The organism is Mesorhizobium sp. WSM4821, assembly GCF_055901555.1.
Genome location: NZ_CM148371.1, coordinates 5,771,175 through 5,827,317 on the forward strand (window position 1 = coordinate 5,771,175; position 56,143 = coordinate 5,827,317).

The window sequence follows — 56,143 nt, forward strand, 5'->3', positions numbered from 1 at the left end:
TCATTCGGGCAACTTGGGATCGTTTGGATGATTTCGGAATTTTTCCGCCAGCCTTTCAGGACGGAAAACCGCCTGCTGGTCCATGCTCTCGATGCAACTCAACCACACCGCTACAGCGAAGGAACTCATCATGTCTCCTAAACGACACGTTCCCGGCACTTCTTCCGTCGCGTGGCCGCGCTATTGGGGTGCATGCATCTCGTTCGGCGTTTATGCCGGCGTCCTGCTTGTTCCATCCACTTGGACCCTGGCCGCCCCCCAGGTCGATTCGAAGCCAGCGCGGGCGAACGCATCCGGTTTACTCAGTGCCCAGGATATCCATGAAACGAGGCAATGGGAAATAATTCGCGTCGTTGCGCCAGAGAACAGTCACGAACTCGGCACGATCATCTTTGGCGAAGGACAGGGCCTCTCGAAGCCCTCTGCCCTTCGGGGGCCGCGCTGATCATCGCGGTCGCCTGGACCCTGCCATCTTGCGTTGCCAATGTCCGCAGTGAATGCCCGAGCGGATAATCCGTAAAGACGCTGCAGACGATTGCCCGCCTGCAGGCCGATGGCGTCTGTTTTGCCGGCGGCGGCAATTGGCACGGCCGCCGGGTCCTGTGGTATCGTTGATTTCCTGGTCGACCGTGACAGGCGTGGCGAAATTGCCGCCGACGCGATCGCGGCGTGGCGGGCGGCAAAGTAAGATATGATCCAGATCGGGTTCGGGGAAACCGACGATGCCATCGGCTGGCAGGCGACAATCGAAATGCACCGGGTGACGCTCCGGTTCCGTTGGCCCTTGTCCTGGAAGGCCACTCGGGCCGGCTGCGGCCGCTTGATGCCGGACGCGATGCCGCGCCGCTATTCCGGCTTTCGCATGACGAGCACACTGATGCCACCTGGGTCGACATGAAGGTCGGGCCGTTCGCAACCGAGCAGGCTTTCGCCGATCATCTGGCCGAGCTGGTGGCCGACCGCAAGCGTGCCTTCTTCGTCGTCGCCGACCCCGAGGACAGCGCGCTCGGCTGGCTGTGCCTGATGGAGGCAAGGCCCGCGCATCACGTCGTTGAACTGGGCTATGTGCTCTATACGCCGCTCCTGCAGCGTACGTGGCTCGCCACCGAGGCGCTCTACCCTCAAGGGACTTACGGCTCCACCCCTGCCGATGTGACAAAGGACCTTGCCAACGATGGTGTATATTGTTTCGATTAATCAAGCCCGGCAGACAGACCCAGACGGATGCCAAAGTATTGTCATCCTTCGCCGCGATTGCTGCGAGAGACCTACAGCGTCGATAAGACGCCGGCCGATTTAGCCAATAGATCTCCAAGAGCTTCTGCGCTGAGCGCCCAGGGGCCAGACGCCGCCACCTGCTCCGATTGCTTCCGGCTGGAGTGGTTGCCGGGTGGACTTCCGCCCACTGGAAAGCGCCTTGTCCCGGCGAACACCCTAGGCGGTCATTGGGTGGTCGTCGTGAATGTGTCTGCAACGTGTGGGGAGCGCGGTCATTCATTAAGATCAGCACAGAAGCTATCGCTCAGAAAGCCGGAGTACAGCGGCGAACCGTGTTTCGCCACTTCGCGACCAAGGACGATCTGCCTTTGCTGGCTGCTTTCTGGCCTTGGCTGAATGCCCGGATAGCCGTCTCTGCGATGCCTCAGAATCTGAAGGAGATCGTCGGTGGTCCGAGACAAGCCTTCCCACGGTTCGGCACGCACGAAGCGGCGATCGGCGCCTCCCTGCATCCCCGGGCCGGCCGCGAGATGCGGATAGGCACGGTTGCGAAGCGGCGCGCCAACTTCGCTCGCGCACCCGCCATCGCCTCCCCCCGCCCCCCGGCGGCGGAGAAGGTCGATTCGCTGGCCCATCTGCTCTTCTCGGCCTCTGCCTGGGAGGTCTTGAAGGACTATGGCGGTCTCACCGGCATTCAGGCCAGGGAGACCGCATCCTGGGTGCTTGAGGTGATCCTGTCCGCGATCACCTCGGGTTACTCTCCTGCGGACGTCAAATCGCAGATAAAGAGATAAGCAACACCGATGGCCAGACCCAATGGCACACAGCGCTTATACATGACCTTGATCTTCGCGCCGACGCTCCATGGCGGTCCCTCGTTCGTGGGAGGGGCCTATAAAGATCAAGCGCGGCTCGATCTACAACCTGCTGCAGGGGATCCACTAACAAAGACCAGGGAAATTCCGAGTGAGGCTGCTGACGTTCGCCGTACGCAGCGCACAAAGTGAGACTGCGGAAAGTGAAAATCTGCGGCGATGCGTCGATAGCGACGGACTGCCTGGACATCCGGCGGTTAGCTTTCGGATGCCCTAAGGCTCCGCGCCGCCTCATCGAGTGCCAGCGGATCGTCACCGAGGCGGTCGATGAGGTCTTGAGCTTGGTCGCCGGTAATGCCTGTTCTCATCGCCAGTGCTTCCGCTGCTTCAACATCTGATTGACCAGCGGCGCGCTTGTCTTTCTTCCTTCGGCTTTGGGGCGCAGGACCTGGGACTTCGGCACCAGATATCGCCGGTGGTCGAGCACCAAGCGAGCGGTCTTCGTTCTCGATTTCAAACGTCGCCTGATTCCAGTGGCGCTCGTGCAGACCGTGCTTCCGGCCTTCTCGTTCCCAGATCTCATATGCGCGGCGGCGAATGCGTTCGTGTTTGTCGTCTGACATGGTCGTTCCTCCCATTGGGTGTTCACCCAACGCAAGAAGGGTCGGAACGATCCGACCCTCCACGCCGATTTCGGACAAGGACGGACAAAACCCGGCTGGCGCTTGCTTCCGGAGGAACTTACCCCGCAACCGGCCGATGATCCCTAGTATTTGTGCGCGAAATCGATGAGGGAGTGAAACGGACGGGAGCGCGTAAATGCTAATTTCCGGCATCACGCCATGCACGGCGAAGCTGCGACTCAACTATCGCTAAGGCGCGGCGGACTTGACGGCCCGTCTGGCCGGCGCCGCCTTTCAGGTAACCTCCCACTGAAAGGCGCCGGCCTGTCGTATCTGTCGACGGCCGTGGTACGAGCGATAGGAACCAATGGCAGCTCTAGCTTCTTGGCGGTCTGTCGCGCTTTGAGGTCGACGATCTCGTCATCCCGCCGGGCGATGCGGCTTTCAAGATTGGCGATGCGCTCCGCCAAAAAGTAGCGCCCGACTAGAAAGCCTCCGCCTCCAAAAAGGACCGCGAACGAAGCAAAGGCTACAGGGTTGGCCAGCACCAGGGCCGAGTTGGTTTGTAGAAAATCGATCAGATCCTGCATCTTTTCCGTCCTCAATTCCTCGGCAGCTTGTGAATGTCCAGCCGAACCGGCCCACCCCTGTCGCAACTCATACAGAGCAGCGCCCTCTCGACCGTGCTCAACAGCGCGCCCTTGCCATACCTACGGATGAGTGCGGCTGACTTTACCTCGGCATGATGCGAGCAATTTCTGCACCATGCCCGCAGCGTATGCCACTCCCGCAGATCGCCAAGCGATACGTCTAGCCCTGCATGTATGCTGCCCTCGACGATGGTTTGTGGCGGCACTGTCGTCTCGCCAGGTGTGATGATCTTCTCCATCACGTGCCGACTATTGTAGTGAATCAGGACCATGCCCGGTCGACGCCGGATGGCGACCTGCCAGGCCGCTTGGCTGATAAATGAGTCCGGCGACCGACAAATCGTCTCGACAAGCGCCTTCTCCTCGCGGTCCCAAACCTCGATCCGGAAATTGTCTTCCGCCGTGTTTGCCATGGCTAGGGTCGAGCCTTGTGCCAGCCACGAGAAAAGCCGTTCGAGACTGCTGCCCGCGACAGCGCAAGCTCGCGCTCGAGTTCGGCATTCCGAACGAGCACGTTCAGCAAGGCAATCACGGCATCGCCGCCTGCCGCAGCTATGGCCTGCTGGGCAACCAGTTCCAATTCAGACATAGCTTCGCCGGCCGGCGCGATTTGGCGCTTTTCCATAGCCCTTCCTCTTGGATGTATCTGAATAAGGAACATATTCCTCGGCAGTCAAGGCTGCCTTGACAATTTGTTCTCATTTTGTTCGCTGGAGGCGGTATAGCCGCAGGAGGCACATTGCGCCTATGATTTGCCAACGTCGGTCCCGCCTTTAGGCTGAAGAGAAAGCGCGCTCCGGTTATCACGCCAGAACGCGCCTTCTGCAGCGGACAGAGGGGGGCACATACAGCCCACTGCGCCTACCGAACCGTTAGGAACGGCTAATGTTCCGCTTGACGACAGCCAAAGCCACACCAGAACCGTGAAATGGCGCGGGATGTTCTGATCGGCGATGAAATCACGCTGACGACAACAATTCTGAAGATACTTCCGGATTCGGGAGCGTCGGCAACTCCGGCAACGGCTCAGCCGATTATTCCCGTCACGATCAAGTCCAACCTGTATTATTGGACGCTAAAACCGTCACATCTTCTACCCAGTTTTCGGTGCCAAAAGTCCTGCGACAAGTCGTGCTGACGGTCTTCCTCGCCCCTTGAGGTGCTTACACGGGCCTTGATACCGGCTTGACCTGCTGTGTCGCCGGCCGCCTCATTCATATAGTTTGAAGGTCTCAATAGCGATTAAGCGAAAGCGCCTACCAAATCGATCACGTTTCGGGATCGCAGCCCTGCCATTGAAACCCAGGCGGGCCTCACGTATCCGCTGCCAAATGCCGCGTCGATCGCACTCCGCGGTCTGCCAGAGCGCGGGCATCTTCGGCCCTACGAATGGAGCCGCGTTTCTGAACCAGTGGCTGTTGTTGCATCGAAAGCGACCGGCACGCCGTGAATGACGCATGCTGCCGCCAGCATCTCCTCCAACTCGCGGTCGGTGGCCTTGCAAGCCGGCATGAGTGTCCGGATGGCGCGGATTGCCTGTGCGATGGAGAGGAACCGGGCCTTGCCTCTGGAGAGAACGTAGGCTTCGGCGGCTCTTTCAACCGTGACTGTGTGAAAAGTGTTGGTCATCGCGAATTTCCTCCTGAAATCCTGACCAACACGATTTACGGCAACAATTCGGCAGCCTTCAAGCTTATGTCCGAAGCCGGACAATCAGGCGGAAGACAAGCCGAAGTGATGTCGCTCCTCCTCGCCGTAAGCCGCGCCAAATAACCCGGCGTCTTCACCGGGTTCTAACTCGTCTAACAGGCCCGCTACATGCTGACCGAACGTGTCGCCAACCCTGAAAGCCGAATTGCAAGATGTGATGAGGAAATCGCAGCGTTAAAGGCCGAACAGAAAGCGCCAAAGCGGGAATCGCCCGATGGTGCCTGTAGTCGGCACCATTGAAGCCAGTCCGCGTGGTCGCCTCCTTGGAGGCTGAGCCTCGGTTTAACGAAAGACAATGATCATGTCAGAGAACATTCTTCCGCATCAGAAGCCCCTAGGATGATTGTTGTCACCGCCTTCGTGGTCGCGTGAAGCTAACCCGGCGCTCGGCGAATACGGTAAGCCGACAACGCTCTTTGTTGGCGGCGACGCGCCCGACATGGAGTGAAAATTGGCCAGTGTACCCCTCAGCTTCCTAGCAGTTCTCCACTGGGTGTAGCCGAGGGGGCACAGGTACACAGGGGACCCCTACCTACTGCTTGTTCTGGGCCCGCCTGCGAACAGGTTAGCCAGCTATCACTGGCGTCTTTGCGGATGCTTTCGGATTGCAACAAGCACCGCGCCGTCATCCAAGCTAGTTTCAACAGACCCTACCGCGGCCAGCGCGTCAGTGGCATCCACCGAATCCCCATCCGGTCCAGGCCCTCTGATAATGAAATGTCCTTTCTCACATGTGAAGTCCCACTTGTGCAGCTGCTTGTACGATTCCGTCTTTCCTTCGTTTTCAGCATGATAAAGCACGACGAAACCATCTTGTTTTGTGACCGATAGCATCTGTTGTATTGCCTTGAGTGGACTAGCCGTGTGGTCTATACAATTCTGTCCATGCACGATGTCGAAACTGCAATCGCCAAATTGGGTGCTAAGATTTTCGGCGTCACCAAAAACTGTTCGCACAAGAGGTTGGATCCCAAAATCTCTCAGAACTTGATCATATTCTGATGCCAGCAGGTCAGTTGCAGTAATCATGATCTCTTTCGAGGCATGCACTTTGCCGAGCTTCGTCAAGGGGCCAGCACCCACATCGAGTATGCAAACTGGGTTGGTCGTCAACCTGTCGACATATCGCCCAACGTGATCCTGAATTGGTAAATTGGGATCAAGACGTTCCTTGTAGTCCTCTGGCCAGAATGATCCCTGAGTGGAGAACCAGTGTCTCCAAAACAGAACTTCGTCTCTGAGCTGTTGGGATCGGCTGTCTCCCTCCAGCCAGCGCAGGATCTTTCGTACGAGCCGCCGAGCCCTAGCCAACACCGATGTCGATCTTCTCAAAGACCATTCTCTAGCCATGACGGGAATCCTCGCGGTGAAGAGGGTTTACGGTCCGCTCTGGCCGCGACGACGACCAGGGCAATGACGACAAGTCTGACCATGCGACACTCTCGCCCAAGCGATGCACCTGCGGCCAATATAGGAAGTGAATTGGCCGTTTTCAGGATGTCCGCGCCGGGCCGACTAGACATGTAATTGCCGGGCCCGCTGTACAGACCCCCGCCAGGACCGGAATACAGTCCAGCTCCGGGCCCTGTATAAAACCTCCACCCGGGCCTGTGTAGAAGCCACCTCCCGGGCCAGTATACGCACCGCCCCCAGGCCGTCCTCCACCTGGACCGGTGTAGGCGCCTCCTCGCGATCAGGGCTCGGTAACGACCGAAGCCTTGGCGAAAGCAGTGCGCAAAGATCGCCGATTCAGGGCAGCGGGATCGGCTTTTCGCTGAGTGTGCGCAAGTAGGCGATCATGTTGACCCGTTCGGTCTCGTCCGGGACACCGGGAGTCTCCATCTTGACGCCCGGCGTGGTGAGCATGGGCCCGAAGAGAAATCTGTTCAGATCCTCGTACGTCCAGACACCCTCCCAGGCCAGCAAGGTGTCAGAGTAGCGCATATCTGCCATGGATGCCTTGTCGCGGCCGACGACGCTCCACAAGTTGGGTCCTATTTTGTTTCCTCCCTGTGGCTCGGCTTCGTGGCAAGTAGTACATCGGCGGGTGTATTCGGTTCGGCCTTTCTCGACATCCGCAGAAGCCAACTTCATTGAGATTGGGGCTGGTGTTGGCAAGACGACGCCATGCGCCAAGAGATAGTCGGCAACTTCGCGTTGCCCCCTGTTTTTTGCCAGATGGAGCGGCGTCTTGCCGTGCATTGCCTTCGCATTCACGTCCGCTCCGGCCTCGACCAGTGCCTTCACGCAGTCGAAACAATCGAGAGTGACGGCGACATGAAGGGCAAACTCGCCACCACGATCGGAATTTGGATCCGCGTCCCGCTCCAGCAACAGGTTTAACAGATCGATCTTGCCTGTCCCGACAGCCGCCATCAGTGGGGGACCACCAGTCGTCTGGGCGTTGACGTCGGCACCACGTTCTATGAGCAGTTTTGCCGCTTCGATGTGGCCCATAAAGACCGCGAGATAGAGCGGCGTTGCGCTTCCATCACTCTCATCTACATCAGCGCCCGCATCGAGCGCCGCCGTGATTGCTGCGACATCGCCGTTCATGGCGGCGTCGTGAATGTCGGCGGCATGCGATACAATCGGTGCAAGCAGCAGTGGAATGAAGAGCAAGGGCATGCGCATTTTGGCATCTCCCAAGGCAAACCGCGATATGCGCTTTCAAGCCGGCAAAAGTACCACGACTGCCTGATCGTAGCCACTGACATTGGAAGCCCCGAGAGAATGAAAGTTTTCAGGAAGACCGGCCAGATCGTACCGGTTAAATCCCGTCAGAAAAAGAACCAAACGCGCTAGGCTGGCTCTCTGCCCTGGCAGCTTCGGGCGGGCGTAGCGGAGTCCCACTCGAAGGTGCACAAGGCGGGCGGGCTGCGAACTGAAAACCGACCAAAAAGTGCTCGCCATAAACGGGACGCTTTCTCTGCGCCTCAGCTTAGTGACGGCTGCCGGCGAGAGGCGGCTGGGCCATCGTCGGGTGGCAACCGCCCGTCGAACCTTGGTCCCTCAGCACAGTTGACACATACCCACCAGTCGGTATGCTTCGACCATGAAGACCGACATGCACAGCTCGCGCTTGAAGTTGCTCGACGCCGCAATTTCCGTATTTCGGATGAAGGGTTATTCGGCCACCCGTATCGAGGATATATGCACACAAGCCGGTCTGACAAAGGGCAGCTTCTTTCACCATTTCGACAGCAAGGAGTCGTTGGCGATCGCGGCTGCGGAACATTGGACCCTTGTCACCGACACCGGCTTTGAGGCCGCTTCTTACCGACAGGCGCCGATGCGGCGAGATCAGCTGCTTGGGTATGTTGACCATCGCCGCGCGATGTTAACGGGCAAGCTCGCAGCGATCACATGTCTGGCTGGAACGCTAGTCCAGGAAACATACGAAACTGTCCCGGCCGTGCGGAATGCGTTTGCCCGCTCGATTGCCCATCACCGCGAATACGTCACGACCCTCGTGCAGACCGCCAAGGACGAATGCGCGCCAGGCGCAGAGTGGTCGGCGAAAGATGTGGCCGACTACACGCAGGCGGTATTGCAAGGTGCCTTTGTTCTCGCGAAAGCCGAAACGGACGCCGCGGTGGCGGACCGCTCGCTGGTGCTGCTCAAGGACCACCTGGAACGACTACTGCCTGTTGCTGTTGCTCAATCGAAGAGGCGAACATGAGTGCCAAGATCGAGACAATCACCGAGCGTAGGCGTCGCATCGAAGCGGGGGGCCTCAGCATCAGTGACGTGCGACGCGAGGTTGGCGCGTTAATTGAGGGGAACAAGGATCTCAACGCCTTCATCTCAGTGATGCTGGACGACACTAGCAATGGAGACGCGAAGCTTCCGCTTGCCGGCGTGCCCATCGGCATCAAGGATTTCTTCGATACGGCCGGCGTGCGCACAACTGCCGCTGTTGAACAGTTTGCCGACCGAGTCCCGACAGAAGATGCCGACGCTGTACGACAGTTGAAGTCTCTTGGCGCAATGCTCGTCGGCAAGACAAACATGCATGCTTTGGGGATGGGGACGACTGCGCTAGACAGCCACTTTGGTCCGGTTCGCAATCCATGGTTCCCGGATCGCGTCGCCGGCGGCTCGTCAGGTGGGTCGGCGGCGGCAGTCGCGGCCGGAATATGCTTTGCAACGATCGACACTGACGCTGTGGGCTCTGCCAGGCTCCCCGCCGCCTGCTGTGCCGTTACCGCTTTCAAGCCAAGTTACGGACGGCTCCCTACCGACGGGATTCTCCGCGGAGAGCCAGTTGATCCTGCGATTCTCGCGTTGAACCATACGTCGATCACGGCACGAAGCGCAGAAGATGCAGCGTTCCTGTTGGCCGCGCTGAGCGACGCGTCTTCGGCGACCATGCCTCGCCTGGCGCGCCTCGGGGTGGCCCGAAACTATTCTGCGGCCGAACCGATGAAACAGAAGTTTGAAGAATCATTGCCCTTCATCATGAGAATGGCCGCCTCCTACAAGGATGTAGAGGTGCCGTTTTCCGATGCGCGATTTGATCCCACCGGCGTTGAAGCGGCACGAGCGGCAATCAACGAGCGCCTATTTGCCGACGTCGATTTGATCGTGCTGCCCACGCTGGTCGATCCGGTCCCCACGATCGAGAAGGCTCAGCGCGGCGGCGCCCAAGCTGTTTCGCCTGCAAACACCTTCTTCGCCAATTACTTCGGCCTTCCTGCCATCAGCATCCCCACCGAATTGGATCAGCAGTTGGGCCCGATAGCACTGCAGATTGTCGGTCCCATCGGTGCAGATGGAAGCGTTCTGGAGTTCGCCCGCAGGATGCAGGAGCAATATCCGCCTGTGCTAGCCGAGCAGATCGAGTTGTAACCGACCTTAGCGCTAATTCGAAGGTCGTTTCCGCGCCAATTCCGGTCATTCGCCGGGCTTCTCTATTGCCCGCATTGCATCCAGGCGGGTCGTAGGGGGCGGTCAGATAATGTGCGTGAACTCCATATCGACTGTCCGCCCGCTTAGCGATTATGTCCTCATGGACGCCGCCGCACATCGTATCGAAGACCCCTTTTGCCATTGTCGGCGATATGGCTGGAGAAGGGTGTCGTCCGGTCCCTCTCGCCCAAAGTTCCGCAAGCCGTTCCTTGCGCTCGAGCACGCCCGCGCCCCGCGGCTTCGCGGTGGCGGCCGGTGCCTCGGCTTGCGCTTTGTCTGCCATGCGTTCTGCCTCCTGCTAAGAAACGATATGGTGTTGATAGCAACTTGTCAGCCTGAGCAACGTTGGCGAACTGAGATCGTGCCCGTGCCGCAACGCCGCGGTCCAGCATCTCGGCCGGGAATGCAACATCTGACACAGCTAGTCGGCAGAGCTCGTCCGTTTCCGCTCCCGGCGGGCGGCCGCCTTTCTTGCCACCCGCAGTTCGTCGAGCGTCGGTTGCCACCAGATCCGGCGCTCGATTTCCGCTCTGGGTCTCAACGGCCAAGTTTTGACGAGCTCGTCCAGCGTTGGCGGGCACCAACGCCCCCAGACATAGTCGCTTGCGACCGTAATGTTGCTGTAGGAGCTGCGCAGGGTTGCTGGGTCGACCGGCTCACCGTCGCAGTCCACGAAAACCACAATTCCATACTCAGAAGTCATAACAGGCCGACCGAAAGGCGGCAGGTTCTCGGGGTCGAGCGGATAGCGGCGCCGGTGACGTTCTGCGGCGCGGGCTCGAGCGGCCCGCTCTTTGTCGGAGCCTCGGTTCTCGATGCGGCGTTTCTTGCGCTCTTCGGGCTCGTTACGCCTCGCCGCCTCTTCGATCCGGCTCCAGCGCCGACGCAACTGTTCATAGGACCGATACGGCACCGTCCAGAGGCGACGGTCGGCATCCCAGAACGCAAATGGAACCTCGCGCATCTGCTCGACGATCATTCGGGAGTAGGGAGTGACGACCTCCATCCGATCTTCACGAAGCCGCAGATACTTTGAGACGATCGGATCAAAGGCGTAGGCATCTCGCCCTTTTCGGTCTGAATATAAGTCCGCCTGAGCCGACTCTTTCGCAAGCCACCGATCAAAGCGCTTAGCCGCGGTCTTTCCGGGGACAAACCAAGCCTTCAGGTCATCACTCCAACGCGCCCTCGGAAAGGCCGTTCGGAAACGCTCGACGGTCATGCGGTCATACGGAAAGGACGCCGTCGCGCCTGGATGCAGCTCGCCGCTCGTGTTTTCCTTTTCGCCGTTCTTCATCACCATTGCGCCGTCACCGGCAATCGCTTCGCTGAACAACGCCTCACCTGGGCAACGGTTCTCCACGAGGCCAGTATCCCAATCAACGACAAACGAAACCATCCAGCGGCTTTGGCTCGCTTGAAGATGCAGCCTATTGTGGTCCCTGACCAGCATCTCGCGTGGCTGGTCGACAACTTCAGGTCAGACGAGTGCTGTCTATCGTCCTGACCCGCACCGCCGGTAATGGAAAGACTGTCACTGCCGGCACGTGTGGCTTGAGCGAAGCACGGTTTTTTCCCGATACGCCCGAACTTAGCGGAGGGGCGCGGAACAAATTCCCCGCATCCCAGTTTATTGGCGCTGATTACGGGGTAGTACGCGATGCTTCTTGTCTTGGACGATGCGATCTCAACGGCTGTCTTGGCCGGCAGAGGGGCGGATGCAGAAATTTTCGGGGTGATTGACCTCACCAGCGAAACCGGAACCCGGATCAGGGCCTTGAGCTTAGGACGGGCCATTCAGTTCGTAGCCAATGCGTCAGTGCTGGGCTACGACGTTCGTAACGCGATGGTCTTATATGGCGAACCAGGGACGCCAAGCTTGAGGGTATGGGACTGCGAACATCTGTGGGCGCAATATGGTGGTGCATTGCTCCAGCCATAGTCCCAAGCTCCGGTTTGTGCACAGTTGAACAACCGCCTATCAGGGGGAGGTACTCAGGCGCGATCGAAAGAGGTGATTGGCCTCTCCCAGAGCCGAGGTCACTCTTCCTCGTCACTGAAGCCTAGCAGTGACGCATGGCGTATGTGGCTGTGATCGCCACGGAGATGCTTAACGCGCAGCTTTACACCAGACCCGACCCACTGGGTTGCAGGCCGTTTCTTCATGCCCTCCGGCGGCGGGCCAGCGTGTTCCCTAACCCGCCTCAACAGCCGCTCCTTCATGTCGCGGCCTAAGGTTATGAAGGCAGAACCGACATACTTCCCGGTTCCTGGTTCTCCCAACAGGGCGAAGGCCGCCTTGCCAGGCTCGCGATCGATGCCCAGCAGTTCGAATTCGTCGACCGTGAAGCTCTTGGTCTTCAGCCAGTCCGAGGTCGGGCCGCTGCTATATTTGCTGTCGGGCCGCTTCGATACAATTCCCTCAAGCTCGATCTGGTCGACCAGATTAAAGATCGACTTCGCGTCACCGGGGATGGCCTCGCTGAACTGTATCCGGCTGTGCGGCTTTATAATACCGTAAAGAATTTCGCGGCGCGCCTTGCAGCCGATGTCGCGCAAGTCGCGGCCGTTTAGGTGCAGAATGTCGAATGCGCAGAGGTGCATGGCACAGGGATTGTTGTGGACGGCTTTCTGGAGCGCGTTGAAGTCGGGCATACCGGCAATGTTGGTGACTACCGCCTCTCCGTCGATGATGGCGTCATCGACCTCGAGTTCCCTCGCTGCTTCGACGATGCCCAGATATTTACGCGTCCAATCCTTACCGGTTTTGGTGAAGACGCGAATATCCTCGGGGCTGGTGATGATGATTTGCGAGCGGTAGCCATCCAGCTTGATCTCATGAATCCAATTGTCACCCTCGGGCGGCTTAACCACCAGCTTGGGCTCCATCGGAGGTATGAACTCAAGTCGGCGGATTCGTTTTTGCACCGATTCGACTCTAGGTCCGTTGATTCCGGCGGCCAGGGGAACGAAACATGATTATTTTACTAAATTAGCAATGATGCATGAAATCGCCTATAATTCGCCAGCCGGTGAAACGACCCAAGCCGGTTAGGCCCGGCGGTCCACCGGTCAACCCCCGAATGGCTGCCGGGCTGCCGCATTGGTAGATCTCACGCAGCCCAGCCCCGTAGCAGCCCTTCCACCTAAAAAAGAAGCAGGCCCCTCCACGGGAAAGCCTGCTTCTTGCGGTGTGTTGACTTCCGTAAAGACGGAAAGGCTCACCGCCGAACATTGCAACGCGCGGCGCAGCCGACGGTTCCCACCCGACTGACAAACGCACGGGTACGACGGTGGAGCAAGCGGGAGAGATGATAGCAGGTGAGGCCTTGGATCTTCCGTGCGACCCACCGGCGCAGGGCATTGGCCGTCGAGACCACCCTGCCGCGCGGCCGTTCGTGACGGAAATGAAATCGAATATATCCAAATGGCCCATCCGCCGCCAACAGCGTCCCTTTCCGGCTGGCAACGCCGCAGCGATCGACAACGTTCCCGGCAGGGCAGAAAAGGCGTGAGCATTTCGAACTTGTCGTCAACCACTCGGCTTCAAGGGCGGTCGCCTCTCAGAATTGCCCGCGCACGCGTTAAGCCTTTTCTACCCTGTCCTTGAGCTTGCTCAGGAACGTCGCCAGAGCATCCTGCGGGCGATCGGCCTCCTCGGTCAGCATGTCGATGCCCCAGCGTCCGAGGACCGCTTCCTGGACGACGCTCGGTTGCGGCATGAAGACGAAGGATTTCGGACGATTCTTTTCGTAGCCGGATCGGCGCCAGGTTTCCCAAAGCCGATACAGCAACAGCCGGATGTTCATATCGGACATGCTGTAGCCGATGAACAGGATGGTGCGCCCCAGTGCGTCGGCGCGAAACTTCACGTCCAGCGGAGAATCGAACGACAGCCGCTCGAAATAGTCAGACTCCGCCAGAACCAGCGATGCGTCGTCATCGAAATCCCCGTGGTATTTGATGATCTGGGTAGCCTCGCCATTCACCTTGGCAATATCCTTGGCGTTGGCCACCTTTACGAACGGTCGGTCATGGACTTCGAACGCAACCTCAAGATTGCGATCGTAGTTGGTGGTGTAGATGATCGGGAAATCGAGTGACACGATCAGCTCGTGGATCGCGGAACCTTTCACTTTTTCCCGCGAGACGCTCCATTCGCGATCCATCCAGCTGCGCAAGGAGCCGATACTCCCATGCTTTAGCCGGTAGTATTCGGCGAGAGCCTGGTAGCTGGGTTCAGGCATATCGACCGTGGCGCGGTCGAGGCCGAGTTCGTCCTCCATATGCTCGATGAGCTTGTCCCAGGATGGCAGGCCGACGCTCATCGACACCCCCGCTCCGACGAACAAGATCGCTCGTCGCTCTTTCACGGATTGAGCCAGTTGCTCGATTACGGACGCCATAGCCAGCTAACCGGGTAATGTTTTACACAACTGCCAGGAGCGTGCTCTGTTCCGGCCGGCCGTACGAAAGATGGGATCGAAGCCGGGCCACCAGCAACAGTGCTCGGAGCGCCGGTGCGGGCCAAGTGTCCATCAAAGATAGCTGAGCTCCCGGACTCCGAGCCCATAAAGGATGCCGCTGCCGCGGCGCATAGGCAAAAGCGCAAAAACCGAGCCGGTCAAGGCTCCAAAGCTGAAATGGGCGAGCAGCCTGCTCGTTCGCGGGTCCTGCTCGTCACCGGCGATTGCGACGCGCTCGACGCTCTCACGAGGTGGCAGGAACAGCGCTCGCGGTTGTCCAGCAACGCGTGAAGACGCCTCATGGCGATGGTCATCGCGAGCGTGGCCGCAAGTCCCGCCAGAGCTCCTGATAATCCGCTGCAACACCTTCTCGCGAAATGATGTTGCCCAACGGGGGACGTCGCCAAATGGGGTGCTGGCGCGATTGTGCCCGCGCTAGCAGTCGTCTCAGATGGAAAAAACTCCTCCCGGCCGGGTCCGTCAGGGAAAAGCATGCTCCGGCGGGTACTTGGTCGTGCGCGAGGGCTCAGGCTTTCGCTGCCCAGCAATTCACGTCTGGCTGGAGGGTCTGGAACCGCTGAGCCAGACTGAAGTTTAGCTGCGAAGGAGACCATGATGGCCACACATCGGAAAGCCGAGGCAGCCAGAGGCGATATTCAGGCAGGAAAGACGCAAGATAAGACTCCAGGATTTGACCCCGCCGCTGCACCTCAAGAGACCGACGCAGAAGCGGCAGGTTTGCCGAATCCTGTTGACGAGGCTCGTCCACTGCGACAGCCAGAGTTTACGAATGAAGCAAGCTTTGCCAATGCGATGCGGCCGGTAGAAAGCGAGCCCGATCTTCAGCCTCGCAACAACTGGCCGTTGCTGGTGATTGCGGCAGTCGTTCTCGTAGCGGCCGCGGTCTTTGTTATAGCAGCCATGCTGGGCTAGCGAAGCACGTTTTCAGAGCTCATTCGTAGCCGAGGGCAAAATCATTGTGAGCATCTGTCGCGGCTATCGCAGCCTGGCCGAAAGCGACTGTGATCTGGTTCAAAGCCTTGACGAGGTCGCCAATGGCATAGACCCCCTCGACCGAGGTCCGCTGATGCTTGTCGACGATGATGTAGCCGTCGTCGCAGCATTTGACGCCCATTGCCAGCGCGAGCTCGGAACGCACCCGACAACCCATAGCCGGATAGATGACGTCAAAATGGCGCACCTCGCCGTCCTTGAGGATGGCCTCATAACCACTATCGGTAGGAACAAATTTTTCGAATGCATCGCAGATGCCAATGTTCTCTTCCATTGCCACGCGCCGTGTGCTGGCTGAGAAATCAGGAAGATAGCGTGCGAGCATTGTGACGTGCTGCGTATACTGCTTGAGGAACATGGCCTCTCGCAATGCCCTCGTTTCGTGTCCGATAATCGCGACCCGACGATCTATGACTTCGTAGCCGTCACAAACCGGGCAAAGGCGTACGCTGCCTCTGGCGATAGCCTCGCTAAGGCGCGGAATCGCAGGCATAACGTCGACAACACCTGTCGCCAGGAATATCTTGCGGGCGACGATCCGCCCGCCGTTTGTCTCGGCGCCAAACCCGCCTACGGTCGGCTGAATTGATGACGCCTGATCCTGTACCAGGATCGCTCCGAATTTGGCGGCCTGAGCACGAAGGCGTTGCAGAAGTTCGGGGCCGCTGATCCCCTCCGGAAATCCCGGACAGTTATGGCTTTCCGCAATCAGCTTGGCGCGCGACTCACCCGCGTCGACGACGACGACCCCATGACGGAACCTGCCGAGATAGATGGCGGCCGCCAGCCCCGCAGGTCCGCCGCCAACGATGAGTACATCCGTCAATCGCGGATGAGGAGCTGAATGTCGGCGTCTGCGCACAGGTTGATCCATCCGCCCCGAACGGACGGATGGGAAAGATGTTCCAGCGACCGAAATCGAAAGCCGCGTGACGGCCGTCGCGGCAAGACGTACCACGCGAGCGCCGGCCGCGCGATCGTCAGCCAAAAATCCCCAGGACGGCAGGAAAGCCAAAGGCGAACCATATCCAGAAAAGCCGGTGGTAAGGGCGGGCAGCGAGGCCCCTGCCTTGGCGGCTTCGGATGCTAGATTGCCCGTCCGCCTAGACGCGGCTTGCTCCCTCCTGCCTCTACCCTGCCGAGCCAGTTGGGTCGAAGCGGAAAGCTGTGCTCGATGCCATCGACGCGCTCGAGAAGGCGACGAGACATCGATCTCGCACTGATCGATTGCCGTGGCCGCTCGCCTGCCAGGTTCGATCGGAAATGGCTATATCAAGTGGCTCTGCCTGATGACCTATGCACCGCACAGAGCTTCACGTTGATCTTTTGCGAAGAGCGCGGGCCGGCCCGATGAGAAGCCAAGTACAGGCGATAAGGCCAGACCACAGCTGTGAGAACTGGCACCTCTACTGCCTCGCCGACGAGGCGTCCGCACAAGCGTTCCTTGACCACTTCCCAGGCGTGATGTTCGATCCAAAAGCGCGACGGGAAAACGGCAAGGCACGTGATGTCTGGCGCCGGCCGGGCGAGTACAAGAGAACTCTCGATCTCGGGCCGCTGAGCGTCCCCGATATGCTGCGGAACTGAGGCAACGGCATGTGTAATCTCTACAACATCACCACCAGCCAGGAAGCCATCCGCCAGTGGACCCGCGCCTTGCGGGACATCATCGGCAATCTTGAACCGTCGATCGATATCTATCCCAATCAATTTGCCCCGGTTGTCCGAACTGCGGTCGACGGCGCACGCGAGCTGGCCAGTCTGCGCTGGGGGATGCCAACGCCGCTGGAGCGCGTCAGGGGCAACGCCGATTCCGGAACCACTAATATCCGCAATCCTCAATATGGTCACTGGCAGCGGTATGTCGGCGTCGAGCATCGTTGCGTTGTGCCGGTGACGAGCTTTGCCGAGCCCAGCCCAACGCCTGGCGACAAGGACCCCGAGACAGGCGGAATTCAGCGGAACTACTGGTTCGCACTCAATGAGGACCGCCGGCTGTTCTTCTTCGCCGGCTTGTGGACGCGTTGGCACGGGGTACGCAAGGTCAAGGAGGGTCCCGGCGATCACGAGGTCTATGGCTTCCTGACGACCAAGCCCAATGCCCTCATCGCGCCGATTCACGAGAAGGCAATGCCTGTAATCCTGACCACGCAGGAGGAAACGGAGACATGGCTCAACGCGCCATGGTCAGAAGCAAAACGGCTACAACGCACCGCCCCCGACGATGCCCTCGTGGTGGTCGATAAACCCGCCAGCCAGATCAAGGTCCCGCAGGCGCCTACGCAAAACTCGTTGTTTTGAAGATGTACTGATGAGCGACGAACTGATCCGCATTCCCGGTGCGATGGAGCCCGTCACGCGCCCCGGCATTCAGCACTATCGGTGCGAGCATCCAAGCTGGCAAGAATGCCGGATGGGGTTTGCAAAGCCGAGGCAACCATGGAGCCGGGGATCCAGGCCGTTGTCGACTGATGTTGGAAGCCGGGTAGACGCGCGGAGAAATCATGCGCTCGCTTCGTCGCCTGATCGCGGCCGACAACATGGCGCAAAAAGAGAACGCCAGCTCGCGTCGAACTTGTGTTCATACGAGCGATGATGCGCGCCGCTCGACCGTCCTAATCCTCTTCGCGGAAATCCTGCATCGAGACATGCGGCAGGTCTTCTCGCCGCGCATGGGCTTGATCAGCCCCGAAATTGCCACCAGCAGAATATTAGCAACCTCTTGACGCTAGCCGGGCCCGCTCCAGAATCTCTGCATGGCGTGGGAAATAGCGGACATCAACATCGGCGATGAAGTGACGCTAACCGTGACCGTGCTTAGGATGCTGGATGGTGGCCGAGCCAGCGTCAGCATCCCCTCCTATGGCTTCCCCTATTCTATCCCAGCGCCCAAGAAGACCCAGCCAGGCGACGAGCTAGAGCTTAGAGGCGAGGTCACCCACGTCGACGAGGAGGACCAAAAGGTGACGGTGAAGGCCGGCGTGCTGATTACCGTCGATGCCGACACGATCACTGACTGGACGCCTGTTCCGCGCAAAAAACCCGAGCATGGAGATAAGGCCGATTAGCGAAGGCTAGCCGCAGCGAACGCGCCGGCCTCAAGCTGGTACGCATAGCGATTGAACAGACCTGTCCGGCTGCGTGTTGCCAAGCGAAGAAGCGGTGTTGCTTCTCTATGGCCCTGAGCCAGTCCTGAGGGCGAAGCCCTTGCCAAAACGATCATCGAGACGGTCGAAAAACCTACCGCTCGTCGATAACGCCCCGCTCTTGAATGCCCAAGCCTAGGCTGGTGAACGCCGAGAAACCAAAATCGCGGCCGGGCGAACGGCGCCGGTTGAATAACGGCTCGCGATTCTAAGCGGAAACTCGTCGCGCTCGGCCAAATTCACGCTAATGACCCGATCATGACTTTCCCCAGGCGCCCCGGCGGCTCGTTTAGCGGACCTTCATCTGAACCAGCGCATGGCAGTACCAGACGTTTCAAATGCGACAGGGCAATGCCTTTTCACGCGAGGCTGTCGGGATATTTCGTCGAGGCGCTGGCGCGTGAATGCCTCGGCGACGGAGTCGACGAAGACGCGCGTTTCGGCCGGCATCAGTGGCTCAGGGGCCGCCTAAGAAATAGCGTGGGCTCTATTCACCTCAAAGTGTCGAGCATTGCTTTGGCCTCTTTGAGGTCCGGTGTCGCAAAGCCTTCGGTGAACCAAGCATAAACCGGCGCGAGCAGATCGCGTGCGTCGGCATGCTTGCCCTGGACGCGCCAGAGCCGGGCGAGACTGGTTGCCGCGCGTAGCTCCCAGGACTTCGCGGATTGACGCCGGGCGATCTGGATCGCGCGCTGAAACGCGGCGCTCGCCTCGCCTGGACTTCCGCCGTCCGGCAGAGCTGTCAGAAACAGCCCTCGTAGTCGATGCAGTTCGGCGTCCGGCCAGCGCTGCCCCGTACGCTCGACCGCCGCTATAGCCTCGTCCAGTGCCCCGAGCCCGCGTCGCACGTCACCGGAGAGTGCGCAGGCGTCGGCAAGCAGACTCAGAAAGAAGGGCCGCATCCATTCCGCGCCGCTGCTCGTCCACTCCGCAAGGCCGCGCTCGATCGCCGCGATCCCGACTGCCCCGTGCCCTTGGCTAGCCATGGACCAGCCATTGACCACCGTCGCGCCGGCGCGCCACAGATCAAATTTCTGGTCCCGGGCCAATTCCAGCAACGACGCCGAGTGCTCCGCGGCCATTCCAGCGTTGCGGCCATACGCACCCGCCATCGCGCTGTACATCAGGGCAAACCCTTGAGTGTTTTTATGCCCAACACTGCGCGCCAACGCCAGTGCTTCGGCTTGCCGGCGAGATGCCTGATCTGGGTAGCCCAGCAGCCACAGCACCCAAATCAGATGCGACAGCACCGCAACTCCAAGGTCTTGTCCGAAGGTAAAGGCTGTTGAACCGTGCCGCTGCGGGTCGTACAGCGCAATAGCCTGCTCGAGGTGCTCCCGGGCGGCGGGCAACTCGCCGATCATTTCGTTGGTCGCCCCGCAAATCCGGTGCGCTACGCACAGTCGCTCCGGGTCGGGGTGCTGCTCGGCCAAGGCGAGAATATGTCCAGCGAGGTTTTGCTGCTCTCGGATCGCCATCCGGACATATTGGACAGCCCAAAACCCATACAGCACGGGGAATTGTTGTGGGACGTCGCCCAGGGATTTGACCAAATCTCGAGCGCGGGCGAAGGCGGCGGCGGTTTCAGACGCGGCGTAGCCGTGGCGGGCAATGCACGCCTGGCCGAGCATTGTCTGGAGATGCAGCTCACGCTCCGCTTGAGCGCGGTCCTCCGGCAAGAATCGCAAGAGTTCGATGCTCTTGGCGAGATGGCCAGTGGCTTCCGCAGCTGCCGAGCGCCGGAAGGCGCGTTCGCCAGCCCGCTGCCAGTAATCGGCGGCGCGCTCCATTGAGCCCGCTTGGGTGAAGTGATGAGCGAGCAGCTCAGGCTGGGTTTCGACGACGTCCGGCCACCGCTCCTCCAACATTTTGGCGATCCGCGAGTGCAACTTCTGCCGTGTGCTACGCAGCAGGCTCCCGTAGGCGGCATCCTGAACGAGCGCGTGTTTGAATGAGTAGATAGCTTCAGGCGGGGTGCCGCGGCGGAACGCGAGACCGGCGCTTACGAGCTCGTCCAATCCTTGCGTCAATACCGGCTCGGGAATTTCCGCCACCGTGACCAGCAGCTCATGGCTGAACTCTCGGCCGATAACCGCGCCGATCTGTGCCACCTGTTTTGCGACTGGCAGCCGATCCAACCGCGCCATCAGTGAGGCCTGCAAGGTGCTTGGCACCGAAAGCGCTGAGCCCACGCTATCGGGCTGACTGGCGCGCTCCAGTACGGCCTTCGTCAATTCCTCGATGAAGAGTGGTACACCATCAGTCTGCGCCACAATCCGCTCCAGCATCCCAGCCGGAAGCGCCTGACCGACGACAACCTGACTTGCGAGCGTCGTCGCCTGGCGAGGGCCAAGCCGGCTCAGCGACATCAAGATCACGCTGGCTTGGCCGACCCAAGGCGCATGAAACTCTGGCCGGAAGGATATGATCACCATTACCGGCAAAGAGGCTAGACGCATGATTAACCTGTCCAACAGCTCAAGCGAACTTGGGTCTGCCCAATGCGCGTCCTCGAACAGGATCAGCACGGGGGACCGACGTGCCCTTTCGTCCAGAATTCGGTTCAATGCTCTGAAGGTCTGCTCCTTCTTGCGCTCCGGACTGAGAGCCATCGGCGGATACCGCTCGCCACCCGGCACGCCGAGCAACTCGGCAATGAGCGCCACCTCCTCGAGAGTTGCGCCGAGTGGGAGAAGCAGAGCTTCCAGCTTATCAAGCCGTGCGTCCGCAGACTCGCTGCGCACGAAACCGGCATCGTTCTGCCAGCGTGCGATGACGGGCTGTAGCGCGCTGTCGCTGTGATGCGGCGAGCAGAAGTACTTGAGTTTGAGATGCACCTCTCCGGCCAGGCGCTCCTCAAGGGCGGCGATCAGGCGGGATTTGCCGATGCCGGGCTCGCCGGAGATAAGCGCCACCTGCCCTTCGCCGTCCTTTGCCTGCTGCCAACGGCGCAGCAGCAGCTCGAGCTCGTCATCGCGCCCGACCAGAGGGGAGAGGGAGGCCGCATGCATTGCCGCGAACCGGCTCTCAACCAAGGCTTCGCCCAGAACTTGCCAAGCGCACACAGCGCGAGACAGGCCTTTGAGGTGAAATTCGCCAAGCTCGCGGCACTCGAACAGGCCACCGATGCGGCGACGCGTTTGTGCGTCGATCACCGCGCAGCCAGGATCAGCGAGGGATTGTAGGCGCGCCGCAAGGTTTGGGGTCTCGCCTATTACCGTCTGCTCCTGTGCGGCCCCAGCACCCAGCAGGTCTCCGACGACCGCGAGACCACTGGCTATGCCTATGCGTGCGACCAGCCGATCGCCGGCTGGCGCGGCCTGACTGACCGCCTCCAGCGTAGCCAAGGCGGCGCGCACAGCGCTCTCGGGATCAGCCTCATCAGCTTGTGGCCAACCGAAATAGACAAGGACCCCGTCGCCCATATACTTTGCCACGAAGCCGCCATAGCGGCCAACAGTCTCGGCGACGCAGCGATGGTAGGTTCCGATGACCTCGCGCATGTCCTCCGGATCCAGGCGGGCTGCGAGTGCCGTCGAGCCGACGACGTCAACGAACATGACCGTTAGCTGCCGCCGCTCAGCCTCTGGAAGCGGCGGGACTGTCCCTGAGATCGCCGCCAGGGATCGCGTGGTCGAGGTGGCCGCTGTATGCGAATCCGCGCGCAGGGCGGTGATAGCGGCGAGCAGCTTGCGGCGATGACCAATCGATGTGACCCCGAGCGCCACGAGATCGTCGGCCGTGAGCTGGGGAAGCGTTTCAGCTTCAATGTCGTTGTCGCGAAAAGCCTGCTCGTATTGCTGCAGGCTTAGGCTCCGTAGCCATTTCGCGATATCCACGCCCCTTCTCCTCTTCGGCTGCGGGGGCTGCCCTGTTCTCGCGACTATATCCCAAATCGATGGAGTAGGCGGAATCTCTTTGGAAGCGGCCGCTGAAACGGCGATATCGGCGTGGAACGGGTTGCCTAACGAGCATTGCGCATCTCGAAAGGATGCCTGCCCTGAGATCAGGACTTGCCCATGCTCTTGCCCCGGGGAAGGTCAGCTTCGGAGAAGCGCCGGCAATGTCAAGAAATGGCGCGACCGAGCCGACCTGGACAACGGCTCGGATAATACCGCGATAGAGCGGTTACGTCTCGGCCGCTACCTGGGTCTGTCGAAACGAGCCTGTTGAGCCACGTCCGGAGCTACTCCTTAGGTTGCAATGCGCGCCGGACCAGGCCGTTAAAGCGTTCGGTGCATTACCAGCGTGTCCACGAACCCCAGAACCGGGTGCTCGAAACCTTGCGGAATCGTTCCGACAACGTCGAACCCCAGGTGACGCCAAAGCTTGACCGCGCGTTCGTTGGTACTGACCACACAGTTGAACTGCATGGCTCGAAAGCCTCGAGCAGCCGCACGCCCCAGAGAGTGCTGGCACATCGCCGTTGCAACGCCCCGGCCGACCGAGTCCGGCGCGGTCATATAACCGCAGTTGGCGACGTGGGCACCGCCGCCCCGTTGATTCGCGTGCAGATAATAGGTTCCGGCCACCAGTTCGTCCGTCTCTGCGACGAACACCTCGTGATCGGGGGAATACCAGTAGGACAGCGCGTCGGATCTGCTCCAGTCACGTGGCAGCGCGTAGGTTTCGCCTGCCCGCAATATGGGTTCGACTATGCGCCAAATTGGGTCGGCGTCTGCAAGTGTGGCAGTGCGAATAGTCAGCAAGGTTGGATTACCCAAGTTTGCGCGGTGGAGTTGCTGGCCACCTCCAGCCCTACCATGGCAGGCCGGCCTCTTCATAGCCGTCGATGAAATGCTGCCGATCCGGCTCATGGCGGAATGGTTGTGTGCTTGCCCAGTGCTGTATCGAGAAATCCGGATTCGAGGCTAGGAATTGCCTTGCTTCCTCCCTGGCCTCTTCCATGTGCCCAAGCCGCGCCAGACTTGCAGCCAAGATGCGTTGCGACCCAAGCCGGTGCGTTGCCTCATGCCGGAGTGTTTCGACGGCATCGGCGTAATGACGACCTGCGTATTGGGCGAGCCCGAGAAGCCAGTAGTACCACCCTGGCGGGTGCGGATTGAGGCGAATGGCGTGGCGCAAATGTCCGATGCCCTCGATAGCCTTTCCCTCGAATGCCTCCAGTTGCCCCAGGAATGCCCAGGCATCGGCGTGATTGGGGTTGATCCGAAGGGCAGAGGCCAGTTCCGCCGTGCCTTCATCCGACTTGCCGTCGTAGATCAGCACGTCGCCAAGGATTGCACGAGCCACGGCATTTTCCGGGTCAAGCGATACGGCGCGTCGGGCTGCCGCCAGGGCCAGCGAATGGTGGCGCTCCGGAGCATCCAGCCAATAAGCCCAGGCAAAATGGTGGCTCATCGCAAGCCAAGCGTGAGCATCCGCGAAGCCCGGATCAAGCTCGATGGCTCTTTCCAAGAGCGGGGGAGCGGCCCTGTTGCTGTCGGGAGATTTAGTTACCAGCACGCGGCCGCGGACAAAGAGATCATAGGCTTCGAGACTAGCCGCCCTACGCGTGCCTGAGGCCACAGCGGCCGGCAAGACGCCGGACAGGGTACTTACAATCGTGCCGACGACCTCGTCCTGCAACAGGAAGATGTCCGCCAAGTCGCGGTCGAAGCGATCGGCCCAGAGATGGCTGCTGTCGGCGGCGTCGATGAGCTGGGCATTGATGCGCACCCGGTCCTTCTCTCTGCGAACACTTCCTTCAAGCACATAACGCACCCTCAGATCCCTGGCGACGGAGCGGACATCGACGGACCTCCCCTTGTAGGCGAATGTGGAGTTGCGTGCGATCACCAACAGACCAGGCACCTTCGACAAGTCAGTGATCAGGTCTTCCGCCAGGCCGTCGGCAAAGTACTCCTGCTCGGGGTCGCTGCTCATATTCGTGAATGGCAGAACGGCAATCGAGGGCTTGTCGGAGATGGCCCCCGATTGGGAAGTCACGACAGGCGGCGTGCCAGACACGCGGTAGATGCGAACTGGCAGGGCAATGTTCTTTACGGTCTGCGCTCCGAGATCCTCGAAACCAACGTTGATCTTGTTTCGGACGTGGTCGTAGATCGTTCCGGAGATGAGGATGCCGCCTGGCTCGGCGGTGGTTTCCAAACGCGCAGCGATATTGACGCCATCGCCATAAAGGTCGCTGCCGTCGGCCATCACATCACCTAAATTGACGCCAATGCGCAGCACAATATGAAGTTTCTCAGGCAGAGTGGCATTGGCGTCGGCCATCGCATGCTGCACATCTATGGCGCATTGCAAAGCATTGACGGCGCTGGCGAACTCCACCATCACGCCGTCGCCCGTCACCTTAAAGACCCGGCCATGGTGCCTAGTGACTAACGGCTGCAGCACTTGCCTGCGTCGGGACTTGAGCGCGGCCAGAGTGCCGGCCTCATCCGTTTCCATGAGGCGGCTGTAGCCAACGACATCGGCCGCCAATACGGCGGCGAGTCGACGCTGGATGCGTTCGTCGGTCATGTGCGGCGATTGCTCTCATCTGAAAGCAGTCCGGCAGTGTACCGGTGCTTCATGAACGAGTCTATCCGTCCGACCCCGACCTACCTCGTAGGAGAGGTCCGGAAGGGATCATGAGCACTGGTCGCGGCCAACGGCGCAACCTTATTTCCTAGCCCAACCGTTTTGCGGGCACTTCGGTGGGAACGATCGCGGTGCCGTAGTCTGGACCCGCACACCTAGCAATTCGCCCCGGTCTGCGGATCGCACGCCTTATCTTCTTGCTTCTGTGGCTTGGGCTTGGCCGCCTGCTCGGGCTCGGCCTGCTGCTGCTCGGCGGCGGGCTGCTTCTTGGCCTTCGGCTTCTCAGGCTTGGCCGCCTGTTCCGGCTCGGCCTGCTGCTGCTCGGCGGCCGGCTTCTCCTTGGCCTTCGGCTTCTCAGGCTTGGCCGCCTGTTCCGGCTCGGCCTGCTGCTGCTCGGCGGCCGGCTTCTCCTTGGCCTTCGGCTTCTCAGGCTTGACTGCCTGTTCCGGCTCGGCCTGCTGCTGCTCGGCGGCCGGCTTCTCCTTGGCCTTCGGCTTCTCAGGCTTGGCCGCCTGTTCCGGCTCGGCCTGCTGCTGCTCGGCGGCCGGCTTCTCCTTGGCCTTCGGCTTCTCAGGCTTGGCCGCCTGTTCCGGCTCGGCCTGCTGCTGCTCGGCGGCCGGCTTCTCCTTGGCCTTCGGCTTCTCAGGCTTGGCCGCCTGTTCCGGCTCGGCCTGCTGCTGCTCGGCGGCCGGCTCCCTCTGCTTCTCAGGCTTGGCGGTCTCCTCCGGCTCAACCTGTTCGTCGGTCGCCGGTGCCTGTTCGGTCGTGGCTGCGCCTTCGGTCGGCTTCGATTTCCGGCCAGCCTGAATCTGCTTCACCTCCTCGACGTCTTTGAGCTCAGCTGGTTTGGCATCGGGATCGGCTTTTACCTCACCTTCAAAGACCGTGACCGTATTGTCTTCCAATTTGCCGGCCTGCTCGGGCGTGTCGGTCTCGCTGACCTCGACGACTGTCACCTGCTGGTTCGTCTCCTTCTCGATCACATCAACATCAATGACTTTGTTGATCACCACGTTGTTCTGGATCGTCACGTCGCCGGCCGGCTCGGCCGCCTCGACAATGCGCACAAACTCCGGCTCATCACGGATAACGACGACAGAAATGTCGGCAGCAAGGAATTCGCGGGTGGGGACCACAACCCAGTAAAAATCCGGCGTGGCGTCGAAGGTCACCTCGATTGAAATCAAATCGGGATCGCGGCGCGGCGGCAGCGGAGCCCAGATGATGTGCTCCCTGTCACGCCGCCAGCTCACCCATGCTGGCGCCCAACGAGTGCCGGGAACCCAGTACCAGCCGATGTCCTCGGCATAGCCCCACCGGCCGTAATGGTAGGTCGCCCAGCCGAATGGCTCGTCGGATACCCAGAGCCAGCCATACTGCTCGGTATAGACCCAGTGTCCGAGGGTATATGGGCGCCAACCGTCAGGTACATCAACCGGGACGAAAACGGTCGCTCCCTGGTACGAAACCCAATCACCATGGGAAGACAGCTCGTCGTAGAAGGTGCTGATCGTAATGGAAACATCGGTGGCAGCCCTTGCTTCGGACACAAGCGACAATGGCGCAACCGAACTGGGAATTTCGGTGACTGTGAGCAGACAGGCGGTTATGCCGCCAAGCATCAGTCGTGCAGCGTTTTGGGCAAGGACGCGTTTCATCCCGGTCTTCCTCCGAAACAGATCGCCCTTCACCCTGGAAACTCGCCGGCTGGTGGATTTGTTCCACTTGCCTAATATTGGCACGGCTTGGCATCACATAATGGTCCCAGTGATCAACCTCAAAGTTGCTTCGCCGAACCAGGTGTAAACCGCTGTCACAAATCTGCGCACCGAAGTGGCAATGGCTACGAAAGCGCTTTTCGCACCTTCAGTCGAAGCCATCAGCGTCGCCTGGGTCAAGCCGTGCCACGACAGGGTGCTGTTCATTGCCGATCCCGACCGATACCAAACGGCTTGCCAGTGAAAAGGCCGTCGTCTGCGACTACCCTGATGGTCGCCTCGAGGCCACGCACTACTGTATCACCCTGCCCTACAGAACCTTCGACAAGCGCTCGGTTCACAGATCGGAAACCGTCGAGGACAAGCGGCTTGACGCCGCTCTGGAACTTATCGCCAAAATGCAGGCGGATCGAGACCTTCAGCACAGCCAGCGCGGAACGCATGTTTGGCGTCCCTGATGGCGTATGCTTGCCCAGGTTACACCGACCGGCGGTCTTCACTTTTTCTGAGGCAGCGCCGCTTTGCTCAAGGTCGTGCTGCCTTTCGATCGAGGCGCCGGCGTCTCAGAAGGCGCACAAGCAAGTTTCGCCTTCCCTTGCGCCGCACGAGATCGATATCGCTGACAAGCTTCGCGCCGCCCCTGCGCCGCTCCAATGTGATCTTGCGGCTGTGGAAGGCTTCCAGTTCGGCTCGGTGCGCCACGCTTATAATGGTGACCTTCGGCAATTCGTGGATGATCATCTCCATCATCTTGCCCTGGCTCTTTTCATCGAGCGCCGAGGTTGCTTCATCCAACACGATGATATCGGGACTGTGCAAAAGGAGCCGTGCGAAGGCGAGCCGCTGCTTTTCGCCGCCCGATAGGGTCTGGTCCCATGGTGCGTCTTCCTCGATCTTGTCGGCGAGATAGGCGAGGCCCACCTTGTCGAGGGCAGCCTTGATCTTTTTAATCGTCCAGTTGTCGGCGGCGGCTGGATAGGCGACTGCGCGGCGAAGCGTGCCTGAGGGGATGTAGGGCCGCTGCGGCAACATGAACAGTCGCCTCTTGGAGTGAAAATTGACGCTGCCGCCGCCCCACGGCCATAGACCCGCGACGGCCCGTACCAGCGTGCTCTTGCCTGACCCGGATTCGCCAGCCACGAGCACCCGCTCGCCCGGTTCGATCACGACCTCGGTTTCCTTGACCACGGAGGTGCCGTCATCGAGCGTGACGGAGAGATTGTCGAGGCTGAGCATCGCATCGTCTTCGGTTTCGCCACGCTGGATGCGTCCCAGGGCGTCGCTCTGTTCCGCGCGCTCGAGCCCGTCGAGCGACATCATTAGCGAGGCGATGCGCCGTGCGGAGGCGTTCCAGTCGGCGAGACGGGGGTAGTTGTCGACCAGCCACCCGAACGCGCCCTGCACGATGGCAAAGGCGGAGGCAGCCTGCATGACCTGACCAAGGGTCATGCTTCCTTCGAGAAACTTCGGAGCGCAAAGCAAGATCGGCACGACCGGCGCAAACAGGCTCGACCCCTGCGATACCAGCGCCGTGCGCATGTGCTGGCCTGTGAGCAGCGCCCATTGCCTGAGCACATGGCCGAAATTCTTGTCGATGCCGCTGCGCTCCTCCTCCTCGCCGCCGAGCAATGCGATGCTCTCCCCGTTTTCCCGCACGCGCGTCAGCGTGTAGCGGAATTCGGCTTCCGCCTGATTTTTTTCCTCGGAGAGATGGACGAAATGGCGGCCGATGACCGCCATCGAGGTGGATGTGATCGCGGCATAGATCACCGCCGTGATGACGAGGAAGCCAGGAACAGTGACGCTCGAGCCTGCGATCGTCAGGGTCAGGGCTCCACCAATCGTCCACAGCACGACGATAAAGGTCGAGGCCGACAGAAACGCGTTGAGGACGCCAGCGATGAAGTCGACAGGGGATTCAGTGGCAATTCGCAGATCCTCCGATATGCGGGCTTCGGGATTCTGGTGGTCGCCGCCGACGAGGTTCAACTGATAGTAACGGCCGTTGGCGAGCCAGCGCGCGATTACCGCAGTGGTAAGCCAGGAGCGCCAGCGGCGCTGGATCGTCATGCGAAGGAAGACCTGTGCAACGACAAGGCTTCCGCTTCCAAGCACCAGCGGCACGAAAACGGCGCTCAGAAAATATACGGTGTGGGCATTGCGCTGCTCAAGCGCGTCGAAAATCGCGCGGTTCCAGACGTTGATCCCATACTGGAAGCCGACATTGACGCATATCAGGATCAACAGCCCGATCGTGAACGGCCAGGCGAGCCGGTCGCTGCCGCGCCCCCAATAACCGCGAGCACTGATCCAGAAGCGTTTCAGCAAATATTTCTTGCGCGCCTGCTCGGCCTGCTCGGGCGTCAGTTGAGGATCGGGTTCGATGAAATCCGGCGGCGGCGTCGCCTCGCCGCTGATCTCGGATGCGACTTCGACGGTTGATGCCTGCTCCTGGCGTGACTTTTCGGTATGGCGCGATTTGGGGCCGTCGGCCGATTTCAGCTTGAGTTTAGCCTCGGACATAACGGCGATAACGGCCTAAAAATCAGAAGGTTTCATTATGTCCACTCGAGATGCCGCTGCCAACAGCGTCAGGGCCGTCTGTGGCAGTTCCGGTTTGCTTGCAACAGCCTATGGGTCGTGCTCGAATGACAGCCGTTGACCTGTGGCGGGCAGTTAGCCTCTGAGTGTCGGCTACCGGGTCGCGGCCCGCCGTTAGGCGGCTGCTGCAGCGTACTCAATGACTGCTTTGAGGCAATCGAGGCAGCTGATCGATTGCACGCCTTCAGCCTGGGCCGTCTGTAGTATCAATCCCTCATCGGCTCGCCGAGCGTATCCATCAAGCGGTTCGCCCAGCCGAAGATAGCAGCGGACAGGACCAGGTCGAGACACTCCAGCTCGCCCCGACGTCGACCAGCGCCTGAGCGTCGGCCGCGGTTGCCTCGGGTGGCGTGGTCGACAGGCGTGCCTGGAAGCCGAATATTGTTTGGAGGTGCTCGTCGAGCGTTGCCTCAAGACCATCGGCGAAGACAGCTTCGATGACGTTCGTCCGTTTCGTCAGGTTGTTGAAGCGCGAGCCGCGCACCGCGGCGCAGTATACGCAGCGGTTGACGACGGAAGCAGCGACCATGCCCAGCTCGCGCTCGCTGCCGGCCAGCCCGTCGCGCCCGTACATGATTAGTTTAAACAGGGGTGAGCGGACCGGGTAGCTCGACAGCGCGATCGAAACGTGGGGGCGCCTCCGCTTGCCCAATGATCAGCTTTGAAGCTGATCGTCCGCTTGCGACGGCCTATTTGTAGTCGGTTGAACACATGTCGGACTGGCCCGCTCCCGGCGCCCAGCGACCCTCACCAACGAGGCGCGTGCGAACTGCTCCCTTACGCCAAGCCGACCCTGAAATCATCGAGAACCTGAGCCAACCCTGGCGCGCCTAGAAGCGTCACAACGCGCTTCGGCTGAAGCTTTGCAATCGAACGATCGTAGACAGCGAGATTGGTCGCCCCGTTGAGGCGCGATGGATAAATGATCCCGTCAGGCTGGGCTGGGTGCTCGTGAAACGCCACCGACCATCGGCGAGCCAAGTTCTGGCGCTGCGCCCGAACGACATCCGTCGGCACGCCCATTCGGACGGCATTGTCATCCCTGAGGTCGACAAGGCGAAGGTCCGCGGTGGTCGCGATCTCCGCATAACGGCGTTGGGTCAGCTCCGCCTCATCGATCGGAAGATCGCCGACCAGTCCTTCGCGGCGGTCGCGGAGAACAACTTCGAGAAAGCATACTTTCAGGGAGTCGCGAGATAGAGAACGCCGAAGCGGTTGGCAGCAACGCGGCGCCGCGGATCGCTGAACCGGCTCGGCGATTTTCCGCACCCCAGCGGATCAGGATAGGCGCCAGTAGATCCGACCGAACGTCCGACCCCGCGGTATGGTCTCTATTTCGAGCTTGCGCGCGCGAAATCGGGTGGAGGTGGAACGCCAGGCATTCAGTCGAAATCGCCCCTGGCCATACCTTCAGCCGCAGCCAACACCGAAGCGTCATCGCCTTGCTGAAGGGCACGAAGACCCGTCCGCCCATCGAGCGCGCCATGAGGTGACACCAAAAACCGGTAGACAGCCCAGGCATTATTGCCCAACGTCGCGTGGAGCGTTGGCAACTCACCGAACGGCCGGCCATCCTTGTCGAGCTGCCAAACGGGAAAGCGGAAGCCGCGCTTGGCACCATCGATCCCGAGTACCTGCCCGCTCTGCCGCTTGGCATTGACCGTCACCCGGGATGTGCCGATCAGCTTGGAAAAGGCATCCGCGCTCAGCATGTCATCGCCGGCAACAATTTCGGCGACACGCTTGCGGCCGCGCCCACGCGCTTCGGCGAGCGCCGCTTTAAGTTCAGCATCGGGCTTGCCCGTTTTCTCGACGGGAAACGCTTCATCCGAAGCAACAGTCTGTTCCTCGACCGGGGTGATTGTCTGGGCGCCGGCCGCGAGGTCGACTTCCACCCGGAACCAGACTCGATGACCGATCTTGCGGCTGCGTGCGATTGCTTCCTGATAGCGTTCGAGCAGCACCTTCTTGAAGTCCGACTGCGAAGGCTTCGTGGTGAACGCCATTGTCGTGACTCCCGCACGGGACGGATTCACGTTGTGATTGCTGCGCTTTGGAACGGCCATGACGGCAACCTCCTGTTTCCCACCGATGTGGAGACAAAAAGCAAGTTCGTCAAGTTCGATAATTTAGTAAAGAGTTTAGGCGGCGTTTCTGGCCGTCGTAGAAAAAGGCAGCCAGGCGGCCGCCTCACGCCACCTGCGCCGGTCGCTGCAGTCCGTGAACAGGTCGCTTCTGGCGCTCGAGAGCGCCGTTGGCGTCGAACTGATCAAGCGGTCGACGCGAAAAAACGGAGCCGACCGCGGCTGGCCGAGCGTCTTACGAGCGCATCCAGCCGGCGTTGGCAGAGATCCTGCAGGCGCGAAGCGAGGCCGATCTCGTCGAACGGAAAGCGGTGGAGATCGTCCTTGCTGAATTCGAGGCCGAAAGAATGCCTATCCAACTGCTTTGGCAACCTACGCGGGTGCCTCTGCAACGACCCCGGAGGTGCGCGGATCTGCTCGCCGCCCGACTGAAGGCGGGTTTGTTTTGATAGTGGCGGCCCGGCACATGCGGCGGGCACGTTCAGCCGATCCTATGCGATCGTTTTTGCCGCCATATCCTCGATCGTGTCTTCGGCCTGTTTGCGGGCGCGGTTCGCTGCTTCCGTAGCGAGCCTTGAACCGATCGAAGCGACCTTGCCGGCTTCCCTGGCATATTCCGACGTCGCGTTCTGCACGAAGCTGCTGAACACGTCGAAGACATCGCTGAACTCGTCGCTGGCGACGAGATCGTCGACCAGTTTCACGTCCTGCTCGTAGCGGTGCTTCAGGAAGGAAAGCGTTTCGATCTGGTAGCGCATGATCGCCTTGAACGCTTGCGCCTGGAGGCGGGAGGCGGCGAGAAAGGCCTTTTGGCTGTTGGCCATGCCTGGCGAGAAGAAATCGGGCTGATATGCTGCGGGTTGCATGTTCGCACTCCTGTTGAGAGGTAAGGCCGATAGATGGATCGGCCCGATATGCACGAGCCGCGATGGCCAAACTAAAAGCGGTACCGTGCGCCTTCATTGATCAGGATCAACGTGCCCCGCGCCTCGCGGCTGGCCTTGCGACTACTGGACCTTTGCGCGCAAGCGATCCGTCACGAACTCCATCAAAACAACGATGACGAAGATCACGAGAATAATGGTCGAGGCATTCTTGTATTGGAAAAGATCGAACGCGACCTTCAGTTCCTGGCCGATGCCACCTGCTCCGACAAGGCCGAGAACCACGGACGAACGCACTGCCTTTTCAAGCGCAAAAAGCGTGGTGTTTATCAAGGACGGCATGGCGTCAGGCAGGACTGCCCCGCAGAGGACCGAGAACCGCCCGGCGCCGATAGCAAACAGCGCTTCCTGAGGTCTCTTGTCGGCATCCTCCATCGCCTCGGCGAAAAACCGCCCGCAAAAACCGATCGTATCGACGATGATGGTCATGGTCCCGGCAACCGCCCCGAGACCAACGGCGGACACGAAAAGAAGCGCCCAGACCAGATCTGGAACGGTCCTGAACAACGAAACCAGCATCCTGGAGACATGCCGGAACGGGCCGAGCGGGGTTATGTCCTTGGCCGAGAGCCAGGCAAATGGCAGGCTCAGGACGACGCCGATTGCTGTTCCCACGAGCGCTATCTGAAAGGTTTCGATCATGCGCCAGAAAACCCGCAGGAGGAAACCCGGCTCGATATTTGGGGGTATCATGCGGCCGACGAGATTGGCCATGCGGGGTGCTCCGCCTGCCAATTGTTCCGGCGAAGGTGCAACCTGCCCGGCGGAAACGATCACGAGAGCGACCAAAGCGACGGCAAAGCTGAAAGTGAGGGGCGAGATCGATGGAACCCGGCTCGGCGAAAGGCGGTCATGCATCGAAGACGTCTTTCAGATCAGCATGGGCCACCTGCGCTGTTGGCCGGTCGAAGAAGATCCTGCCCGCCTTGAGCGCGATCATGCGATCGGAATAGTCGAGCGCATGTTCCATATCGTGTGTGGTGTAGACCAAGGTAATTCCGTGTTCCTGGGTGAGCTCGGAAAAAACGCGCATCACATCGCGTCCAGCCGCCGGATCGAGACTTGCCGCCGGCTCGTCTGCCAACAAGAGCTTCGGACGCCGGATCAGCGCCCGAGCGATCGCCACCCGCTGCGCCTGCCCTCCAGAAAGCGCGTCGGCGCGGGCGCCTGCCTTGCCGAGAAGCCGCACGTCGGCGAGCGCCTGCATTGCCTCCTCGCGCCAGTGTTGCCTTGCGATGGAATGGTGCCAGCCGCGCCAGGCGCCGGGCAGTCCGAGCTTCCCCTGCAAAACGTTTGTTAGAACGGATTGGCGGCTAACCAGTCCGTGGTGCTGGAAGACAAATCCGATCTGCCGGCGTATGCGCCGCAGCTGGGCGGCGGATGGCGCCGAACGGAAACTTTCGCCCAGGGTGACGACCTCACCACCGCTCGACGGCAAAAGGCCGATCAGGCATTTGAGCAGCGTGGATTTTCCAGCGCCGTTCGAGCCAATCAAGGCAACCCGTTCGCGCGATGCTATGTCGAGGCCGATATTGGAGAAAATGGCCTTTCCATTCGGATAGCTCTTCGCAAGGTCGTGCGCGCGAATGATTGCTGTCATGGTGACCCCTCTTGGCCCTGACCGGACCGGGATTGGAAGCAAGCCGGCGGTTAGCCGCCGGCTTTTGCGACGAAGCAAACGGCGCAGGCCTCAGTTCACGAAGTCGGTGAGGGTCTCGATCCCGATCGTGCGATACATCGAGCGGACATAATCATAGTCCGAATCCTTGATGTCAGTGAGGAAGAAACCGCCCTTGAATTTCTGGTTGTCTTCGCCTGTCAGGATCGCCTTCATCAGTTCGTTGCCGTTTTTCGCAAAGGCATCGCGGACCTTGACGAAGACGTCGTCTGAAATGTCCTTGCGAGCGACAAGGATGTCGTTCGGCAGATCACGGCCTCGTGCGATTACCGAGAAGGCGACGTTAGGGAACGCTTCACGGACCGAGTTCAGATAGCCGAAATTCAAGCCTATAGCGGCGATGTCGCCGCGGATGAGAGCCTCGGCCGCGATGTTGCGCGATATGATCACCGGTTCGTAATCGGTGGCATATTTCAGGTTGAAATCGGCCAGCGCCTGGGCGGGGCCGAGGTGCTGGGAGGTGGAGCCGATCGAGCCGAATGCGACCTTCTTGCCCTTCAAGTCCTCAATCGAGCGGATCGGCCCATTTGCCAGTACGGCGATCTGAGCGAAGTAATCGGGGCGCTGCCAGGCAACAACAATCTTCGGCTCGTCCAATTCCTTCATGATGACGTATTCAGCAGGACCGGTCAGGACAAGATCGACCTGCCCGGATTTCATGGCCTCGACGGCAGTGGTGCGCGAACTGACCGGAAACAGTTCGATGTCCAGGCCGGTCGCCTCTTCAAGAGCGGTCTGGAAGGCGCCGAATTCCTGCTGAAGGGCCTCCAGTCCCTCCATGTCGGTTACCGCGAATTTCACCGGTTCCGCAAAAGCTGGGAGGGCGGAGGCAAACGTTAGGGCGAGCGCGGCTGCGATGGTGCGGATCATCATTTTTCCTTTGCTGTATAGACAGGAAACTGTTACCCGCCTACCCCTATACGCAGCAGATGACGTGCTCGTGACATTTCACCGATGCCGCCGGCAGGCTTTTCTTTTCGAGGGAATACAGTGAACTGGCATATTCAGAGCGGTCGCATCCTTACCGACCGAGGGCTTGCAACGGCAGACCTGAATGTTACCGGCGGGATCCTGTCAAAGGTGCAAGCGGCCCATGCGTCCATAATCGATGCCGACGGTCTGCTGGTGCTGCCGGGAATCGTCGATATCCACGGCGACGGCTTCGAGCGGCAAATCATGCCGCGGCCGGGCGTCCGCTTCGACACCGCTCTGGCGCTCAAAGACACCGACCGCCAGCTTGTCGCCAATGGCGTAACCACGGCCTTTCACGGCGTCACGGTGTCGTGGGAGCCTGGACTTCGCTCGCTCGAAGCTGCCGAACACCTGATCGGCGTGCTGTGCGATCTCCGCGACACTCTTGGCTGCGATACGCGTCTGCATCTGCGCTGGGAGACCTTCGCGCTTGATCAGATGGCGCAGGTCACACAATGGCTCTCTCTTTCGCCGCGACCGATCATCGCCTTCAACGATCATACGACAGGCTCGGTGTTGAACGGCGCGATCGCCCGCAAGATCGGCCAGATGGCGGAACGATCCGGCTTGAGCCGGGAGGAATATATGACGTTGCTCGACCAGATCTGGTCGCGGCGTGCCGAGGTGGCGATCGCGATGGAGAAGCTGGCGGCGACCGCACGGGCCAATGGCAATGTGCTTCTTGCCCATGACGAAGCGTCTCCCGAGGAACGTGCGTATTTCCGCGATCTCGGCGCAAAGGCCTCGGAATTTCCGCTGACGCTCGAGACGGCGAGGGCCGCGCGGCAAATGGGTGAGGATGTGATCCTCGGCGCGCCCAATGTCGTGCGCGGCGGCAGTCACAATGGTGCGCTGAATGCCACAGAGGCCGTCAGAGCCGGGCTCTGCACGGTGCTGACCAGCGACTACCACTATCCGTCACCCCTGCATGCTGCCTTCAGGCTGTCTTCGCCAGGCGCCAGCGACTTCCCCTCGATCTGGAATCTGGTCTCGGCAAACCCGGCCCGGGTAGCCGGCCTCGACGACCGCGGAATGCTTGTTGCCGGCCGCCGGGCGGATCTGATCCTCGTCGATGCCGGCGATCCGGCGCATCCGCGTGTGGTGGCCACCATGGTTCATGGACAAATCGTCTATTCCTCTGGACTCGCCCGCGCAGACCGACGGTCGGCACAACGGTCGTCGCCGGTGAGCAAGGCCTCATGAACCAGGATACGAAAATTCCAACACACGAGCGCAGCGGCAATCGCTTGCTGGCCTTTGACGGCCTGGTCTTCCGGCCGCGTAGCGATACGCCAATCTGGCAGCAGATCTACGATCACATCCTCAATCTGATCGAGAGCGGCTGTCTTGCGCCAGGCAGCCAACTGCCGGGAGAAACTCATCTGGCGGAGAAACTCGCGGTCACCCGCATCACACTTCGCCGGGCGCTGCAGCAGTTACAGCACGAGGGTCACCTTACCGCACGCAAGGGCGTCGGCATCTTCGTGCGGAACCTGCCCTCGACGTTCACCGTTCGTGACGGACAGCGCTTTCTCGATAATTTCGCAGCCCACGGCCAGGAAATCGGCACCCAGACGCTGCTGATTGTTCGGGAGCCGGCCGAACCGGTCGTGGCGGAGCGGTTGCGTCTCGCACCTGATACCACCATTATCCGGCTGTGCCGGATCAGAACGTCCGATAGGCAGCCGGTTTACGTCAACACCAAGGTCTTTCCAGCCCATCTGTTTCCTGATTTCGAACAGAGTTACGGCGCGTGTCAGTCGGTGACCGACGTTTTCCGAGCGCATGGTATCGAGAACTACCGGCGGGCGGAAACGCGCATCAGCGGCGGCTTTGCCTCCCCCGATGAAGCGGAAATCCTGCGATTGACGCCCGGAACGCCCGTATTCCGCATCAATGCTGTCAACGAAGACCGCAACGGCGTACCGATCGAATGGACCCGCGGCTCCTGGCCGCTGACGTCCGTCGAATTCGTGTTCTGATCTTTCTGGTCGGCACCTGGTCCGACAAAAACCGACCGGTCCGGGACACAAGTATCGACATTGCAGACGGTCAGACGCCGTACCGAAAGCTCTCGCCTGGTCCGGTAAAGGCGGGCGCAGCGTGCGCTGCTCGGGTTTTTTGGGCTGCGTCTCCGCGCCGCACCTGGAAGGCTGCCGTTGGTCTGACGGCCGCTCTTTTGACATTGATGGGCCGGGCATCTCTTTCGGATCCCCCGACACGGGATCAGTTCCTAGTGCCGACACGAACATTGGAGAGGACTGTAATCTTGCCGCGGCCCTATCGCTTCCCGCGGCAACTAAGGAACAGGGTTTGGCTGTGTACACACCGAGCAATAGCGAGCCATTTGCGGTGTTATGTCCTAAGAGCCAAGGACTCGCGTTGACTGTATAGGCCTCATACTTGCCGAGACTCCCTTTCAAAGCGCTCGACTGTCATACGCCCAGTGCAACAAGGCTTGACGCTGGCGCGGGCGGCACCGTCCATCACCAGGCTTGCAGGCGCGGCGAAGCTGGCCGACATGGCGGCGTATTGCCTTCCAGCGGCCGATCTGTCGCTCGTCCTCGCCGAGCACGCGACGGCCTTGGTAGTAGCGACAGTACCATTGGAACCAGCCGCGCGGATCGTCGGGATGTATCCAACCCTTGGCCCTCCAGAAGCTGAGCGGCTGGCTGGCATCCACACCGAACCAGTTGAGCGATGGATCTTTGCGCCGCGGCGACAGGCGCGCTTTGGCGAACCAGGTTTGGGGGAATTCATCACGGCAATCGGTCATGTACTTACCGCCGAAAACCCCGAGTGCCAGCATCTGCGCCGGCGTCAGGTCTGGCCGGAAATCGGGATGGAAGTCACCCCCGGCGGGCGCGACCAGCGCATACCGGTAGCCCTGCTGGATCCGGTCCTTCACATCGACCCACCGCGGCTTCATCGAGCGCCCTTCGCGGCGGTATTCGCGCGTATGCGTCGCCAGATGGAGAAGTTGAGAGCTGACGCGAAGCTCAGCCAGGCCAAGTAGGGGATCAGTAACCAGGCCGCGGCCGCGCTCACCGGGTAGAACAGGACAATTGTGGCGACAACCGTGCCCCAGAGCAACACGATCTCCACCAGCGCCAGGCCCGGTCGCTGAAGCCCAAAGAAGATCGGCGTCCATGCGGCGTTGAGCAGAAGCTGCAATGCATAGATGCTGAGCGGCAGCGCCGCCCCGGCGATGCCTGCCTCGCGCCAGACGAGCCAGCCCGACAGGGCAATCGACACATAGAGCGCCATCCAGACAGGCGCAAACAGCCAATCCGGCGGCCGCCATAGCGGCTTGTCGAGCTGTTTGTACCAATTGCCCGGCCGAAATATCGTGCCGGTTGCCGCCGCGCCGAAGCTCGCGGCCCCAAATGCGATCAACATGAGCAAGGATTTATCCATATGGCAGAGATGGAGGGGACCGTTTGCCTATGAAGCCGCCCCCTCCACAGGGTTAGCGGGTTCGCTCTGCGGCCAGTTCGCCGGAGCCCATCGAGGCAAACAGCGGGACGAGCTGCCAGGCCGCCGAAAGCCCTACCAAGATGTAAACGATCCTGACGAGCGCTGAGCCCGCTCCAAAGATCGCAGCCACAAGATCGAAGCTGAACAGGCCGACAAGCCCCCAGTTCAGCCCGCCCACGATGACGAGAATGAGGGTCAGGATGTTGATGAACTTCATGGTCATTTTCCTGGGTTGGAGCTGGGTTATCAGCCTTCCGGAGGCAGGATCACCTTATCGATGATGTGGATGACGCCGTTCGACGCCGCGACATCGGTTGCAGTGACGACGGCGTCGTTGACTTTGACGGACCCGCCGTCGACTTCGACGTCGATCATCTTGCCGTTCACGGATTTGGCTTCATCCAAACCTGCCACATCTGCGGCGGTCACCTTCCCCGGGACCACGTGATAGGTCAGGAGATCAGTGAGTTGCTGCTTGTTCTCCGGCTTCAGCAGGTCTTCCACCGTACCGGCGGGCAACTTGGCAAAGGCTTCGTCGGTGGGAGCGAAGACCGTGAACGGGCCAACGCCCTTGAGGGTGGACACGAGACCTGCGGCTTCAAGCGCGGCTGCGAGGGTCTTGAACTGGCCCGCCTTAACGGCGGTATCCACAATATCTCTTTCCGAGGCCAGCACGCTGACGCTGGTTGCGAGGGCGAACGCCGCGCCCAGAATCGTGATTTTTAGTTTCAGGGCATTGCTCTCCTGTTGATGGACCGATGTGCCGATGCAAACGGCACGGATTGTCATTTGGAGAAAACTCATTTTCTTTCCAATAAAATTTTCGTGATAAAAGAATTGATTTTCTCGTGGCGACAATTCGGCTAGAAATGTTTCACTGGACGAAAAGGAGTTTGCGACGTGCTTTCCGACACGCTCACCAACGAGCTCGCGCGCTATGGAATCGGCCCCCGCGTGAAGGCGCTGCGGCTTAGGAAGAAACTGGGACTGGTGCAGCTCGCCGCCCACACCGGCCTTTCTTCTGCTCTGCTGTCGAAGATCGAGCGCGGCCAGATGTTTCCCACGCTCCCGACCCTGCTTCGGATCGCGATGGTATTCGGCGTCGGCCTCGACCATTTCTTTACCGCCGAAACGCAAAAGCCGCTCATCGCGGTGGTCCGGAAGGAACAGCGGCTCAAGCTTCCCGTGCCGCCGGACGCGACCCCACCCACATTCTTGTTCGAAAGCCTGGATTACCCGGTAGCCAACCGCAAAATGGAGTCCTTTTACGCCGAGTTTCCGCTCGATGCGCCGCCGTCGGAGCCGCACCAGCACGGTAGCGTGGAGTTCATCTACGTTCTGTGCGGTCGCCTGGCGGTCGATGTGGTCGGGGAGGAGACGTCGCTCAACGCCGGTGACGCCATGTATTTCGATTCAAGCGTTCCCCACAGCTACCGTCTCGATGGCAAGGAAGTCTGCACAGCCCTGGTCGTGACCGTGCTTTAGGCGCACCAACTGACAAGCAATGTTTGGGGCAGAACCGCGCGAGCATTCTCTGCTAAAAACGCTGGTGCCTTTCAGCGACTGAGCATCGCAATCGTGGGTCCAGGTCGCCTGGATCAATACGAAAAGGTATGCTTTTCATACTATCTTATCGGCAAGGGAGGCTCGATATGCCTGTAACCGTTGGTGCGCACCATCTCACGTTGTTCACGCACGATATGGACCGTTTCATTCGCTTCTATGAAGAAATCTTCGACGCGGAAACGAAGTTCGATCTGTCCGAGCCCGGTCCCGGTGGCCGCACTCTTCGTCACTCGCTTATCGACGTGGGAGGTGGCTTTGCCCTTCATCCGTTCCAAATGCCGGAACCAACGGGGTATGAAGATGGGTCGACGCAGATGGGGATAGAGAGGTCACATAGATCATCTCGCGCTTAAGGTAGATGATGAAGAGCGCTTGCAGGAAGTCAGACGACGTCTGGTGAAGGCCGGCGCTTCGGATGGGACCATCACAGATTTCGGCGCTGTCCGTCTGGTGACCTTCAAGGACCCGGATGGTATGGAGGGCGAGGTTGCACGGTGGACCGACAGCAAGCGCGTGCTCGGATTTGAAGAGCGCAAGCAGGAGCTTTGGCTAGACTGATCGCGAAGGTTCGCAATGGACGGATCTGCCTGCCTCACACCGATGCTCCCGTCATCGGCTGCAACGGGTCGTGAGCCGACCCGCCGTATGGCGCGCATCCAACTCCTTTGCCAGCCGCTTCACTCCCCAGCCAAGCGCATGCAGCCGCGGCATCGCTGCCATCTCTTCATGGCTGAAGCCTCGCCTTTCCGTGCATCCTTCTCGACAATGCAGGGAAAAAGGCAAAATCCCAAGTCGCCGATGCCGCCTCTCATGACCGAGGGGGCGGTTTCTCAGTTCGCCCGACAGCGTGCCCTGACGTTGGTCTGAATGGACATGACGTTACTTTAAATCTTGAAAGGCGCGATCGCGGCAGTATCGAACCGCTGAGGGCTGGAATATGAAACAGTTCGAGACGTCGCAAGGCACCCCCGCCTCGCTTCGCTCCATCCCCACCGGAATCTGGGAGCTTGGCTTCGTCTCGCTGCTGATGGATGTCTCGTCGGAGATGATCCACGCTTTGCTGCCGATTTACCTGGTGACCGTCATGGGGGCATCGATGGTGATGGTTGGCATCATCGAAGGCGTCGCCGAAGCGGCGGCCGCCATCACCAAGGTCTTCTCCGGAGCGCTGTCCGATTGGCTGGGGAAACGCAAGCTGCTGGCTGTCATCGGTTACGGGCTGGCTGCGCTCACCAAGCCGGTCTTCCCGCTGGCCGCCTCGGTCGACTGGCTGGTGGCGGCACGTTTTGTCGACCGCATCGGCAAGGGTATCCGCGGTGCGCCCCGTGATGCGCTGATTGCAGACATCGCCCCGGTTCATGCGCGCGGCGCCAGTTTCGGGCTTCGCCAGTCGCTTGACACGGTTGGCGCGTTCGTCGGGCCGCTTCTGGCGATCGGCCTGATGTGGCTCAGTGCCAATCAGTTTGTGACCGTGTTCTGGGCCGCTGTTGTTCCTGGCGTCCTGGCGGTCGCGGTGCTTCTCATTGCCGTGCGTGAGCCGGCTCGACCGGCAGACCTGCGCAAGGTGCGCGCGCCGTTGAGTCTGCCCGAGCTGCGGCGCCTGGGCTTGCCCTTCTGGCTCGTTGTCTGCGTCGCCACCGTGTTCACCTTGGCCAGATTCAGCGAGGCCTTTCTCATACTGCGCGCGCAAGACATGGGTTTGCCGATCGTTCTCGCTCCCCTGGTGCTCGTGGTCATGAATGCGGTCTACTCGCTCGCCGCCTATCCTGCCGGCGCGCTCTCCGATCGCGTCAATCGCCTGACGATGCTAATTTTCGGCTTCTTGATCCTGATTGCTGCGGACCTTGTGCTGGCGCTCCCTGAGAGCCCTGCCGGTGTCGCGCTGGGTGTGGCGCTGTGGGGTTTGCATCTGGGGCTCACGCAAGGGCTTCTGGCAACGCTCGTCGCCGATACCGCGCCGCCGGAGCTGAGAGGTACCGCCTTCGGGATGTTCAACCTGTCAGGCGGGCTCGCGCTGCTGGCCGCCAGCCTGCTGGCAGGCATGCTCTGGGACGCTTTTGGACCGCAGATAACCTTCCTGGCAGGCGCGGGCTTCACGGCGCTGGCCCTGCTTGGTCTTGGCCTTGTCCGCTGGCGTGTGCCGGCACTTGGGCACAGTCGGAAGAAATCGTGACGGCCTGCATCCGAAACGCGGTCTCCGATCGCAGCGATGATAAAAGTAACATTGTTCCGCTTGCTTCAGACCCGTTGGTATCAATCCACTCCGTCGTGTGGCACATACCTTCGAAAGGATGTATTCGGTAGTCAAAGGACGATCTTATAATGCCCGCTGGTGGTCTCTAAGCTTATTTTGACGCGCTCCGCCCAAAAACGGCTGTCCTTGCTGAGTCGCAATGGGCGCAACGCAAGAGATCACATCGCGGGGGGCGACCAAATGAGTGATTTCGACTTGCGAAGGCCAAACACTCTAAGCTTATTCCGGTTACTATTTGCGTCACTTGTTATCATATCTCACTCACCGGAACTTATAGATGGGAACTCGAATCGTGAGTTTCTGAAGAATATCTTCGGTACATTGACGTCAGGTCAGGTAGCTGTTTACGGCTTCTTCTTCATCAGTGGCTTCCTCGTGCTAGACAGCGCCATGCGAAGCAGCATCTACACCTTCATGTCCAGACGTGTACTTCGTATAGTTCCTGGATTTGTTGTGGCATACTTGATCAGCATTAGTCTGGTATTTTGGCTGGGAGGTGGTGACTTTGATGAACTCTCTCCGAGCCGGTGGGCGGCTAAGCTTTCCAAAATGGCGCTCTTGCTGAACCCGGCGCAGGTAGGATCGGCGTTTGCCGGCTCCCATGCACCAGATGTTAATGGATCACTATGGACTATTGCATACGAGTTTCGCTGTTATGTGCTTGTGGCAATCGTGGTATTCTGTGTCGGTCACGCCACACTTGTCTTCTCGATCATCTCAGTTTTACTTGCAATAATCCTCGTTAGTTCAATTTCTCAAGGTGTCTACTTTCGCTTCGATCTAGGAAACTTTGAACCCATCGGTAATGTGGACGATGCCGTACGTTTTACGATGATATTTTCCATTGGGGCGTTGTTTCAGCTGCTCAAGGAGAATTTGAGGAGGAGCAAACGGGTAGCGCTTTTGTGCTGTATCCTTCTCATAGGCGGGATGTTCTCGGAACGGCTGGCGCCGCTGGCAGTGGGCGTGTTTGGAGGTTATCTGCTCCTGTATCTGGCGTTTCTAAACGAGAACAGCGTCTTGAATTCGATTAACCGAAAGAATGATATATCGTACGGCGTGTATCTCTACGCATGGCCGATTCAGAAGCTGATGATCATGTATGTTCCGACAATCACGCCTATGCTGCTAACGATCTTGACCTTGCCTATAGCAGTCTGCGCGGGCTTTCTCAGCTGGCATCTTGTTGAGAAGCCCGCGATCCATATGCGGCTGCCGATCCTGCGCTGGCGGTCCGGCGAGCGAAAACGCGTCTATCCGACGGGCGGGCCACCGATCCCATAAACGACGCGATCGCCCGGGCCTTGCGCCGAAGCCCTCGCGCCTGGCGTCGTCGATTGATCACCTGTGGGCGGTGCGCATCCAGACCGACCGCCTCGGCGAACACGCAGATGGTGTCGAACCTGTTGGGCCGAGCGCTCTGCTCAATCGCGGTAGCGCCTTGCGACACCGGTTCAAATGCCCAGACGCGCCCTGCCGCCCCCACGCGGCGCGGCGCAATCGATGTCGTAGACATTGGTCACCTGCGTTCAGGTTCGATGCAAGTGCTGCTGGACCGGCGGCTCGTAGGCGCCGCCCCGCGCAAAATCTCGGTCGCCGCTCGCGTTACGATCCTGAGGCCACCCGCCTCGCCACCAGCAATGCGTTGCGATTTGGAGAACAGGTTGCGGAGCGTTACAGCCAGGTTCACTCGGCCGCCTTCACTCCGCCCTTTGGGCTGGGCGCACCTGACGACCGTTGGTGAAGAGAGCGGCGGGCCTGACGGGCCCATTCCAAATCCGACATGGGTTGGGCGTGGACCGATACCGGGTTGAGCGCTACACCGAGGATCGCCGCATGCGCATCACATCGGTCTGCAAGCTGCGATCACTTGGCGATCGCCGCCCACCGCTAAGGCTCAATGACTGACGATCTTTGTGGAAACATGGGCCCGCTTGCCTGGGCGCAGTTTCTGATAGACGGACTTGAGCCGTTCTGCGCGCGCCTCCCACGAATACAGCTCGACGGCACGCTTGCGCCCTTCGCTTCCCATTTCGCTTGCCCGGACCGTATCCTCCAGCATCGTGATCAATGCCTGGGCGAGCTCGCCAGGAGCATCCATTTCGACCAGCATCCCGGTCCTGCCAGCCAGAATGGATTCACACATCCCGCCCACGCGCGTTCCCACCACCGGTATCCCGCATGCCATGCCCTCCACGACCGATATACCGAAGCTCTCGCTGAGGGACGGATTCACAACGATGTCGGCCTCATGGTACGTCGCTACGAGGTCCTTGTGGGGCACGTTACCCATGAAGTGAACTCGATCATGCAACCCGTGGCGCTCGATGAGTTCCTCTAAGTGTTCCCGATATTGGCTATTGCCCCAGCGATCGTAGAAACGGCTCAACGCGGTTACCCGCGGATCCGACGAGAGGCTGGTCAGGAAGTCCAGCGGAAGCGGAGAATGTGGCCCTGCGATCCGAAGTTCCACGTCCGCAAACCTGGCCGCAACCTCACTGAAGGCCTCGATCAGTGTGTGAAGCCCCTTCTCTGGCGACACCCGACCAACGAACAGAATGACACGTCGGGTTCTGGCGGATGCAGGAGCCGGCTGCTCGCTCGGCCGAAAGTAAGAAACGTCCACGCCGTTACCGACAGTGGCGACGACGCCAGGATAGTCCGGGAATGCAGAACGAAAGGTCGTTGCGATATGGTCGCTGACGGCGACGACCGCATCCACCACCTTGAGCTGACGGGCCACCTGAGCGTGGTCGCGCTGTGACAGCCACTCACACTGCATCTCAAGCACGAGCCGATGAGATGAGTTGGCTGCCTTCAGTTCCCGGCACCATGCCCAGTAATTCATCACATGGACGATATCAGGTTGATCGACGGCGAGGTAGCGACGAACCTTGTTACGATATTGCGAGTGGTCATCGGCCTTCCGATCCAGCCGCAACCAGCGCGCCAGACGCGGAAACTGGTGGATGACCCGCTGCAGCGCGCGGTCACGCAGCGCCGGAGCCCGCCGCACCGCGAACGGCAGGTCCGCGGGCACCGTGTCGTCTCGATAATGCTTGCCATAGAGCGTAATCTGCAGGCCTTCGCCGAGCCGCAGCGCCGTATTGTAGACGATCAGACCGATTGAGTTTTGAACAGGCGGAAAAAGTCTATCGTACGGCTGACCGACATATACGAGCTTCATGTCACTGCCCACCGTCAGCTCGTTCAGGCAACTCTTCTAAGTGCAGGGCGGTCTTCCGGTCGGGAGAGGTGGTCGGCGAGGCGGCGAATGCCCTCTTCGAGCGGCACGAGGGGACGGTTCAATATAGCCTTCATCTTGTTCGTGTCAGGACAGCGGCGCGTCATGTCGCCCTCCGCAAGGGGCGGTCGGAATTCCAACTTCGATGACGAGCCCAGCACTTCGATGACAAAGTCGGCCAGCTGTCGAATACTCATTTCCACGTCGCTGCCAACGTTGATCACTTCGTTCTCGTGCGCGCGCGTTCGATGTACCGCGATGCAAGCGTCAACCGTGTCGTCGACATAGCAGAAGGTGCGGGTCTGAGAACCGTCCCCGTAAATCGTCAGCGGCTCGCCGCGCAGAGCTGCACGCACAAATCGCGGCAGAACGAAATCCTCGCTCTGACGTGGCCCGTAGGTGTTGAAGAAGCGGAAAATGGTAAATGGCAGTCCAAACTCACGCTCAAAAGTGCGCAGATAGACCTCTCCAAGATTCTTCACCACTGCATACGGCAGACGTGAGTTAAGCGGCGTGGTGCTCTCGTTTTGAGGAATCTCGAAAGGTTCGCCATATACCTCCGATGACGAAGCGAAGTAGACACGCTCGGCGCCAGTGTTCTTGCATAGCCTCAGCACGTTCTCGATACCGGTGATGTCGCGCAGCACGAGCAACGGATTTGCCAACGTCCGCTGCACACCGACCACGGCTGCGAAATGGAAGACGTGGGTGAAATGGAAGCGGTAGAACAACGATGAGATGTCGTCGAAATCGTTCGCGTCCGCCTTTACTACGGTCAGATTGCCCGCGTCTATTTGTACCTTGTCTCGACTTCCGGTCGACAGGTTGTCAGCGACGACCACCTGGGTCTGGGGTAGCTTGACCAACGCGCGAGTGAGGGCACTGCCGATATTGCCGGCTCCACCAGTTACCAGGATCGATTGCGTCATAATCCACCTCGACCGAACAGTTTAATCGACTGATGCAATGTGCGTCCCTTCGCCAAACGCGGCATCTTCGATCTCGCGAGCGAAGCTGGCTCCCGGAGCCTTGGGACGCTTGAGAGTTAAATGTGGCAGCGCAAGATTTATTTGACAACTTGGCTTGGGGTAAGCACTTCGGCTGTTCTCCCAATGGTGCAACCCATGCTATTTTCAGATCTGGGGCTGGCTAAGCGCATACATTTTGCTGATTGCTGTGAACTGCTTCCCCGCGGTAATTGAGGCGATCCTTTATTGTCGACATCGAAGCGAAAGTTGCCAGCATCTCATGCAGAATGCTCCAGACCTTCAGGAACTGGTTAACCGCATCCGAACGCGGGACTACACCATTGGCATCATGGGCCTGGGCTACGTTGGTTTGCCGCTCGCCATGATCTCGCTGGACGCGGGGTTCAAGGTCATCGGTTTCGACATCGACGCGTCTCGGGTTGCACTTCTCAACCGCGGAGAAACCGGCATAGATCATTTGCCTGGCGCTGCCATCAAGGAAGCAGTCGACGGCAAGCGGTTTCGCGCCACCAGCGATTTCGCCGACCTGGGCGAACCCGACGCGATCTTGATAGCGGTGCCAACGCCGCTTACCAAAAACCGGGAGCCGAACCTGTCGTTCGTCGAAAACAGCGCACGTGCGATCGCGGAGCGGCTGCGCCCTGGTCAACTTGTCGTTCTTGAGTCGACGACCTGGCCAGGAACGACGCGAGAGGTCGTGCAGCCGCTGCTCGAGGCGACGAATCTTTCTATAGGAAAGGACTTTTTTCTCGCCTATTCGCCCGAACGGGTGGACCCAGGCAACGATGTGCACACCACCGCCACGGTTGCAAAGGTGATAGGCGCCGACGACCCATCGTCCCTGCAGATTGCCAAGGAACTGTACGACCAGATCATCGTGCAAACCGTTCCCGTGGCCTCCACCGCAACGGCAGAGGCTGTGAAGCTGACCGAGAACATATTTCGCTCTGTGAACATTGCGTTGGTCAATGAGCTAAAGGTGATTTTTGACAGGATGGGCATCGATGTCTGGGAGGTGATCGAAGCCGCCAAGACCAAGCCGTTCGGATATATGGCGTTTTATCCAGGCCCAGGGCTCGGCGGGCACTGCATCCCGATCGACCCATTCTATCTGACCTGGAAGGCAAGAGAGTACGAAGTAGCGACGCGCTTCATCGAACTTGCCGGTGAAATCAACACGAACATGCCGCATTATGTGGTTGCCCGCCTTGTCGAGGCCTTGGACCAGCGAGCCAGCCGCGGCCTGAGCGGTTCGCGGATCCTGGTGATCGGGATGTCCTACAAGAAAAACGTGGGTGACACACGAGAAAGCCCATCGTTGAAGCTGATCGAGATCATGGAGCGACGCGGGGCAGTCGTTGATTACCACGACCCCTATGTACCGGAAATACCCGGAACAAGAGAGTACGCCACCCTGGCAGGTCGCCTCTCTGTGGATATCTGCGCCAGCAGTCTGGCATCGTATGATGCCGTTGTCATCTCGACAGACCATGATGCGATTGATTGGCACAACGTCACCAAGCACGCAAAGCTGGTGCTCGATACCAGAAATGCTTGTGCGCGCAGTCAGTCACGCACCGACAACGTCATAAAGGCATGAGCGGCCCGGCTTGCGGTGCCGTAGCGGATGGTGTTGGACTTCGGCGGAGCAGCCTCCGGTAGGTTGAGCTTATCGGTTCAAGCGGCGAGGTCAATCTGCTGATCGAGCGGCTTGATTGGAAGTGTCTGCCAGCCGCCGATTTTTCGCATCGAGATTTGGGGATGCCATCAGCGCCCAGAACGGTTGCGGGGCCTGCGTAGCGACCTTGGCCCGGATATCGAAACGGGGCGCCTGCGCCTGATCGACGCCGCCCAGAGTGCCGGCGCTGACGAGGCCTTCGGGGCTGGCGATGCAGGAGGGTTTCGGCAAGCTCCGACTGGTTGGCGACATGGCGTGGTTTCTGGACCGGGGCCTAAGTGCCGACGAGCTGGTGAATTTCGAGACGCGCTATGACCGGCAGATCGGGCACAGCTATCCGATCATCAGCCTGTGTCTTTATGATGCCCGGCGCTTCAGCGGCATCGAAATTCTGCATGCACTGAAAAACCATACCGATACGTTCGAGCTGCCGCTGAGCAGGTTTCTGCTGCGGTAGCCCTCATGGACTAAACTGCGAAAAGGCTGACATGGCTGTCGTTCGGGTGTTTATGCGACAACTCATTTCTTAGTGTCTGCTCCAAAAAGAAGTGAGTGATTTTCAGCGAATTGTGATTCTGTCGGAGTAAGCGACCACACTACACGACGGCGGCAAGCTGAAGCCGCCCGTCATCGAAAGCCTGGCTATCTCGGCAACGACCGCGCCAAAACCGCCACGAAGACCCTCTTCGAAACAGGCAAGGACGGATTTTTCGTCGCCGGCTTCGACGCCGATACACTCATCTGACCCTTGAAACGCGGAAAGCCTGTGATATGTTCTATATTTGTTCTCCTCTTGACTAAGAGTCAACCGGGCTGATGTCGTGCCCCTGCGGAAGGAGGGCATTCGATCTCGGGCCATAATCCTTCAATGCCAAAATGCTAGTTCCATTTTTGGGGTTGGGCGCCACTAGTGTCCGAAAATTGTAGCTTATTTCGGACTCAAGTAATTGCCTTTGTCCGAAATTTGTAGCATATTTCAGACATGCCCATAGTTGAGCCCGATACCGACCTTCGCTCGCGCCTGCTTGCCCGCATTGAGTCCAAACCCGACGAGGTCTGGACTCCCGGCGACTTCGCCGATCTCGGCGCGCGCGCCGCCGTGGACAAAACCCTGCAGCGCCTGGCAGCCGCCGGGGAGCTGCGCCGGATCGACCGAGGCCTCTATGACCGGCCGCGCACGAACAACCTGACTGGCCGCGCCACCGTGCCGGACTATCGCGCTGTGATCCGCGCCGTCACGCGCCGCGATCGGGCGCGCGCCGTCATCGATGGTATGACGGCCGCCAACGACCTCGGCCTGACGACCGCCGTCCCCGCCCGAATAGAAGTGCTGGTCGATGCGCGGTTGAAGCCAATCAAGCTCGGCACGCAGGAAATCCACTTCAAATACGCTGCCCCTAGCCGCCTCTATTGGGCGGATCGGCCGGGGATGCGGGTCGTCCAGGCCTTGCATTGGATGCGGGACATGCTGACCCAGAAGGGCGAACGGAAGCGTATCCAGGCGACATTGCGCCGCCTGTTTGCCGACCCCAAGCACGGCGAGGCCATTCGCGAGGATCTGCGCGCCGGTCTCTCCGCCGTGCCGATCTGGATGCAGGAGTTCCTCCGCGAAATCCTGAGGACGGACCCGCACGAGGCGAAGCCATGAGCACCGATGCTTACCGCCAGATCATCGCGGCATCCCCACGTGACCGGCTCGACCTGTTCCTCGCCACGGCCAATCGGATCGGAGCTCCGGTGGGCAATGTCGAAAAGGATTTCTGGGTCTGCTGGACCCTCAATTCGCTCTACCACGAACGGCCTGCGGGGGAGCCACGGCTGCTTTTCAAGGGCGGGACGTCGCTGTCAAAAGGCTATGGCCTCATCCAGCGTTTTTCCGAGGACATCGACGTTACCGTGTTCCGCGACGATCTCGACGAGGCTGCCTCCGTCGAAGAGCTTGAGGGATTGTCGAACAAGAAACGCCGCGCCAAGCTCGACGCCATCCGGGACGCCTGCCGTGCGTATATCACAGGCCGCTGCGAGACTTCCTCACCGCTCAACTTGCCGATATTACGAACGGCGCCGGACGGGTGGAGCTCGACGAAGCCGATGCCGATGATCAGACCCTGCTGCTCTGGTATCCCGAGGTCGAGCCGCGTGATGGCGCCTATGTGCGACCGGTCATACGCCTCGAGTCCGGCGCGAAATCGGCGCTCGATCCCAATCGCCCCATCACGATCACACCCTATGTCGCGGAGGAAGCGGCAGGCATTGATCTCACCGTCGCCGACGTGACCACGATCGAGGCGACCCGCACCTTTTGGGACAAGGTGGTGATCGCCCATGGATTGCGCCGCTGGTACGAGCGGCGCGGCGAACTGCGGCAGGAAGGCCAGCGGGTGTCTCGGCACTATTACGACCTGCACTGTCTTCTCGGATCCGAGACCGGAAAGGCCGCGCTCGGCGATCTCGATCTTGGCGCCGATTGTGTGCGGCACGCACGAATGTTTTTCGACCGTCCCGACTATGACCTCGCCTCAGCAGTCCCGGGCAGCTTCGCAATCGCGCCCGCTCCAAAGATGGTGGACGCGCTCACGCGCGACTATGCCAATACGGCGGCCATGATCTTCGGCACTCCGCCGAGTTTCGATGACATTCTGGAATCAGCACGGCAGATTGAGCAGGACATCAACACCCATTCCTAGTCGCCTGGCCACGTCGCCGGGGCATCACATCCGTAGTTCGGATGAATGAACTCACACAGTGCGTCGTACTCGCGGCGTGAAGATTCATAGTGCTTCATCAACGCCTTGATCATGTCATCGACATGAATGGCCCCTCCTTCATTGTAGTACAGCTTTCCGCTACCCTGTGATGTAGATCGTGTCCTTCAAGCTCTTAAGTTCGGCTTTCCTCGGGAACTCAGTCACCGCCTTTTCCAGCGCGCGGAGTTGATAGGCCAACGCAGCAATGTGCTCGAGGAAGGCTCTGGCCAGGTTGAACAGGACGATCTCATTCTTGCTGTCCAAAGCAGCACAATCCGCGACCAATATCCCTGATCTTGTACTGGCCGACGAGAAACAGATGGTAGTGGTTGCGGGCAAACTCGTGGATAGGCTTTGCCGCCTCCATAGCATCGGTTGAACCAACGGCAGATTGTATCCGCTGATCGGACGCCTTCATGAGGGCATCGAAATTCGTTCAGGGCATCGAATTTTCCCGGACTTGAGCGCCGGGGCAGAAGCGCCCGCGCAGCGCTGTAAACAGGTGGTGCCGGACGAGGTCGCTACGGTTCATGCGGCGCGCCGGCCGATGCTCACCCCTCCCCGTCAGCGGACCTTTTAGTTGCCATCAGCATCCACGCCGACCGCGTCATTGCGCCAGACATGGATGGCTTCGAATGCGTCCCATGCGATCGACACGATGTCGAGATCCCCGTCACCGTCAAGGTCGACCGTCCTTGCTCCCAGATGGCTTTCCATCCCTTCGCCGACCAGCTGCTCGATGAACCGTCCCCCACCCAGATTATGCCAGCTTGACAGGCGAAGTGCGCCGCGATGCTCGCCCATGATGAGATCCACCCTGCCGTCCCCGGTCATATCGGACACTGAAAGGCTGTTGAGGGAACCGCGCGTGGTGATTTCGTGTTGCTCCCAGTCGGAGGAGCTGTCGCCGGGGTTGTGCCACCAATATGCCTTAGCGCTGTCGGCTATGCCATTTTCTTCGGTGACGACGATGTCCGCACGTCCATCGCCATCAACATCGGCGGCCGCCACGCGGTCGGGATAGACCATTTCAGGAACGTTTCCAACATGCCGAAGCTCCCAGTCTGGCGAGCCGTCACCTGGATTGCGCCACCATGCGACCGTCTTTGCATCGCCGGTCGTGGCGACAAGGTCAAGTAGACCGTCGCCATCGATATCGGCAAACGCGATCCCTTCATCAGACGCTTCGACGCAGATGCGGGTGCGCGGCCATGGCTCGACTGTTGGATCGTCAGGACTCTTGAAATAGAAAACCCCACCGCCGCTCGAGACCGCCAGCTCCGGCTTGCCACCTTTCACGATCTGGGCTAGCGCATGGCCCTGAGAGCCGAGATCATGACTGGCGGCGGGAACCTCTCCGATCCCGTGCACTTCATAGCGCTGCGCTTGGCTGTCCTCGGCATCGAGCCACACCAGCTGCAGCGCCGTGCCTCCGCCGCGCTGCGCTATGACCTCCCCGCGCCCATCGCCATCGAGATCCAGGGCTGCGACCGCGTCCACACCCTCGGCAAGCCGGACCCGTTCCCATTGTGTGCTCCAGGCTTCGGACGGTTGACGGTACCAGAACGGACCCGAGATGATGTCTGTGCGACCATCACCATCCATGTCGGAAAAAGCGAGCCCAAAGGAGCGGACATGCCCGTTCGCTATGCGATGATAGGTCCAGCGGTCGAGGCGGACCGATGCAGGCGAATCCAGCCGATTGATCCAAACTCTGACGGGCGGGTTGCCCACCCAGTTCGCCCCATAGATGTCGAAATCGCCGTCCCTGTCGACATCGGCGACGACGCCGTTGTGGAGACCCACATCGTCGATCACCTGACGGGCCCAGCGCGTTCCTTGCCCGTTGATATTGTAATGGATCGCCAGTTCGCGCTCCTCGGTCGTATGCATCTGCCCGACCACGACATCGATGTCCCCGTCTCCGTCCATGTCGGCTGCCTGCAGCGTATGGGCGCCCGCGACGGATGGCTGAATGACATGGCGGATCCAGCGGCCCGTCGGACCGGCGAGGGGCTGGAACCAGGCGACGTCGTCAGTGTGCTCGGAACTCGAAGTCAAAATGTCGGCGCGGCCGTCCTGGTCAAGGTCGGTGACGAGCGCCTTGAATGCAGGATTGAACGGACCAAGCTCGTAGCTGCGCCATAGTGCTGGATCGCGTGCTGCCGCTGCGCCTGGATTCGACGCCCATACTCCGTGCAGGACGAGATCGACATCAGCATCGCCGTCAATATCGCCGATTGCCATTCCCTCTTCGCCCAAGTTGAAGGAGAACAAGCCCACGCGGGTCCAGGAGCTGGGGCTTTCCTGGAAGAAAATCATCACTTCGCCAGCCGCCCGAACGACGATATCAACGAGGCCGTCCCCGTCGAAATCGGCCGCCTTGATGTCTTTGCCCCAGCCGCCGACTGCACCGATTTCCCGGCGCTTCCAGCTGGGACCGTCGGCCGGGTTGTCATTCGGCCGCGGGTTTTCGAACCAGACGAGATTGACGGCATCGGGCCCATCGGCCGTGACGATGTCGGGATCACCGTCCCCATCGATGTCGGCAAGCACGCCGTCGGTGGTGAACTCGACGTGGGGCGTGGCGATTACGGTGCGGACCAGATCGGGCCACCGCCACCAAGACATCGCATCCTCGGGGAAGCCGCCAAGAACGAAATCCAGTCGATTATCGCCGTCTATATCGCCAACAAGCTTTACGTCTCCTGAATAGGGGGCAATCTCTTTGCGTTCAAAAACAAGACCAGACTCTAGAATTTCTTCGGGAGGTCGCTGTCCCTGAGCGGCGTCGCAACTTGCGAGGATGCACCCCATCATAATGACCGCGACCAGGCGGCCACACATGCTAGATATTGATTTCGTAGCGTGTGAACATTTCGTAGTCGGCCAGCAACCGTCCGACAAAATCTCCCCCCGACAAGTCCGACAGCGTCCGCCATTCATCTTGGTTCTCCAGGCGCTGCATCTGCGAGGCATGCGCCGCCAGCGCTTCACGCTTTACGCCGATAACATCGCCAACATAGGCGAGGCTATTGAGCATGAACGGCGCCCGCAGCCCTGCCGCCGTCTTGATCGTCTGCCGCAAAGTAACACGCCACATTTTCGGCAAATCGCCCCACAGACTTGTCCATGGCCAATGGTACCAATACCAGACTGGATACTCGAATACCGTGACAGGGCGACCATAGGCACGAAGCGCCGCGCGAACTGCTGCATTGACGGCGACATGATCGGACGTCGGATCCTTTGCATGGTTCACGAAAACGCTCTGCGGCCGCCATGAGTTGAGCCTCGACACGACCGCAGCTGTTATCTCATGAAGGTGATGATTGGCCGCCCCGTCTGGAAGGCGTAAGAATGTAACACTTTCGGATGATGCGCCCAGACGACGAACTGCTTCTATGGCTTCGGCCTCGCGTGTCGCCCGCAAGGTTTCAGGATGCATAAGGTGGCGATGAGACGCGGCGCCATCGGTGACGAAGACAAAACGGACCTGGGCGCCCGAGGCAATCTTTTTGGCCGCAACGCCACCGCAACCCAGCGTCTCGTCATCCGGATGGGGCGCAACAATGACAGCAGACGCTGACCAGTCGCCTGCCTCAAACGGCCTGAGCCGCAGTCGCAATTGATTGTCAAGCATGGTGCTGAAGGTCCGTCTAAAGGTCCACATCGGTGCGCTTCCATCATCAGTTCGCTCGGCGTCGTTGAACGCCGATCGCCCATGGTAACAGAACTCACGGGCGTTCGAGACCCGTGTTTGCTGGTGGGGAGGCTTGTGAACGTGGGTATCCTTGCGCAGCGTTTGGGCCTCGGCTGGCCGAGGAAACAGAGAGCCGTCCCAAGCCGATGGTCGAGATCGGTCTTCGATGCCGATCCTGTGGCACATCAAGATGCGCTACGACCGCTACGGCCATCGCGCTCGGATCGGAGGGCGAGGATTACATTCCCTGAACGGCAGCTTGAAGGTCTCCGGCGCAATCCTGGGTTGTGAAACGCCACGCTGCATGACTGGCGAGCGCTCAAACAAGGGGTCGAGCGGGAATAGAGCTGGAAAGGTCACCGGCGAACGGACCGCAGCTTGTTGTTAGGCCAGCACGGCAAGAGACAGCTGCCAAGCCCGCTGCTTGACGCCCGCGCGGATGGGCATGTGGAACGCGGGATGGTCAATCGGCAATCAGGCTGCACCAAAAAGGCATACGCCGTTTGGGGACGTTTACGTTCCCACGCTCCGGCGTAAGGTCTGGCGCGATGCACTCGAACGAATTCCAACCCCAGCAACGCGCCCGCGGCGATGACATCAGGATATCGGCCGCAACAAGCCTGATTTGATTGCGCTAGAAAGAGGATCTCCAGAGGAGCTGCCTATGACCAATAAGAACTGGATGCAGCCACTCTTCCTCTCCAACCACAGTATCCTCAGCCATGGGTGCTTGTGGGTGGTGGAATACGAATGACGAGCAAGCACGCCAAACGCTGTCCGTGGTCCGCGACGGCTCTGCGTTCGCGCGGCTCCAGCTCGACATACGATAGCTGGAGAGAGGTCGACGGCTCTCCTTATTATTCACGTAGACCAGGCCAGATCGCTAGCGGCGCAGCCGTGAGACGAAGGCGGAAAGCCTTGGCTGCGCGATCGAAAGTCGCAGGCCTGTATGCCAACGGGCAAAGAGACGTGCGATGACATCGATCGGCGCGAAGATTGTCAGCGGCGCAGCCTGGGCAGCAGTCGAAACATGGGGGCGGCAAGCAGCCATGTTTGCCGTTTTTGTCGTGTTAGCCAGGCATCTGGGACCTGAAGCATTCGGCCTCGCCGCCCTCTCCATGGTTGTACCCGTCATTCTTGCTGTTCCGGTGACGGTCGGAATACCTGAGGCACTCATCCAGCATCCTAAAATCGAGTCCTCACACTTTGACTCGGCCTTCTGGCTTCTCGCCGCGACCGGCGCTGTGATCAGCGGGCTCATCTGGGCGTCTGCCGGTTTGATTGCTGCAGCGTTCGGACAGCCGATTCTCGAAGATCTCATTCGCTGGAGCAGCGTGGTCGTCGTAATTCAGGCCCTCTCGTCGGTACCTGCGGCTGTGTTGAAGCGCC

52 protein-coding genes and 6 pseudogenes (2 of these 58 only partly in view) are annotated in these 56,143 nt (G+C 60.0%); 23 read left to right on the top strand and 35 right to left on the bottom strand.

Annotation, left to right across the window (positions count from 1 at the left end; genetic code table 11):
- Positions 1 to 4, bottom strand: the beginning of a protein-coding gene (locus AC0NID_RS28265) for a winged helix-turn-helix domain-containing tetratricopeptide repeat protein (protein WP_473455740.1). Its footprint begins 1,511 nt before the window's first position; the window shows 4 of its 1,515 coding nt (coding positions 1-4); its start codon is at positions 2 to 4; the stop codon falls past the left edge of the window.
- Between the two features lie 773 nt (positions 5 to 777).
- On the opposite strand from AC0NID_RS28265, the gene AC0NID_RS28270 reads away from it, so the two are divergent.
- From AC0NID_RS28270 to AC0NID_RS28280, 3 genes and pseudogenes are all read left to right on the top strand, one after another.
- Positions 778 to 1,197: a GNAT family N-acetyltransferase gene (locus AC0NID_RS28270; protein WP_473455741.1), complete on the top strand. Its 420-nt coding sequence runs from the start codon at positions 778 to 780 to the stop codon at positions 1,195 to 1,197.
- Between the two features lie 278 nt (positions 1,198 to 1,475).
- A pseudogene (locus AC0NID_RS28275) lies at positions 1,476 to 1,532 on the top strand (hypothetical protein); the annotation flags it as partial.
- 54 nt (positions 1,533 to 1,586) lie between these two features.
- Positions 1,587 to 2,012 carry a hypothetical protein gene (locus tag AC0NID_RS28280; protein ID WP_473455882.1) on the top strand — a complete coding sequence of 142 codons (426 nt, stop codon included), beginning with the start codon at positions 1,587 to 1,589 and terminating at the stop codon, positions 2,010 to 2,012.
- A 278-nt stretch (positions 2,013 to 2,290) separates the two neighbouring features.
- Here the strand turns inward: AC0NID_RS28280 and AC0NID_RS28285 are convergent, their stop codons facing one another.
- From AC0NID_RS28285 to AC0NID_RS28315, 7 genes are all read right to left on the bottom strand, one after another.
- The gene (locus AC0NID_RS28285; protein WP_473455742.1) at positions 2,291 to 2,656 is read right to left on the bottom strand and encodes a DUF2934 domain-containing protein; all 366 of its coding nucleotides are present in this window, start codon (positions 2,654 to 2,656) and stop codon (positions 2,291 to 2,293) included.
- Between the two features lie 239 nt (positions 2,657 to 2,895).
- Positions 2,896 to 3,246: a hypothetical protein gene (locus AC0NID_RS28290; protein ID WP_473455743.1), complete on the bottom strand. Its 351-nt coding sequence runs from the start codon at positions 3,244 to 3,246 to the stop codon at positions 2,896 to 2,898.
- 11 nt (positions 3,247 to 3,257) lie between these two features.
- The gene (locus AC0NID_RS28295; protein WP_473455744.1) at positions 3,258 to 3,719 is read right to left on the bottom strand and encodes a hypothetical protein; all 462 of its coding nucleotides are present in this window, start codon (positions 3,717 to 3,719) and stop codon (positions 3,258 to 3,260) included.
- Between the two features lie 2 nt (positions 3,720 to 3,721).
- Positions 3,722 to 3,931 carry a hypothetical protein gene (locus tag AC0NID_RS28300; protein ID WP_473455745.1) on the bottom strand — a complete coding sequence of 70 codons (210 nt, stop codon included), beginning with the start codon at positions 3,929 to 3,931 and terminating at the stop codon, positions 3,722 to 3,724.
- A gap of 758 nt (positions 3,932 to 4,689) precedes the next feature.
- Positions 4,690 to 4,935, bottom strand: coding sequence for a hypothetical protein (locus AC0NID_RS28305; RefSeq protein WP_473455746.1), 246 nt, complete (start codon positions 4,933 to 4,935; stop codon positions 4,690 to 4,692).
- Positions 4,936 to 5,592: 657 nt separating this feature from the next.
- Positions 5,593 to 6,084, bottom strand: a complete 492-nt coding sequence (locus tag AC0NID_RS28310; RefSeq protein ID WP_474033351.1) for a class I SAM-dependent methyltransferase — start codon at positions 6,082 to 6,084, stop codon at positions 5,593 to 5,595.
- Between the two features lie 681 nt (positions 6,085 to 6,765).
- Complete coding sequence (locus AC0NID_RS28315; protein WP_473455748.1) at positions 6,766 to 7,650, bottom strand: ankyrin repeat domain-containing protein; 885 nt, start codon at positions 7,648 to 7,650, stop codon at positions 6,766 to 6,768.
- Positions 7,651 to 8,071: 421 nt separating this feature from the next.
- On the opposite strand from AC0NID_RS28315, the gene AC0NID_RS28320 reads away from it, so the two are divergent.
- Positions 8,072 to 8,698, top strand: coding sequence for a TetR/AcrR family transcriptional regulator (locus AC0NID_RS28320; protein WP_473455749.1), 627 nt, complete (start codon positions 8,072 to 8,074; stop codon positions 8,696 to 8,698).
- Positions 8,695 to 9,867: an amidase gene (locus tag AC0NID_RS28325; RefSeq protein WP_473455750.1), complete on the top strand. Its 1,173-nt coding sequence runs from the start codon at positions 8,695 to 8,697 to the stop codon at positions 9,865 to 9,867. Before AC0NID_RS28320 ends, AC0NID_RS28325 begins: the two co-directional genes overlap by 4 nt.
- Before the next feature lie 481 nt (positions 9,868 to 10,348).
- Here the strand turns inward: AC0NID_RS28325 and AC0NID_RS28330 are convergent, their stop codons facing one another.
- The 3 genes from AC0NID_RS28330 to AC0NID_RS28340 all read right to left on the bottom strand — a co-directional run bounded on the left by AC0NID_RS28330 (position 10,349) and on the right by AC0NID_RS28340 (position 14,333).
- Positions 10,349 to 11,263, bottom strand: coding sequence for a hypothetical protein (locus AC0NID_RS28330; protein WP_473455751.1), 915 nt, complete (start codon positions 11,261 to 11,263; stop codon positions 10,349 to 10,351).
- 704 nt (positions 11,264 to 11,967) lie between these two features.
- Complete coding sequence (locus AC0NID_RS28335; protein WP_473455752.1) at positions 11,968 to 12,816, bottom strand: ATP-dependent DNA ligase; 849 nt, start codon at positions 12,814 to 12,816, stop codon at positions 11,968 to 11,970.
- A 695-nt stretch (positions 12,817 to 13,511) separates the two neighbouring features.
- Positions 13,512 to 14,333: an SIR2 family NAD-dependent protein deacylase gene (locus AC0NID_RS28340; protein ID WP_473455753.1), complete on the bottom strand. Its 822-nt coding sequence runs from the start codon at positions 14,331 to 14,333 to the stop codon at positions 13,512 to 13,514.
- 675 nt (positions 14,334 to 15,008) lie between these two features.
- Here AC0NID_RS28340 and AC0NID_RS28345 point away from each other — a divergent pair.
- Positions 15,009 to 15,326, top strand: coding sequence for a hypothetical protein (locus AC0NID_RS28345; protein ID WP_473455755.1), 318 nt, complete (start codon positions 15,009 to 15,011; stop codon positions 15,324 to 15,326).
- A gap of 19 nt (positions 15,327 to 15,345) precedes the next feature.
- On the opposite strand, the gene AC0NID_RS28350 is transcribed toward AC0NID_RS28345, so the two are convergent.
- Entirely contained in the window at positions 15,346 to 16,422 is a 1,077-nt protein-coding gene (locus tag AC0NID_RS28350) for an NAD(P)/FAD-dependent oxidoreductase (protein ID WP_473455756.1), read from the bottom strand.
- A 581-nt stretch (positions 16,423 to 17,003) separates the two neighbouring features.
- Between AC0NID_RS28350 and AC0NID_RS28355 the strand changes: the two genes are divergently transcribed.
- The 3 genes from AC0NID_RS28355 to AC0NID_RS28365 all read left to right on the top strand — a co-directional run bounded on the left by AC0NID_RS28355 (position 17,004) and on the right by AC0NID_RS28365 (position 18,475).
- Entirely contained in the window at positions 17,004 to 17,708 is a 705-nt protein-coding gene (locus tag AC0NID_RS28355) for an SOS response-associated peptidase (protein WP_473455757.1), read from the top strand.
- A 203-nt stretch (positions 17,709 to 17,911) separates the two neighbouring features.
- On the top strand, positions 17,912 to 18,133 hold the full coding sequence (locus AC0NID_RS28360; RefSeq protein WP_473455759.1) for a hypothetical protein: 222 nt from the start codon (positions 17,912 to 17,914) through the stop codon (positions 18,131 to 18,133).
- A 30-nt stretch (positions 18,134 to 18,163) separates the two neighbouring features.
- Complete coding sequence (locus tag AC0NID_RS28365) at positions 18,164 to 18,475, top strand: hypothetical protein (RefSeq protein WP_473455760.1); 312 nt, start codon at positions 18,164 to 18,166, stop codon at positions 18,473 to 18,475.
- A gap of 569 nt (positions 18,476 to 19,044) precedes the next feature.
- On the opposite strand, the gene AC0NID_RS28370 is transcribed toward AC0NID_RS28365, so the two are convergent.
- The 5 genes from AC0NID_RS28370 to AC0NID_RS28390 all read right to left on the bottom strand — a co-directional run bounded on the left by AC0NID_RS28370 (position 19,045) and on the right by AC0NID_RS28390 (position 27,024).
- A complete protein-coding gene (locus AC0NID_RS28370) occupies positions 19,045 to 22,392 on the bottom strand; it encodes an AAA family ATPase (protein WP_473455761.1) in 3,348 nt (1,115 codons plus the stop codon).
- 384 nt (positions 22,393 to 22,776) lie between these two features.
- The gene (locus AC0NID_RS28375; RefSeq protein ID WP_473455873.1) at positions 22,777 to 23,259 is read right to left on the bottom strand and encodes a GNAT family N-acetyltransferase; all 483 of its coding nucleotides are present in this window, start codon (positions 23,257 to 23,259) and stop codon (positions 22,777 to 22,779) included.
- Between the two features lie 52 nt (positions 23,260 to 23,311).
- Positions 23,312 to 25,039 (bottom strand): adenylate/guanylate cyclase domain-containing protein, encoded by a 1,728-nt coding sequence (locus tag AC0NID_RS28380; protein ID WP_473455762.1) that lies wholly within the window; start codon positions 25,037 to 25,039, stop codon positions 23,312 to 23,314.
- Positions 25,040 to 25,254: 215 nt separating this feature from the next.
- Positions 25,255 to 26,757, bottom strand: coding sequence for a DUF6600 domain-containing protein (locus AC0NID_RS28385; RefSeq protein WP_474033352.1), 1,503 nt, complete (start codon positions 26,755 to 26,757; stop codon positions 25,255 to 25,257).
- Between the two features lie 93 nt (positions 26,758 to 26,850).
- Positions 26,851 to 27,024: a hypothetical protein gene (locus AC0NID_RS28390; protein WP_473455883.1), complete on the bottom strand. Its 174-nt coding sequence runs from the start codon at positions 27,022 to 27,024 to the stop codon at positions 26,851 to 26,853.
- Between AC0NID_RS28390 and AC0NID_RS28395 the strand changes: the two are divergent.
- Positions 27,005 to 27,254, top strand: a pseudogene (locus tag AC0NID_RS28395) (ISNCY family transposase); the annotation flags it as partial. The gene AC0NID_RS28390 and the pseudogene AC0NID_RS28395 sit on opposite strands and share 20 nt — an antisense overlap.
- A 59-nt stretch (positions 27,255 to 27,313) precedes the next feature.
- Here the strand turns inward: AC0NID_RS28395 and AC0NID_RS28400 are convergent.
- From AC0NID_RS28400 to AC0NID_RS28415, 4 genes and pseudogenes are all read right to left on the bottom strand, one after another.
- Positions 27,314 to 29,340: pseudogene (locus AC0NID_RS28400) on the bottom strand (ABC transporter ATP-binding protein/permease).
- Positions 29,341 to 29,624: 284 nt separating this feature from the next.
- Positions 29,625 to 30,019, bottom strand: a pseudogene (locus AC0NID_RS28405) (peroxidase-related enzyme); the annotation flags it as partial.
- A gap of 176 nt (positions 30,020 to 30,195) precedes the next feature.
- Positions 30,196 to 30,687 (bottom strand): RES family NAD+ phosphorylase, encoded by a 492-nt coding sequence (locus AC0NID_RS28410; protein ID WP_473455767.1) that lies wholly within the window; start codon positions 30,685 to 30,687, stop codon positions 30,196 to 30,198.
- A gap of 113 nt (positions 30,688 to 30,800) precedes the next feature.
- On the bottom strand, positions 30,801 to 31,484 hold the full coding sequence (locus AC0NID_RS28415; protein ID WP_473455768.1) for an XRE family transcriptional regulator: 684 nt from the start codon (positions 31,482 to 31,484) through the stop codon (positions 30,801 to 30,803).
- A gap of 133 nt (positions 31,485 to 31,617) precedes the next feature.
- Here AC0NID_RS28415 and AC0NID_RS28420 point away from each other — a divergent pair, with 133 nt between their 5' ends.
- Positions 31,618 to 31,833: a hypothetical protein gene (locus AC0NID_RS28420; protein WP_473455874.1), complete on the top strand. Its 216-nt coding sequence runs from the start codon at positions 31,618 to 31,620 to the stop codon at positions 31,831 to 31,833.
- Between the two features lie 160 nt (positions 31,834 to 31,993).
- Here the strand turns inward: AC0NID_RS28420 and AC0NID_RS28425 are convergent, their stop codons facing one another.
- The 4 genes from AC0NID_RS28425 to AC0NID_RS28440 form a co-directional block, all read right to left on the bottom strand.
- Positions 31,994 to 32,368: a phasin family protein gene (locus AC0NID_RS28425; RefSeq protein ID WP_473455769.1), complete on the bottom strand. Its 375-nt coding sequence runs from the start codon at positions 32,366 to 32,368 to the stop codon at positions 31,994 to 31,996.
- Positions 32,369 to 32,509: 141 nt separating this feature from the next.
- The gene (gene phnE / locus AC0NID_RS28430) at positions 32,510 to 33,304 is read right to left on the bottom strand and encodes a phosphonate ABC transporter, permease protein PhnE (RefSeq protein WP_473455770.1); all 795 of its coding nucleotides are present in this window, start codon (positions 33,302 to 33,304) and stop codon (positions 32,510 to 32,512) included.
- Positions 33,297 to 34,046 (bottom strand): phosphonate ABC transporter ATP-binding protein, encoded by a 750-nt coding sequence (locus AC0NID_RS28435; RefSeq protein WP_473455772.1) that lies wholly within the window; start codon positions 34,044 to 34,046, stop codon positions 33,297 to 33,299. Before AC0NID_RS28435 ends, phnE begins: the two co-directional genes overlap by 8 nt.
- 90 nt (positions 34,047 to 34,136) lie before the next feature.
- Entirely contained in the window at positions 34,137 to 34,994 is an 858-nt protein-coding gene (locus AC0NID_RS28440; RefSeq protein ID WP_473455773.1) for a PhnD/SsuA/transferrin family substrate-binding protein, read from the bottom strand.
- A 120-nt stretch (positions 34,995 to 35,114) separates the two neighbouring features.
- On the opposite strand from AC0NID_RS28440, the gene AC0NID_RS28445 reads away from it, so the two are divergent.
- Entirely contained in the window at positions 35,115 to 36,299 is a 1,185-nt protein-coding gene (locus AC0NID_RS28445) for an alpha-D-ribose 1-methylphosphonate 5-triphosphate diphosphatase (RefSeq protein ID WP_473455774.1), read from the top strand.
- Positions 36,296 to 37,078 carry a phosphonate metabolism transcriptional regulator PhnF gene (phnF, locus tag AC0NID_RS28450; protein WP_473455775.1) on the top strand — a complete coding sequence of 261 codons (783 nt, stop codon included), beginning with the start codon at positions 36,296 to 36,298 and terminating at the stop codon, positions 37,076 to 37,078. The genes AC0NID_RS28445 and phnF overlap by 4 nt, the downstream gene beginning before the upstream one ends.
- Positions 37,079 to 37,515: 437 nt before the next feature.
- On the opposite strand, the gene AC0NID_RS28455 is transcribed toward phnF, so the two are convergent.
- The 4 genes from AC0NID_RS28455 to AC0NID_RS28470 form a co-directional block, all read right to left on the bottom strand.
- Positions 37,516 to 38,025 carry a hypothetical protein gene (locus tag AC0NID_RS28455; protein ID WP_473455776.1) on the bottom strand — a complete coding sequence of 170 codons (510 nt, stop codon included), beginning with the start codon at positions 38,023 to 38,025 and terminating at the stop codon, positions 37,516 to 37,518.
- Positions 38,022 to 38,495 (bottom strand): TspO/MBR family protein, encoded by a 474-nt coding sequence (locus AC0NID_RS28460; protein ID WP_473455777.1) that lies wholly within the window; start codon positions 38,493 to 38,495, stop codon positions 38,022 to 38,024. The genes AC0NID_RS28455 and AC0NID_RS28460 overlap by 4 nt, the downstream gene beginning before the upstream one ends.
- Positions 38,496 to 38,565: 70 nt before the next feature.
- Complete coding sequence (locus AC0NID_RS28465; RefSeq protein WP_473455778.1) at positions 38,566 to 38,790, bottom strand: DUF378 domain-containing protein; 225 nt, start codon at positions 38,788 to 38,790, stop codon at positions 38,566 to 38,568.
- 29 nt (positions 38,791 to 38,819) lie between these two features.
- Entirely contained in the window at positions 38,820 to 39,377 is a 558-nt protein-coding gene (locus AC0NID_RS28470; RefSeq protein ID WP_473455780.1) for a fasciclin domain-containing protein, read from the bottom strand.
- 96 nt (positions 39,378 to 39,473) lie between these two features.
- On the opposite strand from AC0NID_RS28470, the gene AC0NID_RS28475 reads away from it, so the two are divergent.
- The 5 genes from AC0NID_RS28475 (at position 39,474) to AC0NID_RS28495 (ending at position 43,677) form a co-directional block, all read left to right on the top strand.
- A complete protein-coding gene (locus AC0NID_RS28475) occupies positions 39,474 to 40,058 on the top strand; it encodes a helix-turn-helix domain-containing protein (protein WP_473455781.1) in 585 nt (194 codons plus the stop codon).
- A 215-nt stretch (positions 40,059 to 40,273) separates the two neighbouring features.
- Positions 40,274 to 40,492, top strand: a complete 219-nt coding sequence (locus AC0NID_RS28480; RefSeq protein WP_473455875.1) for a hypothetical protein — start codon at positions 40,274 to 40,276, stop codon at positions 40,490 to 40,492.
- Between the two features lie 19 nt (positions 40,493 to 40,511).
- Positions 40,512 to 40,697, top strand: coding sequence for a hypothetical protein (locus tag AC0NID_RS28485; protein ID WP_473455782.1), 186 nt, complete (start codon positions 40,512 to 40,514; stop codon positions 40,695 to 40,697).
- 379 nt (positions 40,698 to 41,076) lie between these two features.
- A complete protein-coding gene (locus tag AC0NID_RS28490; protein ID WP_473455783.1) occupies positions 41,077 to 42,312 on the top strand; it encodes an MFS transporter in 1,236 nt (411 codons plus the stop codon).
- Between the two features lie 261 nt (positions 42,313 to 42,573).
- On the top strand, positions 42,574 to 43,677 hold the full coding sequence (locus tag AC0NID_RS28495) for an acyltransferase family protein (protein WP_473455785.1): 1,104 nt from the start codon (positions 42,574 to 42,576) through the stop codon (positions 43,675 to 43,677).
- A 613-nt stretch (positions 43,678 to 44,290) separates the two neighbouring features.
- Here the strand turns inward: AC0NID_RS28495 and AC0NID_RS28500 are convergent.
- Positions 44,291 to 45,580, bottom strand: coding sequence for a glycosyltransferase family 4 protein (locus AC0NID_RS28500; protein WP_473455786.1), 1,290 nt, complete (start codon positions 45,578 to 45,580; stop codon positions 44,291 to 44,293).
- A gap of 23 nt (positions 45,581 to 45,603) precedes the next feature.
- Entirely contained in the window at positions 45,604 to 46,566 is a 963-nt protein-coding gene (locus tag AC0NID_RS28505) for an NAD-dependent epimerase/dehydratase family protein (RefSeq protein WP_292160260.1), read from the bottom strand.
- Between the two features lie 319 nt (positions 46,567 to 46,885).
- Here AC0NID_RS28505 and AC0NID_RS28510 point away from each other — a divergent pair, with 319 nt between their 5' ends.
- Together AC0NID_RS28510 and AC0NID_RS28515 are read left to right on the top strand one after the other, a co-directional pair.
- Positions 46,886 to 48,226 carry a nucleotide sugar dehydrogenase gene (locus AC0NID_RS28510; RefSeq protein ID WP_473455787.1) on the top strand — a complete coding sequence of 447 codons (1,341 nt, stop codon included), beginning with the start codon at positions 46,886 to 46,888 and terminating at the stop codon, positions 48,224 to 48,226.
- A 289-nt stretch (positions 48,227 to 48,515) separates the two neighbouring features.
- Entirely contained in the window at positions 48,516 to 48,761 is a 246-nt protein-coding gene (locus tag AC0NID_RS28515) for an MEDS domain-containing protein (RefSeq protein WP_474033353.1), read from the top strand.
- A 168-nt stretch (positions 48,762 to 48,929) separates the two neighbouring features.
- Here the strand turns inward: AC0NID_RS28515 and AC0NID_RS28520 are convergent.
- Positions 48,930 to 49,037, bottom strand: a pseudogene (locus AC0NID_RS28520) (damage-inducible protein); the annotation flags it as partial.
- A gap of 249 nt (positions 49,038 to 49,286) precedes the next feature.
- Here AC0NID_RS28520 and AC0NID_RS28525 point away from each other — a divergent pair.
- Together AC0NID_RS28525 and AC0NID_RS28530 are read left to right on the top strand one after the other, a co-directional pair.
- Positions 49,287 to 49,952 (top strand): DUF6088 family protein, encoded by a 666-nt coding sequence (locus AC0NID_RS28525; RefSeq protein WP_473455790.1) that lies wholly within the window; start codon positions 49,287 to 49,289, stop codon positions 49,950 to 49,952.
- Positions 49,949 to 50,991, top strand: a pseudogene (locus tag AC0NID_RS28530) (nucleotidyl transferase AbiEii/AbiGii toxin family protein). The gene AC0NID_RS28525 and the pseudogene AC0NID_RS28530 overlap by 4 nt, the downstream one beginning before the upstream one ends.
- Before the next feature lie 159 nt (positions 50,992 to 51,150).
- Here AC0NID_RS28530 and AC0NID_RS28535 read toward each other — a convergent pair.
- The 3 genes from AC0NID_RS28535 to AC0NID_RS28545 all read right to left on the bottom strand — a co-directional run bounded on the left by AC0NID_RS28535 (position 51,151) and on the right by AC0NID_RS28545 (position 54,694).
- A complete protein-coding gene (locus AC0NID_RS28535) occupies positions 51,151 to 51,315 on the bottom strand; it encodes a hypothetical protein (protein WP_473455791.1) in 165 nt (54 codons plus the stop codon).
- A 312-nt stretch (positions 51,316 to 51,627) separates the two neighbouring features.
- Positions 51,628 to 53,898 (bottom strand): FG-GAP repeat domain-containing protein, encoded by a 2,271-nt coding sequence (locus AC0NID_RS28540; RefSeq protein WP_473455793.1) that lies wholly within the window; start codon positions 53,896 to 53,898, stop codon positions 51,628 to 51,630.
- Between the two features lies 1 nt (position 53,899).
- Positions 53,900 to 54,694: a PIG-L deacetylase family protein gene (locus tag AC0NID_RS28545; RefSeq protein ID WP_473455794.1), complete on the bottom strand. Its 795-nt coding sequence runs from the start codon at positions 54,692 to 54,694 to the stop codon at positions 53,900 to 53,902.
- A gap of 1,034 nt (positions 54,695 to 55,728) precedes the next feature.
- Here AC0NID_RS28545 and AC0NID_RS28550 point away from each other — a divergent pair.
- Positions 55,729 to 56,143 carry the 5' portion of a lipopolysaccharide biosynthesis protein gene (locus tag AC0NID_RS28550; RefSeq protein WP_473455795.1) on the top strand. The gene runs 1,031 nt beyond the window's last position, so the window shows 415 of its 1,446 coding nt (coding positions 1-415); its start codon is at positions 55,729 to 55,731; its stop codon lies off the right edge, out of view.

What these genes read in the sequence shown, in the direction of transcription:
- AC0NID_RS28285 (WP_473455742.1), bottom strand. Translation starts at nt 2,656, where the DNA reads ATGTCAGACGACAAACACGAACGCATTCGCCGCCGCGCATATGAGATC.
- AC0NID_RS28290 (WP_473455743.1), bottom strand. Translation starts at nt 3,246, where the DNA reads ATGCAGGATCTGATCGATTTTCTACAAACCAACTCGGCCCTGGTGCTG.
- AC0NID_RS28295 (WP_473455744.1), bottom strand. Translation starts at nt 3,719, where the DNA reads ATGGCAAACACGGCGGAAGACAATTTCCGGATCGAGGTTTGGGACCGC.
- AC0NID_RS28300 (WP_473455745.1), bottom strand. Translation starts at nt 3,931, where the DNA reads ATGGAAAAGCGCCAAATCGCGCCGGCCGGCGAAGCTATGTCTGAATTG.
- AC0NID_RS28305 (WP_473455746.1), bottom strand. Translation starts at nt 4,935, where the DNA reads ATGACCAACACTTTTCACACAGTCACGGTTGAAAGAGCCGCCGAAGCC.
- AC0NID_RS28315 (WP_473455748.1), bottom strand. Translation starts at nt 7,650, where the DNA reads ATGCGCATGCCCTTGCTCTTCATTCCACTGCTGCTTGCACCGATTGTA.
- AC0NID_RS28320 (WP_473455749.1), top strand. Translation starts at nt 8,072, where the DNA reads ATGAAGACCGACATGCACAGCTCGCGCTTGAAGTTGCTCGACGCCGCA.
- AC0NID_RS28325 (WP_473455750.1), top strand. Translation starts at nt 8,695, where the DNA reads ATGAGTGCCAAGATCGAGACAATCACCGAGCGTAGGCGTCGCATCGAA.
- AC0NID_RS28335 (WP_473455752.1), bottom strand. Translation starts at nt 12,816, where the DNA reads ATGGAGCCCAAGCTGGTGGTTAAGCCGCCCGAGGGTGACAATTGGATT.
- AC0NID_RS28340 (WP_473455753.1), bottom strand. Translation starts at nt 14,333, where the DNA reads ATGGCGTCCGTAATCGAGCAACTGGCTCAATCCGTGAAAGAGCGACGA.
- AC0NID_RS28345 (WP_473455755.1), top strand. Translation starts at nt 15,009, where the DNA reads ATGGCCACACATCGGAAAGCCGAGGCAGCCAGAGGCGATATTCAGGCA.
- AC0NID_RS28355 (WP_473455757.1), top strand. Translation starts at nt 17,004, where the DNA reads ATGTGTAATCTCTACAACATCACCACCAGCCAGGAAGCCATCCGCCAG.
- AC0NID_RS28360 (WP_473455759.1), top strand. Translation starts at nt 17,912, where the DNA reads ATGCGCTCGCTTCGTCGCCTGATCGCGGCCGACAACATGGCGCAAAAA.
- AC0NID_RS28365 (WP_473455760.1), top strand. Translation starts at nt 18,164, where the DNA reads ATGGCGTGGGAAATAGCGGACATCAACATCGGCGATGAAGTGACGCTA.
- AC0NID_RS28380 (WP_473455762.1), bottom strand. Translation starts at nt 25,039, where the DNA reads ATGACCGACGAACGCATCCAGCGTCGACTCGCCGCCGTATTGGCGGCC.
- AC0NID_RS28385 (WP_474033352.1), bottom strand. Translation starts at nt 26,757, where the DNA reads ATGAAACGCGTCCTTGCCCAAAACGCTGCACGACTGATGCTTGGCGGC.
- AC0NID_RS28390 (WP_473455883.1), bottom strand. Translation starts at nt 27,024, where the DNA reads ATGAACAGCACCCTGTCGTGGCACGGCTTGACCCAGGCGACGCTGATG.
- AC0NID_RS28415 (WP_473455768.1), bottom strand. Translation starts at nt 31,484, where the DNA reads ATGGCCGTTCCAAAGCGCAGCAATCACAACGTGAATCCGTCCCGTGCG.
- AC0NID_RS28425 (WP_473455769.1), bottom strand. Translation starts at nt 32,368, where the DNA reads ATGCAACCCGCAGCATATCAGCCCGATTTCTTCTCGCCAGGCATGGCC.
- phnE (WP_473455770.1), bottom strand. Translation starts at nt 33,304, where the DNA reads ATGCATGACCGCCTTTCGCCGAGCCGGGTTCCATCGATCTCGCCCCTC.
- AC0NID_RS28435 (WP_473455772.1), bottom strand. Translation starts at nt 34,046, where the DNA reads ATGACAGCAATCATTCGCGCGCACGACCTTGCGAAGAGCTATCCGAAT.
- AC0NID_RS28440 (WP_473455773.1), bottom strand. Translation starts at nt 34,994, where the DNA reads ATGATCCGCACCATCGCAGCCGCGCTCGCCCTAACGTTTGCCTCCGCC.
- phnF (WP_473455775.1), top strand. Translation starts at nt 36,296, where the DNA reads ATGAACCAGGATACGAAAATTCCAACACACGAGCGCAGCGGCAATCGC.
- AC0NID_RS28455 (WP_473455776.1), bottom strand. Translation starts at nt 38,025, where the DNA reads ATGAAGCCGCGGTGGGTCGATGTGAAGGACCGGATCCAGCAGGGCTAC.
- AC0NID_RS28460 (WP_473455777.1), bottom strand. Translation starts at nt 38,495, where the DNA reads ATGTTGATCGCATTTGGGGCCGCGAGCTTCGGCGCGGCGGCAACCGGC.
- AC0NID_RS28465 (WP_473455778.1), bottom strand. Translation starts at nt 38,790, where the DNA reads ATGAAGTTCATCAACATCCTGACCCTCATTCTCGTCATCGTGGGCGGG.
- AC0NID_RS28470 (WP_473455780.1), bottom strand. Translation starts at nt 39,377, where the DNA reads ATGAGTTTTCTCCAAATGACAATCCGTGCCGTTTGCATCGGCACATCG.
- AC0NID_RS28480 (WP_473455875.1), top strand. Translation starts at nt 40,274, where the DNA reads ATGGACCGTTTCATTCGCTTCTATGAAGAAATCTTCGACGCGGAAACG.
- AC0NID_RS28490 (WP_473455783.1), top strand. Translation starts at nt 41,077, where the DNA reads ATGAAACAGTTCGAGACGTCGCAAGGCACCCCCGCCTCGCTTCGCTCC.
- AC0NID_RS28495 (WP_473455785.1), top strand. Translation starts at nt 42,574, where the DNA reads ATGAGTGATTTCGACTTGCGAAGGCCAAACACTCTAAGCTTATTCCGG.
- AC0NID_RS28500 (WP_473455786.1), bottom strand. Translation starts at nt 45,580, where the DNA reads ATGAAGCTCGTATATGTCGGTCAGCCGTACGATAGACTTTTTCCGCCT.
- AC0NID_RS28505 (WP_292160260.1), bottom strand. Translation starts at nt 46,566, where the DNA reads ATGACGCAATCGATCCTGGTAACTGGTGGAGCCGGCAATATCGGCAGT.
- AC0NID_RS28510 (WP_473455787.1), top strand. Translation starts at nt 46,886, where the DNA reads ATGCAGAATGCTCCAGACCTTCAGGAACTGGTTAACCGCATCCGAACG.
- AC0NID_RS28515 (WP_474033353.1), top strand. Translation starts at nt 48,516, where the DNA reads ATGCAGGAGGGTTTCGGCAAGCTCCGACTGGTTGGCGACATGGCGTGG.
- AC0NID_RS28525 (WP_473455790.1), top strand. Translation starts at nt 49,287, where the DNA reads ATGCCCATAGTTGAGCCCGATACCGACCTTCGCTCGCGCCTGCTTGCC.
- AC0NID_RS28540 (WP_473455793.1), bottom strand. Translation starts at nt 53,898, where the DNA reads ATGTGTGGCCGCCTGGTCGCGGTCATTATGATGGGGTGCATCCTCGCA.
- AC0NID_RS28545 (WP_473455794.1), bottom strand. Translation starts at nt 54,694, where the DNA reads ATGCTTGACAATCAATTGCGACTGCGGCTCAGGCCGTTTGAGGCAGGC.